54 protein-coding genes (1 of these 54 running past the window's edge) are annotated in these 55,192 nt (G+C 72.4%); 23 read left to right on the top strand and 31 right to left on the bottom strand.

What is annotated here, in order from left to right; all coding sequences use genetic code 11:
- Together OOK31_RS16030 and OOK31_RS16035 are read right to left on the bottom strand one after the other, a co-directional pair.
- On the bottom strand, window positions 1-1,832 hold the 5' portion of the coding sequence (locus OOK31_RS16030) for a hypothetical protein (protein ID WP_267087893.1). Its footprint begins 1,084 nt before the window's first position; 1,832 of the gene's 2,916 nt are visible here — the first part of the coding sequence; it begins with the start codon at window positions 1,830-1,832; its stop codon lies beyond the left edge, outside the window.
- 301 nt (window positions 1,833-2,133) lie between these two features.
- Entirely contained in the window at window positions 2,134-2,457 is a 324-nt protein-coding gene (locus OOK31_RS16035) for a plasmid stabilization protein (protein WP_267087894.1), read from the bottom strand.
- A 337-nt stretch (window positions 2,458-2,794) separates the two neighbouring features.
- Here OOK31_RS16035 and OOK31_RS16040 point away from each other — a divergent pair, with 337 nt between their 5' ends.
- Together OOK31_RS16040 and OOK31_RS16045 are read left to right on the top strand one after the other, a co-directional pair.
- Window positions 2,795-3,079 (top strand): isoamylase early set domain-containing protein, encoded by a 285-nt coding sequence (locus tag OOK31_RS16040; protein ID WP_267087895.1) that lies wholly within the window; start codon window positions 2,795-2,797, stop codon window positions 3,077-3,079.
- Window positions 3,080-3,229: 150 nt separating this feature from the next.
- Window positions 3,230-3,955 (top strand): VOC family protein, encoded by a 726-nt coding sequence (locus OOK31_RS16045; RefSeq protein ID WP_267087896.1) that lies wholly within the window; start codon window positions 3,230-3,232, stop codon window positions 3,953-3,955.
- A gap of 12 nt (window positions 3,956-3,967) precedes the next feature.
- On the opposite strand, the gene OOK31_RS16050 is transcribed toward OOK31_RS16045, so the two are convergent.
- The 4 genes from OOK31_RS16050 to OOK31_RS16065 form a co-directional block, all read right to left on the bottom strand.
- Window positions 3,968-4,720 (bottom strand): SDR family NAD(P)-dependent oxidoreductase, encoded by a 753-nt coding sequence (locus OOK31_RS16050; protein ID WP_267087897.1) that lies wholly within the window; start codon window positions 4,718-4,720, stop codon window positions 3,968-3,970.
- 161 nt (window positions 4,721-4,881) lie between these two features.
- Window positions 4,882-5,748 carry a xanthine dehydrogenase accessory protein XdhC gene (gene xdhC / locus OOK31_RS16055; RefSeq protein WP_267088297.1) on the bottom strand — a complete coding sequence of 289 codons (867 nt, stop codon included), beginning with the start codon at window positions 5,746-5,748 and terminating at the stop codon, window positions 4,882-4,884.
- A 1-nt stretch (window position 5,749) separates the two neighbouring features.
- Complete coding sequence (xdhB, locus tag OOK31_RS16060; protein WP_267087898.1) at window positions 5,750-8,119, bottom strand: xanthine dehydrogenase molybdopterin binding subunit; 2,370 nt, start codon at window positions 8,117-8,119, stop codon at window positions 5,750-5,752.
- Complete coding sequence (locus OOK31_RS16065; protein WP_267087899.1) at window positions 8,116-9,591, bottom strand: xanthine dehydrogenase small subunit; 1,476 nt, start codon at window positions 9,589-9,591, stop codon at window positions 8,116-8,118. The genes xdhB and OOK31_RS16065 overlap by 4 nt, the downstream gene beginning before the upstream one ends.
- Window positions 9,592-10,132: 541 nt before the next feature.
- Between OOK31_RS16065 and OOK31_RS16070 the strand changes: the two genes are divergently transcribed.
- Window positions 10,133-10,408, top strand: a complete 276-nt coding sequence (locus tag OOK31_RS16070; RefSeq protein WP_267087900.1) for a hypothetical protein — start codon at window positions 10,133-10,135, stop codon at window positions 10,406-10,408.
- 6 nt (window positions 10,409-10,414) lie between these two features.
- Here the strand turns inward: OOK31_RS16070 and OOK31_RS16075 are convergent, their stop codons facing one another.
- From OOK31_RS16075 to OOK31_RS16110, 8 genes are all read right to left on the bottom strand, one after another.
- Complete coding sequence (locus tag OOK31_RS16075) at window positions 10,415-11,893, bottom strand: branched-chain amino acid ABC transporter substrate-binding protein (RefSeq protein ID WP_267087901.1); 1,479 nt, start codon at window positions 11,891-11,893, stop codon at window positions 10,415-10,417.
- 4 nt (window positions 11,894-11,897) lie between these two features.
- Window positions 11,898-13,898 carry a hypothetical protein gene (locus OOK31_RS16080; protein WP_267087902.1) on the bottom strand — a complete coding sequence of 667 codons (2,001 nt, stop codon included), beginning with the start codon at window positions 13,896-13,898 and terminating at the stop codon, window positions 11,898-11,900.
- A gap of 135 nt (window positions 13,899-14,033) precedes the next feature.
- Window positions 14,034-15,089, bottom strand: coding sequence for an LLM class flavin-dependent oxidoreductase (locus OOK31_RS16085; protein WP_267087903.1), 1,056 nt, complete (start codon window positions 15,087-15,089; stop codon window positions 14,034-14,036).
- A complete protein-coding gene (locus OOK31_RS16090) occupies window positions 15,086-15,856 on the bottom strand; it encodes a GNAT family N-acetyltransferase (RefSeq protein WP_267087904.1) in 771 nt (256 codons plus the stop codon). Before OOK31_RS16090 ends, OOK31_RS16085 begins: the two co-directional genes overlap by 4 nt.
- 55 nt (window positions 15,857-15,911) lie before the next feature.
- A complete protein-coding gene (locus OOK31_RS16095) occupies window positions 15,912-16,949 on the bottom strand; it encodes a transporter substrate-binding domain-containing protein (protein ID WP_267087905.1) in 1,038 nt (345 codons plus the stop codon).
- A 39-nt stretch (window positions 16,950-16,988) separates the two neighbouring features.
- A complete protein-coding gene (locus tag OOK31_RS16100; protein ID WP_267087906.1) occupies window positions 16,989-17,777 on the bottom strand; it encodes an amino acid ABC transporter ATP-binding protein in 789 nt (262 codons plus the stop codon).
- Window positions 17,774-18,787 carry an amino acid ABC transporter permease gene (locus OOK31_RS16105; RefSeq protein WP_267087907.1) on the bottom strand — a complete coding sequence of 338 codons (1,014 nt, stop codon included), beginning with the start codon at window positions 18,785-18,787 and terminating at the stop codon, window positions 17,774-17,776. The genes OOK31_RS16100 and OOK31_RS16105 overlap by 4 nt, the downstream gene beginning before the upstream one ends.
- Before the next feature lie 168 nt (window positions 18,788-18,955).
- Complete coding sequence (locus OOK31_RS16110) at window positions 18,956-19,969, bottom strand: amino acid ABC transporter permease (protein ID WP_267087908.1); 1,014 nt, start codon at window positions 19,967-19,969, stop codon at window positions 18,956-18,958.
- A 628-nt stretch (window positions 19,970-20,597) separates the two neighbouring features.
- Between OOK31_RS16110 and OOK31_RS16115 the strand changes: the two genes are divergently transcribed.
- The 3 genes from OOK31_RS16115 to OOK31_RS16125 are packed head-to-tail and all read left to right on the top strand — an operon-like array spanning window position 20,598 to window position 23,556.
- Window positions 20,598-21,758, top strand: coding sequence for an LLM class flavin-dependent oxidoreductase (locus OOK31_RS16115; protein ID WP_267087909.1), 1,161 nt, complete (start codon window positions 20,598-20,600; stop codon window positions 21,756-21,758).
- Window positions 21,755-22,756: an ABC transporter substrate-binding protein gene (locus OOK31_RS16120; RefSeq protein WP_267087910.1), complete on the top strand. Its 1,002-nt coding sequence runs from the start codon at window positions 21,755-21,757 to the stop codon at window positions 22,754-22,756. Before OOK31_RS16115 ends, OOK31_RS16120 begins: the two co-directional genes overlap by 4 nt.
- Before the next feature lie 11 nt (window positions 22,757-22,767).
- Window positions 22,768-23,556 carry an amino acid ABC transporter ATP-binding protein gene (locus tag OOK31_RS16125; protein ID WP_323188218.1) on the top strand — a complete coding sequence of 263 codons (789 nt, stop codon included), beginning with the start codon at window positions 22,768-22,770 and terminating at the stop codon, window positions 23,554-23,556.
- Window positions 23,557-23,565: 9 nt separating this feature from the next.
- Here the strand turns inward: OOK31_RS16125 and OOK31_RS16130 are convergent, their stop codons facing one another.
- Window positions 23,566-24,477 carry a DUF5829 family protein gene (locus OOK31_RS16130; RefSeq protein WP_267088299.1) on the bottom strand — a complete coding sequence of 304 codons (912 nt, stop codon included), beginning with the start codon at window positions 24,475-24,477 and terminating at the stop codon, window positions 23,566-23,568.
- Between the two features lie 98 nt (window positions 24,478-24,575).
- On the opposite strand from OOK31_RS16130, the gene OOK31_RS16135 reads away from it, so the two are divergent.
- Window positions 24,576-25,145, top strand: a complete 570-nt coding sequence (locus OOK31_RS16135) for a DinB family protein (RefSeq protein ID WP_267087911.1) — start codon at window positions 24,576-24,578, stop codon at window positions 25,143-25,145.
- Window positions 25,146-25,157: 12 nt separating this feature from the next.
- Here the strand turns inward: OOK31_RS16135 and OOK31_RS16140 are convergent, their stop codons facing one another.
- Window positions 25,158-26,150, bottom strand: coding sequence for a GlxA family transcriptional regulator (locus tag OOK31_RS16140; RefSeq protein ID WP_267087912.1), 993 nt, complete (start codon window positions 26,148-26,150; stop codon window positions 25,158-25,160).
- A gap of 52 nt (window positions 26,151-26,202) precedes the next feature.
- On the opposite strand from OOK31_RS16140, the gene OOK31_RS16145 reads away from it, so the two are divergent.
- The 3 genes from OOK31_RS16145 to bla all read left to right on the top strand — a co-directional run bounded on the left by OOK31_RS16145 (window position 26,203) and on the right by bla (window position 28,454).
- The gene (locus OOK31_RS16145) at window positions 26,203-26,604 is read left to right on the top strand and encodes a cupin domain-containing protein (RefSeq protein ID WP_267087913.1); all 402 of its coding nucleotides are present in this window, start codon (window positions 26,203-26,205) and stop codon (window positions 26,602-26,604) included.
- A gap of 123 nt (window positions 26,605-26,727) precedes the next feature.
- The gene (locus OOK31_RS16150; RefSeq protein ID WP_267088300.1) at window positions 26,728-27,507 is read left to right on the top strand and encodes a crotonase/enoyl-CoA hydratase family protein; all 780 of its coding nucleotides are present in this window, start codon (window positions 26,728-26,730) and stop codon (window positions 27,505-27,507) included.
- 29 nt (window positions 27,508-27,536) lie between these two features.
- Window positions 27,537-28,454, top strand: coding sequence for a class A beta-lactamase (gene bla, locus OOK31_RS16155; protein ID WP_267087914.1), 918 nt, complete (start codon window positions 27,537-27,539; stop codon window positions 28,452-28,454).
- Window positions 28,455-28,599: 145 nt separating this feature from the next.
- On the opposite strand, the gene OOK31_RS16160 is transcribed toward bla, so the two are convergent.
- From OOK31_RS16160 to OOK31_RS16175, 4 genes are all read right to left on the bottom strand, one after another.
- Window positions 28,600-28,998, bottom strand: a complete 399-nt coding sequence (locus OOK31_RS16160; protein WP_267087915.1) for a hypothetical protein — start codon at window positions 28,996-28,998, stop codon at window positions 28,600-28,602.
- 78 nt (window positions 28,999-29,076) lie between these two features.
- Window positions 29,077-29,580 (bottom strand): hemerythrin domain-containing protein, encoded by a 504-nt coding sequence (locus OOK31_RS16165; RefSeq protein ID WP_267087916.1) that lies wholly within the window; start codon window positions 29,578-29,580, stop codon window positions 29,077-29,079.
- Window positions 29,581-29,669: 89 nt separating this feature from the next.
- Window positions 29,670-30,074, bottom strand: coding sequence for an STAS domain-containing protein (locus OOK31_RS16170; RefSeq protein ID WP_267087917.1), 405 nt, complete (start codon window positions 30,072-30,074; stop codon window positions 29,670-29,672).
- Window positions 30,075-30,098: 24 nt separating this feature from the next.
- Entirely contained in the window at window positions 30,099-30,425 is a 327-nt protein-coding gene (locus tag OOK31_RS16175) for a MarR family transcriptional regulator (protein WP_267087918.1), read from the bottom strand.
- Between the two features lie 164 nt (window positions 30,426-30,589).
- Here OOK31_RS16175 and OOK31_RS16180 point away from each other — a divergent pair, with 164 nt between their 5' ends.
- The 4 genes from OOK31_RS16180 (at window position 30,590) to OOK31_RS16195 (ending at window position 32,284) form a co-directional block, all read left to right on the top strand.
- Entirely contained in the window at window positions 30,590-31,132 is a 543-nt protein-coding gene (locus OOK31_RS16180) for a hypothetical protein (RefSeq protein WP_267087919.1), read from the top strand.
- Window position 31,133: 1 nt separating this feature from the next.
- Window positions 31,134-31,658 (top strand): hypothetical protein, encoded by a 525-nt coding sequence (locus tag OOK31_RS16185; RefSeq protein ID WP_267087920.1) that lies wholly within the window; start codon window positions 31,134-31,136, stop codon window positions 31,656-31,658.
- Window positions 31,659-31,759: 101 nt separating this feature from the next.
- Window positions 31,760-32,047 (top strand): DUF6343 family protein, encoded by a 288-nt coding sequence (locus tag OOK31_RS16190; protein WP_267087921.1) that lies wholly within the window; start codon window positions 31,760-31,762, stop codon window positions 32,045-32,047.
- 48 nt (window positions 32,048-32,095) lie between these two features.
- The gene (locus OOK31_RS16195) at window positions 32,096-32,284 is read left to right on the top strand and encodes a DUF6381 family protein (protein ID WP_267087922.1); all 189 of its coding nucleotides are present in this window, start codon (window positions 32,096-32,098) and stop codon (window positions 32,282-32,284) included.
- A 203-nt stretch (window positions 32,285-32,487) separates the two neighbouring features.
- Here the strand turns inward: OOK31_RS16195 and OOK31_RS16200 are convergent, their stop codons facing one another.
- On the bottom strand, window positions 32,488-34,962 hold the full coding sequence (locus OOK31_RS16200; RefSeq protein WP_267087923.1) for a SpoIIE family protein phosphatase: 2,475 nt from the start codon (window positions 34,960-34,962) through the stop codon (window positions 32,488-32,490).
- A gap of 126 nt (window positions 34,963-35,088) precedes the next feature.
- On the opposite strand from OOK31_RS16200, the gene OOK31_RS16205 reads away from it, so the two are divergent.
- The 3 genes from OOK31_RS16205 to OOK31_RS16215 all read left to right on the top strand — a co-directional run bounded on the left by OOK31_RS16205 (window position 35,089) and on the right by OOK31_RS16215 (window position 37,944).
- On the top strand, window positions 35,089-35,928 hold the full coding sequence (locus OOK31_RS16205; protein WP_267087924.1) for a class II glutamine amidotransferase: 840 nt from the start codon (window positions 35,089-35,091) through the stop codon (window positions 35,926-35,928).
- Window positions 35,929-36,059: 131 nt separating this feature from the next.
- Window positions 36,060-37,247: a glutamate--cysteine ligase gene (locus OOK31_RS16210; RefSeq protein WP_267087925.1), complete on the top strand. Its 1,188-nt coding sequence runs from the start codon at window positions 36,060-36,062 to the stop codon at window positions 37,245-37,247.
- A gap of 325 nt (window positions 37,248-37,572) precedes the next feature.
- Window positions 37,573-37,944 carry a hypothetical protein gene (locus tag OOK31_RS16215; RefSeq protein WP_267087926.1) on the top strand — a complete coding sequence of 124 codons (372 nt, stop codon included), beginning with the start codon at window positions 37,573-37,575 and terminating at the stop codon, window positions 37,942-37,944.
- 74 nt (window positions 37,945-38,018) lie between these two features.
- Here OOK31_RS16215 and OOK31_RS16220 read toward each other — a convergent pair whose 3' ends face one another.
- From OOK31_RS16220 to OOK31_RS16250, 7 genes are read right to left on the bottom strand one after another with little or no spacing between them, the layout of a single operon-like run.
- Window positions 38,019-39,746 carry a complex I subunit 5 family protein gene (locus OOK31_RS16220; RefSeq protein WP_267088301.1) on the bottom strand — a complete coding sequence of 576 codons (1,728 nt, stop codon included), beginning with the start codon at window positions 39,744-39,746 and terminating at the stop codon, window positions 38,019-38,021.
- Window positions 39,747-39,800: 54 nt separating this feature from the next.
- On the bottom strand, window positions 39,801-40,148 hold the full coding sequence (locus OOK31_RS16225; RefSeq protein WP_267087927.1) for a sodium:proton antiporter: 348 nt from the start codon (window positions 40,146-40,148) through the stop codon (window positions 39,801-39,803).
- The gene (locus OOK31_RS16230; protein WP_267087928.1) at window positions 40,148-40,924 is read right to left on the bottom strand and encodes an MnhB domain-containing protein; all 777 of its coding nucleotides are present in this window, start codon (window positions 40,922-40,924) and stop codon (window positions 40,148-40,150) included. The genes OOK31_RS16225 and OOK31_RS16230 overlap by 1 nt, the downstream gene beginning before the upstream one ends.
- Window positions 40,921-41,196: a DUF4040 domain-containing protein gene (locus OOK31_RS16235; protein WP_267087929.1), complete on the bottom strand. Its 276-nt coding sequence runs from the start codon at window positions 41,194-41,196 to the stop codon at window positions 40,921-40,923. Before OOK31_RS16235 ends, OOK31_RS16230 begins: the two co-directional genes overlap by 4 nt.
- 4 nt (window positions 41,197-41,200) lie before the next feature.
- Complete coding sequence (locus OOK31_RS16240) at window positions 41,201-41,500, bottom strand: monovalent cation/H(+) antiporter subunit G (protein ID WP_267087930.1); 300 nt, start codon at window positions 41,498-41,500, stop codon at window positions 41,201-41,203.
- Window positions 41,500-41,784: a monovalent cation/H+ antiporter complex subunit F gene (locus OOK31_RS16245; RefSeq protein WP_267087931.1), complete on the bottom strand. Its 285-nt coding sequence runs from the start codon at window positions 41,782-41,784 to the stop codon at window positions 41,500-41,502. Before OOK31_RS16245 ends, OOK31_RS16240 begins: the two co-directional genes overlap by 1 nt.
- Window positions 41,781-42,257, bottom strand: coding sequence for a hypothetical protein (locus OOK31_RS16250; protein ID WP_267087932.1), 477 nt, complete (start codon window positions 42,255-42,257; stop codon window positions 41,781-41,783). The genes OOK31_RS16245 and OOK31_RS16250 overlap by 4 nt, the downstream gene beginning before the upstream one ends.
- A 414-nt stretch (window positions 42,258-42,671) precedes the next feature.
- Here OOK31_RS16250 and OOK31_RS16255 point away from each other — a divergent pair, with 414 nt between their 5' ends.
- The 5 genes from OOK31_RS16255 (at window position 42,672) to OOK31_RS16275 (ending at window position 48,510) form a co-directional block, all read left to right on the top strand.
- The gene (locus OOK31_RS16255) at window positions 42,672-43,013 is read left to right on the top strand and encodes a DUF3040 domain-containing protein (RefSeq protein ID WP_267087933.1); all 342 of its coding nucleotides are present in this window, start codon (window positions 42,672-42,674) and stop codon (window positions 43,011-43,013) included.
- A gap of 274 nt (window positions 43,014-43,287) precedes the next feature.
- On the top strand, window positions 43,288-44,700 hold the full coding sequence (locus OOK31_RS16260; protein ID WP_267087934.1) for a family 2B encapsulin nanocompartment shell protein: 1,413 nt from the start codon (window positions 43,288-43,290) through the stop codon (window positions 44,698-44,700).
- A 110-nt stretch (window positions 44,701-44,810) separates the two neighbouring features.
- Window positions 44,811-46,070, top strand: a complete 1,260-nt coding sequence (locus OOK31_RS16265) for a family 2 encapsulin nanocompartment cargo protein terpene cyclase (RefSeq protein ID WP_267087935.1) — start codon at window positions 44,811-44,813, stop codon at window positions 46,068-46,070.
- 17 nt (window positions 46,071-46,087) lie between these two features.
- A complete protein-coding gene (locus tag OOK31_RS16270; RefSeq protein ID WP_267087936.1) occupies window positions 46,088-46,981 on the top strand; it encodes a geranyl diphosphate 2-C-methyltransferase in 894 nt (297 codons plus the stop codon).
- A 215-nt stretch (window positions 46,982-47,196) separates the two neighbouring features.
- The gene (locus tag OOK31_RS16275) at window positions 47,197-48,510 is read left to right on the top strand and encodes a hypothetical protein (protein WP_267087937.1); all 1,314 of its coding nucleotides are present in this window, start codon (window positions 47,197-47,199) and stop codon (window positions 48,508-48,510) included.
- Between the two features lie 36 nt (window positions 48,511-48,546).
- On the opposite strand, the gene OOK31_RS16280 is transcribed toward OOK31_RS16275, so the two are convergent.
- Window positions 48,547-50,391: a transglycosylase domain-containing protein gene (locus tag OOK31_RS16280; protein WP_267088302.1), complete on the bottom strand. Its 1,845-nt coding sequence runs from the start codon at window positions 50,389-50,391 to the stop codon at window positions 48,547-48,549.
- A gap of 561 nt (window positions 50,392-50,952) precedes the next feature.
- Here OOK31_RS16280 and OOK31_RS16285 point away from each other — a divergent pair.
- Window positions 50,953-52,092: an amidase domain-containing protein gene (locus OOK31_RS16285; protein ID WP_267087938.1), complete on the top strand. Its 1,140-nt coding sequence runs from the start codon at window positions 50,953-50,955 to the stop codon at window positions 52,090-52,092.
- Window positions 52,093-52,168: 76 nt separating this feature from the next.
- Here OOK31_RS16285 and OOK31_RS16290 read toward each other — a convergent pair whose 3' ends face one another.
- Entirely contained in the window at window positions 52,169-54,067 is a 1,899-nt protein-coding gene (locus tag OOK31_RS16290; protein ID WP_267087939.1) for a M6 family metalloprotease domain-containing protein, read from the bottom strand.
- Between the two features lie 120 nt (window positions 54,068-54,187).
- Window positions 54,188-54,862 carry a response regulator transcription factor gene (locus OOK31_RS16295; RefSeq protein WP_267087940.1) on the bottom strand — a complete coding sequence of 225 codons (675 nt, stop codon included), beginning with the start codon at window positions 54,860-54,862 and terminating at the stop codon, window positions 54,188-54,190.
- Window positions 54,863-55,192 lie beyond the last annotated feature (330 nt).

Below are 55,192 nucleotides of genomic sequence, written 5' to 3' on the forward strand. Positions count from 1 at the left end.
GAGCCGTACTCGTCCATCGTGGAGCTGAGGAAGTCGTAGGCCTTTTCCACCTGCGGCGAGGACACCAGCAGTTCGGTTCGGCCGTCATTGGGCGGCGGCGTGAAATTCGGAGTGATCCGGTACCGGACCTCCGGTGCGGACGTGTACCTCAGCATCGTGATGGGAATGTGGTTGGAAACCTCCAGGGCGGGCACCAGGAACCCACCGGTGCGGTTCCTGATGCCTCCGTTGAACTCCTCCCATTGCTGCGACGGGGAGGGCGAGCAGGAGGCCATGCGCACGACCTCGCCGCCCGGATCGGGCGCTGGCTTCTCCAGACAGACGTTCCCCGCGAGGTTCACGATCCGGACCCCGCCGGGCGTGCCGGACGCCTCGAACCGCCAGTGGTGCTGGTCCGTGTCCTTCGCTTCGTACTCGCCCAGGCGGTCGGGATCCAGGAGCTGGACTTCCCAGCTCAGCTCCTTGGACGTGGTGACGTTGGTGATGGTGAAGTTCGGGCCGAGCTGGAATCCGCCGGTCTCCCAGAACCGCAGGTCGACCGGGTCCAGCTGCCAGGCGCTCGCGACGTGGACCGCGGGAACCACGCCGCCGAGGAAGCCGGGGGCGGCCGGGTCCGGTGCGACGGCGAGGCCGTCACCGTTGCTCAGGACGTGACTGGCGGGATCCTGGCGCCAGAGCTGGTTCTTGCCCGGGTTCGCGTGGCAGTCGGTCTGCCGCAAGTGGTGCGAGGACGGGTCGTACGAGGCGGCGACCACGTCGAGGCATTTGTTGGAGTTCATGTTGACCAGCTGGTGGTAGGCCGTCCCGTCGATCTCCCTCCCCCGAATGGTCTTCCACACCTGGGAGAGCCGGTGGCCCCAGTCGGTGGCGTTCACCGGCACCTCGTTCGCCGTGGACTCCGAGGCGGTCTGCATCACGCCGAGGGATTCGCTGCGGATCCGGTAGGTGAAGCCTGTCTCGGTCTCACCGGCCGCGTGCAGCCTGTTCAGCGACACCGCGTAGTGGTCCGACCCGGCCCACACGGTGTGGGGCTCCCACCCGTTCGCCGCGGGAGCACTGCTGACGGCGTAGTCGAGCTCGGTGTCGTTCCCGCCGGGCTGCCGTGCCTCGTGGGTGATCTGGCCGGGGTTGCGCAGGTGCCCGGACGGAGGGACCCAGACGCCCCGTTGCAGGTCGAAGTTGAAGTCCCCCGCGACCACCCACGCACCGCCCTGGAGCGCATGGCGTGCCGCCACCGCCCTGATGGCGTTGTTGCGGTCGTTGCCGCCTCCCGACAGGGCGTGGATGCTGTAGTAGGAGTCCGTGCCGACCCGCACCCCGATCAGGGGGCGGGGGAGCGTACCGCCCAGGGCGTCGGGCTGCACCACGACGGGCTCCGGCACCGCGCCGCCCAGCCGGCTGGTGTTCACCAGGATTCCCACATTGACCCTGGCGGGGAGACCGGGCTCCCCGTTCGAGTCGGTTATCGCCCAGTACAGGGAGTAGTTCTCACCGTTGCGGGTCCACGTGTTGTGGTAGACGCGGACGTCGCCGTTGACCGGGCCGGCGGGCCCCGCGTACGTGACGGGAACGTCGCTGTGGGTCTGGGTCGGCACGCTGCTCGCGGGAGGGCTGGCCATCTCCTGCAGCGCGACGATGGAATGCGTCTGCGTGCCGATGCTCTGGGAGTTGAACAAGGTCGGAATGTAGGTGGTCCACTTGTTGGTGTTCGCCCCCTCGTTCGCCCCCTGCATGTTCCATGTGGCGAAGGGCCGGTCGTCGGTCACGGCCGCGGCGGGGGTGGCGCCCGCCAGGGCCTGAAGAAGCGTCAGGACCAGTGCCGCGGTGCACATCAGGGATACGGCCCTGTTCGGCCGGTATGCCCGGGATTTCATATGAGGCTGCCTCGGTCCTTGCGTGGGGAAGTCCTGAAAGGCCTTCGAAGGTCAGCAGCCTATGGAGGGCAGGCCGGGCCGGAAGCGGCAGGGCAGGCGCTACAGGTCGATCGAGCGGCTCTCGTCCAGGACGGCGAAGCCGGTGCCGTCCTGGCCTCCTCGGGGGTCAGCGCTCCGGCCCGGACGCTGTCCGCGATGCACGCGGCCTCCTCGCCGGCGTACCAGCGCGGGTACTCCTCCTCGGTGAGCCGGCGGACCGTCAGTAGCCGAGCTCGCGCTTCAGTTCGGCCTTGTCCATCGAGGAGCGGCCGTGCAGGTTGCGGCGCTGGGCCTCCGCGTACAGCTGGTCGTACGTCGGCCCCTGCGCACCGCTGTGGGAACGCTGTCCGCCCCGCCTGGCGGAGGACATGTCCTGGATCGAGCTCTTGCTCGCGGTCTTCGACTCGCCCGACCGGGCGCGCTCCTTGTTCACCGTCCGCGCCGCGATCTCCTTGGCCCGCTCGGTGCTCTCGCCGCGCTTCTCGGCGCTCTCCTTGATGTGCTCGTACTGGCGTTCGCGCTTGGGGCTGGAACCGCGGGGCATGGTGACTCCTTGCTACCGGGGTGGAGGTGACGGCTGGGGTTCGGGCCTCGGAACCGGGTCGGGGACGGGCCTCGGGACCGGCCTGGGCGTGTGTGGATCGCCGCTGTGCGTGATTGCGTTCGTCATGGTGGATCACACTCGTCGGAGAGGGTTTCCCCGGCTGCGCGCCTGCCCGTTCTCGTCCGGCCCAATCCTCGTCGCCCTCCGTACGCCCGGTTCCCCGTTCAGGCTCCGCCGCCCGGGTGCCCGTCCGTCATCTCGCCGTGTCGTCGTGGGGCCAGACCGGCCCCGGGGCGAGGATGTGGCCGACCTTTCCCGACTGGGCAGGAGCCTTCCCGTGCTCGAACGCAAGCGCCGCAAAGACGCCAAGGACCACATGGAGATCACCTTCGTCCTGCCGGCGGACGCCCCGCCCGGACCGGTGAGCGTCGTGGGTGACTTCAACGACTGGCGGCCGGGCACCCACGAGCTGCGGCCCCGCAAGGACGGCATGCGGGCGGTCACCGTCGCCCTGCCCAAGAAGAGCACGCACGCCTTCCGGTACCTGGGCGAGGGCGACCACTGGTTCAACGACGAGGGCGCCGACGCACTCGACGGCTCCAACAGTCTCCTGCGCACCTGACGGACCGCACCTGCGCGCCTACGCACCGTCTCCGGCGCGCCCGCGAGTACCGTGGAGGGGGATTCCAGGGGGATGCGCCAGCGGATGGGGTCGAGCGTCGTGTCAGCATCGAGTCACGAGACATTCGGCGCACCGTGCTGGGTCAGCCTCATGGCACGCGACCTCGGCGCGGCCCAGGACTTCTACGGTGCGGTCCTCGGATGGGAATTCGGGACCGCCCGGGTCGGAGAGGCGTTCTCCGTCGGCTTCGGGGACGGCGTGCCGGTGGCCGGCCTCGGCTCCCTGCCCCCGACGCTCACCGTCCCCGTCGCCTGGACCCCGTACTTCGCCGTGGACGACGCGGACGTCACGGCCGCACGCATCCTCGAACGCAGTGCGACCGTCGCCGTCGGACCCATGTCCTTCGGCACCGGACGGGCGGCGCTCGCCTCCGACCGTGACGGGGCGGTCTTCGGGATCTGGCAGGGCGACGCCATTCCCGACTGGGGTATGGGCGGCGAAGCCGCCCCCGCGTGGCTCGAGCTGCGTACGAGGAACGCCTTCGACGCCGCCATCTTCTACGGCGAGGTACTGGAGTGGGCCTGCGAGCACGAGGGCTGCTGCGAGGTCGCCTACGTGGAGGAGAACAACCGGATCCTGCTCCGCCACGCGGGCCGGACGGTGGCCCGCCTGCACGGCGGGACCCTCGCGGAGGCCCCGGACCCCCACCTGCGGCCACGCTGGCACGTCCACTTCCGGGTGCGCGACCTCGACACCGCGGTGAAGGCGGCCACCGCCCTGGGCGCCGACACCGTCTCCGCCCCGGACTCCGGTCCCTTCCCCGGCGAGATCACCCTGCGGGACCCCGAAGGCGCCCTGTTCAGCATCGCCGGCTGAGCCGTTTCCGGTTCAGGTGCGCAGGTACGAGGCGCCGTTGACGTCGAGGACCGTGCCCGAGCTCCAGACCGCCCCGGGCGAGGCCAGGTAGAGCACCGCCGAGGCGACCTCCTCCGGTGTGGCGACCCGCCCGAAGGGGCTCTGCGCGCGGATCCGTTCGCCCTCCGCGCCGTCGAGCCGGTCCGCGACCCGTTCCGTGGCGACGAAGCCGGGCGCCACCGAGGCGACCGCGATGCCGTGGGGTGCCAGCGAGACGGCCAGGGACTGGCCGAGGGCGTGCAGCGCGGCCTTGGTGGCCCCGTACGCCGGATGGTCGGGCTCGCCCCGGAAGGCGCCGCGCGAGCCGACGTTCACGATGCGGCCCGCGCGGCCCGCGTCGATCATGCGGCGGGCCGCGCAGTAGCTGAGGTTCGCGGCGCCGAACAGGTTCACCGCCGCCGTACGCTGCCACGCCTCCTGCCAGTCCGCGTACGAGCTGGTGGGCAGCGGATGCGCGATCATCACTGCGGCATTGTTCACCAGGACGTCCACACCCCCCAGCGCCTCGTCGGCCTCGCCGACCAGGGCCTCGACCCGCGCCGGATCGCTGAGGTCACCGCTCACGAGTACGTGCCCGTCGCCCGCCAGCGAGGCGAGGGTCCGCTCGGCGTCCGCATTGCGGGCCGAGCAGTGCACCGCCACCCGGTCGCCCTGCTCGGCGAAGGCGGCGGCGACAGCGCGCCCGATGCCCCGGGAGGCCCCGGTCACCAATATTCCCCGGCTCATCCACGACTCCTTCGGTCCCCGCCCTCCCGGCAAGATCACCGGCTGCTGCCCAATATACGGGGAGCGATCTTGACGTGTCCGGCGCAGGCGGCGCGGGCCGAACGGTCAACGGCCTCTCCGACACCGCACGCCCCGGGCAGCCCGGCCCGGGGCGTGTCGGCTCAGGCGTTGCCGGCCGCCGGTGCGTACGGGGCCGCGGGGAGGACGTCCGGGACGGACCACTGGCGGTCCTGCTCGAAGGTGCGCAGGAGGTCCGCCGCGACGCTCACCGCGATCGTGGCGGGCTCCTTGCCCGTGATCTCGGTCAGCCCGATCGGGGTCTTGATCCGGTCGATGGCGGCGGCGTCGTGGCCGCCCTCGGTGGCCAGGCGCTGCCGGAACCGCGCCCACTTCGCGGACGAGCCGATCAGCCCGATCGAGCCGAGCCCCGGGGTGCGCAGGGCGGCGTCGCACAGTGCGGCGTCCTCGGCATGATCGTGGGTCATGATCAGGACGTGGGTGCCGGGCGGCAGTTCCCCCAGCACCTCCTCCGGCAGCAGCAGCGCGTGGTGCACGTGGATCTGCGCCACAGCGTCCGCGAGCACACCGAGACGTTCGTCGGTGAGCATGCCGGGACGGGTGTCGATCAGGTGCAGATCGAGGTCCTGCCGGGCCAGGATGCGGGCAAGTTCCAGTCCGACGTGCCCGACGCCGAAGACCGCCACCGCCTGGACCACCGGCAGCGGTTCGAGCAGTACGGTGACGGCTCCGCCGCAGCACTGCACGCCGTGCGGGCCGGTGACCTTGTCGTTCAGGGCGAACTCCATCAGCTCCGGCTCCGGATCGGCCGCGCCGTTCAGCTCGCGCGCCCGGTCGATGGCGACGGCCTCGATGTTGCCGCCGCCGATGGAACCCCACGTCTCGGTCCGTCCCACGACGAGTTTGGCACCGGCCCGGCGCGGCGCGTGGCCGCGCACGGTCGCGACGGTCACGAGCACACCGGGTTCCCGGCGTGCCCGCAACCGCGCGACCGCGGCCACCCAGCTCATGTCAGGCATGACTCAGAGCGCTTGCGTCGGCGGGGACCCCGCTGCCGCCCCCGCGGGCCGCTTCGACCGCCCAGTACACCGCCTCCGGTGTCGCGGGGGAGGCGAGTTCCACACCGACCCCGCCGGGCCCGAACGCCGCGGCGGCCTGCCGCAACGCCTCGCGCACCGAGAACGCCAGCATCAGCGGAGGCTCACCCACCGCCTTCGACCCGTAGACCGCACCCTCCTCGGTGGCGTTCTCCAGCAGCCTGACGTTGAACTCCTCGGGCATCTCGGAGAAGCTCGGCAGCTTGTAGGTGCTCGCGGCCTGGGTCAGCAGCCGGCCGCGGTTCGGCCCGTCACCGGAGTCCCACCGCAGGTCCTCCAGGGTCAGCCAGCCCGCGCCCTGCACGAAACCGCCCTCGACCTGACCGATGTCGATCATCGGGGAGAGGCTGTCGCCGACATCGTGCACGATGTCCACCCGCCGGATCCGGTACGCGCCGGTGAAACCGTCCACCTCCACCTCGGTCGCGGCGGCTCCGTAGGAGAAGTACTTGAACGGGGAGCCCTGGAAGGCCTTCGCGTCCCAGTGCAGACCCTCGGTCCGGTAGAAACCCGCCGCCGACAGCTGCACCCGCTGGAAGTACGCGGTGCGCACCAGATCGTCCCAGGCCAGCTGCTTGTCGTTGCCCAGGGCCCGCGCCACGCCCTCGACGATGCGCACGTCCGAGGCGTTCGTACCCAGCTGGCCGCCGGCGACCTGGAGCAGCCGCTCGCGCAGCTGCTCGCAGGCGTTCTTCACCGCCGCGCCGTTGAGGTCCGCCCCGGCACTGGCGGCGGTGGCGGAGGTGTTGGGCACCTTGTCCGTACGCGTCGGGGCCAGCCGCACCTTGTGCAGCGGGATGCCCAGCGTGGTCGCGGCCACCTGCAGCATCTTGGTGTGCAGGCCCTGACCCATCTCGGTGCCGCCGTGGTTGATCAGGACGGAGCCGTCCTTGTAGATCAGCACCAGCGCGCCGCCCTGGTTGAAGGCGGTGAGGTTGAAGGAGATGCCGAACTTGATCCCGGTGAGCGCGAGCGCCCGCTTGGTGTGCGGGTGCGCGGCGTTGAAGGCCGCGATCTCGCGCTCGCGTCCGGCGATGCCGGCGTCGTCCTTGACCTGCTGCCAGACGGTGGAGATCCGTTCGGGGTGGGTGACCGGCTGCCCGTACGGCGTCGCCTGGCCCTGCCGGTAGAAGTTGCGCTCGCGCAGCTCCATCGGATCCAGGCCGAGCAGCGGCGCGCACCGGCCCATGATGTCCTCGATCACCAGCATGCCCTGCGGTCCGCCGAAGCCGCGGAAGGCGGTGTTGGAGACCTTGTTGGTCCTGGCGATGCGACCGGCGACGCGTGCGTTGGGGATCCAGTAGGTGTTGTCGATGTGGCACAGCGCGCGGGCCACCACCGGCTCGGACAGGTCCAGGCTCCAGCCGCCGTCCGCGGTCAAGGTGGCGTCCAGGGCCTGGATGCGGCCCTCGGCGTCGAAGCCGATCTTCCACTGGGCGTGGAAGCCGTGGCGCTTGCCGGACATGGTCAGGTCCTGGGTGCGGTTGAGCCGCAGCCGTACGGGCCGGCCGGTCAGCTTGGCGCCGAGCGCGGCGACGGCCGCGAACCCGTGCGGCTGCATCTCCTTGCCGCCGAAGCCGCCGCCCATCCGCAGGCACTGCACGGTCACCTCGTGGCTGTGCAGGCCGAGGACGTGCGCGACGATCTCCTGGGTCTCCGAGGGGTGCTGGGTGCTGCTCTGGACGAACATCTGCCCGTTCTCGTCGACGAGGGCCAGCGCCGCGTGCGTCTCGAGATAGAAGTGTTCCTGGTCGGAGAACTGGAACTCGCCGCTGAACACGTGCGCCGAGTCCTCGAAGCCGGCGTCGACGTCGCCGGCCAGCATCAGGGGCCGGGCGCCGTGGAAGCTGCCGGCCGCGATGGCGTCCTCCAGCGTGACCAGGGAGGGCTGTTCGTCGAGTTCCACCTCGACGGCCGCCGCACCGAGCCGCGCCGCCTCCAGGGTCTCGCCGAGCACCCAGGCGACCGCGTGGCCGTGGAACATGACCGTGTCGGGGAACAGCGGTTCGTCGTGCTTCATACCGGCGTCGTTGACGCCGGGTACGTCGGCACCCGTCAGCACCCGGACCACACCGGGCACCGCGAGCGCGGGCTCGGTGCGCAGCGCGGTGATCCGGCCGTGGGCCTTCATGACCTGGACCGGGTGGGCGTGCAGGACGTCCTTGGTGCGGTGGACCAGGTCGTCGGTGTACAGCGCGGCCCCGGTGACGTGCAGGTTGGCGCTCTCGTGCGGCATGGAGACCCCGACGACGGGCTTCTCGGGGCGTTCGGACAGTTGGCTCATGACGACACCGCCTCGGTGGTCTGCGCGTACAGCTTCAAAAGGCTCTGGCCGAGCATCGCGGAGCGGTAGCCGGCGCTCGCACGGTGGTCGTCCATCGGAGTGCCCTGGGCCCGCAGGACCTGGGCCGCGGCCCGGACGGTCCCGGCCGCCCACGGCTTGCCCTCCAGGGCCTCCTCGGTGGCGAGGGCGCGGATCGGGGTGGCGGCCACGCCGCCCAGGCCGATGCGCGCCTTGCGGACGATGCCGTCCTCGATGTCGAGGGCGAAGGCGACGGCCACGCTGGAGATGTCGTCGAAGCGCCGCTTGGCGATCTTGTGGAAGGCCGTGACCGGCGACAGCGGCAGCGGGACGCGCACCGCGCGGATCAGCTCGCCGGGACGGCGCACGCTCTGCCGGTAACCGGTGAAGTAGTCGGACAGGGGGACCTCCCGCTCACCGTCGGCGTCGGCGAGCACCACCGACGCCTCCAGGGCGAGCAGCACCGGCGGGCTGTCACCGATGGGGGAGCCGGTACCCAGGTTGCCGCCGAGGGTCGCACTGTTGCGGATGAGCCGCGACGCGAACTGCGGGAACAGTTCCGCCAGCAGCGGGACGCTGCCGTCGAGTCGGCGTTCGATCTCGGTGAGCGTCAGCGCCGCCCCGATCTCGACGTGGTCGGACCCGACGCGCAGCGCCCGCATTTCGGGCAGCCGGTCCACGGCGACCACACAAGGGGCCCGGCGGGAGCGGATGTTCACCTCGACGCCCCAGTCGGTGCTGCCGGCGACCACCACCGCGTCGGGCCGCTCGCGCAGCAGCCGCAGCGTCTCGGCCAGGGTGCCCGGCCGCAGGAACGCGCTGTCGTCCTGCGTGTACGCGGTGGCGGCGGGCTCGGGCGGGGACTGCTCGCGGCGCCGGGCGAGGACGTCGTCCTCGGTGGGCGAGCCGACGGCGAACGCGGCGTCGCGGATCGGGCGGTAGCCGGTGCAGCGGCACAGGTTCCCGCTCAGCGCGTGCAGATCGAAACCGTTCGGACCGTGCTCGGGGTCGGGGTCGGTGCCACCGTCCGCGCTCGTGTCCGCGTGTGCGCAGCGGTCGGGCCGGTAGTACTCGGAGGCCATGCTGCAGATGAAGCCCGGTGTGCAGTAACCGCATTGGGAGCCGCCGCGGACGGCCATCTCCTCCTGCACGGGGTGCAGCGCCGTCGGCGTGCCGGAGGCGTCGACGGTGGCGAGACCCTCGGAGGTGACGACCTCCTGGCCGTCGAGCGCCGCGACCGGCACCAGGCAGGCGTTGACCGCCACCCAGTCGGTGGGCTTGTTCACCCCCGGGCGGGCCACCAGGACCGAACAGGCGCCGCACTCACCCTCGGCGCAGCCCTCCTTGGTGCCCGTCAGACCACGCTCGCGCAGGAAATCCAGCACGGTGGTGTGGGGCGCTGCCGGTGAAATCGGTGTTTCTTTCCCGTTGACCGTGATCCGCGCCGCTACCATGGCACGTCCTCATTTCGGAGCACGGTGGATATGACTGTCCTAGTCGCCATTTCAGGAGCTTTCTCTTTCGGTCGCGCGGCTCGAAAACCCCGGAGCGGAGCGCGACAAACCGGCACACAACGGTGCGCCGCAAGCGGTGGCAGAAATGCGGAAATGCCGGGGCCCCGTGATCGGGCACACCGGAAAAGGGGCTGCTCAGCAGCCGTGTGCTACACGACCCGGAGCCCAGGCGACCTGGTGGGCGGAGTGAGGCAGCTCGGAGATGGTTGACATCCGACTTCACCCCTTTCCAGTGGCCCACGATTCGCTGCGGACGAAGTTACGTTGCCCGCCTTCATCGGTCAAGCCGTTGTGGGGCGATTCCACCAAGGGCGGCCACTTCGTGGGGCGGGATTTCGTACGCGCGACCAGTGGTGCTCGCGGACGCGGCCGCGTCGCGCGGGGCGGGGAACTGATCTAGCGTCGTAGGGGAGGGGGGAAGCCAGCCCGGCGCGTCCCGCTCCCGGGCCGCCCGGCCGATCCCGGAGGGCAGGTGCGTCCCATGCGCACATCGACCCGCTTCGCCGGTGTCCTCACCGCGCTGACCCTCGTACTCGGCGGCGCCGGCCTCGCCGCCTCCGGCGCCCGCGCCGACATCCCCGCCTGCACGGCCATGGTCGAGCAGGCGGGGGTGAGCGTCACCGACGCCGTCAGTGCCGCGTGCTACCGCGGCGTGGTCGGCGACCTGGGCGGCTGTGTGACCGCGCTGACGGAAGCCGGCGTCCCCGGCGGCTCCGCGGGCGCCGCCTGCCGGGCTGCGCCCGGCGAACCCCGCTAGGGCCTGTCACTGTTCCTGGGGCGGTTTGCCCTCCGCCGCCGACACCTCGACGAACTCGACCTGGCCCTTGCCGTTGAGGCGCAGGATCGGGACGGCCTTGTTGCGCGGGTTGCCGTTGTTCTGGAAGGAGATGAACCCGCTGGCCCCGGCGACCTGTTGGGTGCCGTCCATCTGGTGGAACATCCGGGCCACCGCGTCGCCGACGACCTGACCCTGCCAGCGGGCGGCCATCTGGATGCCGTGGGCCGCGGCGAGCACGGCGTCGTGCCCCATCAGGGCCCCGCCGTCCTCGCGGGTGTCGTGCGGGAACCACCGGTCCAGCAGCCCGCCCGGCTGGAAGTTCTTCGCGGACGGCGCGGACACCGCCTGCGGGGCCGCGCGGTACATGTCGGGGTGGGAGAGGCCGGTGTACAGCACCTCGATGCCCGTCTCGGCGGCGTGGGCGAGCTGCTCGGGGCTCAGGTTCGTCGTGTCGTCCCCGGCGAACACGGTGAACTGCTGGTCGGTGCAGCTGCGGTTGGCGAGCGCGTCGAGGAAGTGCGTGAGGTGCCGGCCCCGGCCCGCGAAGTACACGAGCTGGGGGCGCTGCTGGCACAACTGGCCCGGCATGTACCGCAGTTCGTTCTGCCAGGCGCTGCTGACGGAGGAGTCATACGTCATGCGCTCGGCGACGAGCCGGTGCTTGTCGCCCTCCTGGAAGGCCTTGGTGAACGCCGTGCCGAGGGTGGAGGCGTAGAGGTTCCCCTGCGCCACGTCCTGGATGACGATCGCGGTGGCGACACCGCGCCGCTTCAGGTAGCCGGCGCCCGCGTAGGCCTCGTCCTCGTTGGTGGGGGCGATCCGGACGAAGCCGTTGATGCCCTGGATGTTCGTGGCGGTCATGGTGGCGCCGACCATCGCGATGCCGTGTTCGGAGAGGCGCTTTATGGCCGAGAGGTTCTCGTCGGTACTGGGGCCGAGGCCGGTGACCGCGACGAGCCGGTCCGGGGAGTCCTTGCGGGCGATCAGCTCGTCGACGGTGTGCTTCCACTGCGTGGACCTGCTGCCCGGGTTGGCGATCAGCAGCCGGATCTTGGGGGTGGCGGAGAGATCGCCCTGGTTGTGCCGGAACTGGGCGAGGTAGGCGCCCTGGAGTTCGTGCCGGACGCCCTCGGCGGAGTTGCTGTCCTCGGCGGTGGTGGTGAAGGAGGTGAAGTACGCGACGCTGACGTACGGTTCCTTGTCCGCGTTGGCCAGGACCCGGCGGTTCTCCTCCTCGATCTTCGCGCTGACGGCGTCGAGGTGCGGCGCGAAGACGTAGGAGCCGTCACTCACCCCGACGCACTCGTCGGCCGGGCCCCGTTCCACGACCCCGTCGGCGCACCGGGCCTGGCGCTCCTGTAACCAGCCGACACCCACCCACAGCGCCGCGGCCAGGGCGACGGCGGCAGCGGTGGCGAGGGCGACGCGGCGCACGACGTGCAGAGGCCATTCGAGTCTGGGCACGCGCTCAGCCCTCCCAGCCGGCGGTCTGCGGATCGCGCCAATGACGGTAGCGCTCCGCCTCGTTGAACAGGGCCACGATGTCGTTCCTCCGCAGTTGGGACAGCTGCGTACAGCCGTCGGCGATGATGTCGCCCAGCCGCATGGCGGGGTCGGCGAGCGGATCGCTCCACACCCAGCGGGTGGTCACCAGGGTGTGGATCACGGACTCGGTGTCCCGCACCTGCCCGGACCGGCGCGGCACGAGCCCGCCGAGGAGCTCCAGCGGCCCTCTGTCGGCGGGCAGGCGGTTCGGCGCGGCGGTGATCGCGTCGAACTCGGAGATCCACTGCGCGGCCGGTACGGCGGTGAAACGCCGCGTCAGATGGGCGGTGACCTCATCGGTCCGACCCCGGGCGAGCTGGTGGTACATCTCCTGCACCGGCTTGCCCTCGCCCCGGTAGTACTCGGCGAGCAGCTCGTGCACCGCGTCCCACGCACCGGGGCGCGCGGCCAGCCGCCACAGCAGCAGCCGGCGCAGCCACGGATGCAGTACGGGGACGACGGCGACCGGGCCGGTCAGCAGCCAGCGGGAGCGGATCTCGCCGAACAGGGAGTCGTCGGGGCTGAGCAGCCGGGTGGCGACGGAGAAGTCCCGGGCCGCCGCGCACTCGGCGAGGGTGGCGCGCTGCGTCTCGTCGAAGTCCCGCAGGAGATGGCCGAGGGCGGTGTCGGCGAGCGAGGCGGAGTCCTCCCCGGTGCGCAGCGGCCGGTCGGGCAGGGTGCGCAGCCAGCGGTCCTGCTGGGGGCCCGAGTCCGGCGGCGGCCCGGCCTGGCGCAGGACGTCGAGAACCTGGTGGACGGCGCGCGGCAGCCCGCCGGTCAGCCGGTGCACGAAGGGGGTGAGGCGGGTCAGCGGGGCCAGGTCGCTGTTCCCGCCCAGCTGGAGCTCTATCCGGATCCGTACCTCGTCCAGGTTGAGGTCGCGCAGGCGCAGCGGGTACCACCAGGTGTCCTCGCTGTCGCGGGTCGGCCGGTGGGCGTTCCAGTCGGACAGGGACGCCCGGTCGGGGCCGCGCAGCTGCCAGGGCCAGGAGTCCCCGGTGGCCGGACCCCAGCGGGGCAGCCAGCGGTTGGAGCTGGCGACGACGGTCAGCGGGTCGCTGGTGCGGCCGGCGACGACCGTCTCGTCGTGCCGGGAACGCAGCAGCAGGTCGAGGAAGCGGCGGCCGTACTCGGTGTGGGAGTTGTCGAGGAGCAGCAGGTAGGACCGGGGCATGAAGTTGCGGGCGGTGTTGCGTCGGAGGTCCTCCAGGAACGCCGAGAACAGGACGAGGTCGAGCCGCTCCTGCTGGTTCTCGTCGCCCTCGTGGCGCCAGAGGTTGAGCTCCACGAGCGCCTCCATGGGGTCCGCGCTGCGGATCATGGGATGGCGTCCGTACCAGTGGGCCCCGGCGGTGAGCCGGCTGCCCAGCCGGCCCCCGAACAGGCCGGGCACCGTGCGTCGGCCGCGCCGCAGGGCGTCCTGGAAGAGGGCGAGCGCGGCACTGGAGGCACCTTCGGGCATACCGACCGCGCCCATGCCCACCTCGAAGAAGGCGGCCAGGTAGTCGCCGTGCCGGGCCTCGTTCTCCTCCTGGAACCGGTCCAGCTGGCGCTGCACCGCCCGACGGCCCTCCGCGAGGCTGCGCATGCGCAGCTCCTGGTCGGAGGCGAGCAGGCCGAGGCTGAGCAGCGGGAAGTGGGAGCGCCCGTAACGGGGCAGTTTGCGTTCGAGCTGGCGGGCCAGGAGCCCGAGGGCGTAGCGCGGCAGCAGGGACTGGGCCCCGCCGAAGTTGACGAAGGCGAAGGGGTAGTCGGGCCCGAAGTGCTCCATCAGCGCGCTGTGCGCCTCGCTGGCCCCGCTGCCCGCCGGCCCGAGGAGCATCGTCAGGGGGCGCTCCGCCGCCGGGTTCTCCTTCAGGCACGCGTCGACCAGCGACAGGATGCCGCTGCGGCCCCGCAGGCCCATGCCCGTACCCGGCTCCATCACGTGTGATCCCCCCCAGGACGCTTCCGAGGAGTAGAGCCTGCCATCCGCAGGCCCAGTCAGACAGGGGTTTCCCGCTGCCCGTTGCCCCGATGTGACCCCGGCACGGCTGCCGGACCGACCGGCCGGGCTCCGTCAGGGGGCGGGGGAGGGCGCGAAGACGGGGTCCGGGACGGAGCGGCGCAGCACCGGGGCGATCCGCGACTGGAAGAGCTCCAGGGAGGCCCGGTGCTGCGCGTCGGTGAGCCCGCCCGGCTCGGCCTGGAGGTGCAGGACCGTGTGCCCGAACTCCTCGTGGTAGCGGTGCACCTTCTCGATCACCTGCTGGGGACTGCCGATCAGGGCGGAACTCCGCTCGACGAAGTCCTCCAGGGTCGCGAACACCGGCTCCAGGCCCTGCGCCTGGTGGAAGGCGAGGTAGCGTGCGAACGCCGGCCGGTACGCGGCCACCGCCTGCTGCGAGGTGGGCGCCGTGTGGAAACCGGCCGTGCCCGCGCCGACCACCGCGTGCGCCGGATCGTGTCCGTAGTGCTCCCAGCGCTCGCGGTAGTGGCGGATCAGCTCGGCGTACGGGCCGATCGGGTGGGTGACGTTCGCCGAGAACAGCGGATCGCCGTAGCGCGCCGCGAGATCTACGGAGTCCCGGCTCGTGGCGCTGCCGTGCCAGACCCGCAGGTCCCGCCGGAACGGCCGGGGCAGCACCTCGGCGCCGTTCAGCGCGGGCCGGAAACGCGGCCGGGCCGTCACCTTGTCCTCGTGCCAGATCTGCCGGAACAGCTCGTAGCCCTCGGAGTTGCGCTCCCACTGGTCCTCGGGGCTCACGTCGAACAGCTCGCGCTGCGCCGTACCGTTCCCCTTGCCGATCATCAGCTCCAGGCGGCCGTCGCTGAGGTGGTCGAGCGTCGCGTAGTCCTCGTAGGCCCGCACCGGGTCCAGCAGGCTCAGGGTGGTGACGGCCGTGTACAGCCGGATACGGCGGGTCAGCGCGGCGATGTGGGAGAGCACCACGGGCGGCGACGACGACAGGAACGGCCGCTCGTGGCGCTCGCCGACCCCGAACCCGTCGAAGCCCAGCTCCTCCGCGAGCAGCGCCGCGGAGACGACCTGCCGGAACCGCTCGCGGGTGGGGGTCGGGGCTCCCGTCACCGGGTCCGGAGTGTCCGTGATCAAGGTGATGGCCAGGAACTTCACGAGGCGGCAGCCTTCCGGTCGATGGGGGGAGTGTGGGGTGCGTCCGGTGCCCGGAGGGCCATGAAGGTGGGTCTGCGGCGCACGGCGAAGCCGATGGACTCGTACAGCCGGACCGCGGCGGTGTTGTGCGCGGCCGTGTGCAGGAACGGCACGTCCCCCCGGTCCCGGATGCCCGCGGCGACGGCGCGCACCAGGCGCGTGGCCAGGCCCCGGCCCCGGTGGTCCGGGCGGGTGCACACCGCGCTGATCTCCGTCCAGCCGGGCGGGCGCAGCCGCTCCCCGGCCATCGCCACCAGCCGGCCCTGGTGGCGGATGCCGAGGTAGGTGCCCAGCTCGACCGTGCGGGGCAGGAAGGGCCCCGGTTTCGTCAGCGCGATCAGCTCCAGGACCTCGGGTACGTCGCCCGGTCCGAGCCGTACCGCCTCGGGGGCGGGTTCGGCGCGCAGCGCCACGTCGACCAGTTGGACCCCCTCGATCGCGCCGACGGTCTCCCAGCCGGCCGGCGGGGTCAGTACGCCGGAGAGCGAGACGACCCCGCCCGCGCCCGCCAGGGAGCGCAGCGCCTCCCAGGAGCGCGGGTCGGCCGGATCGGCGAGCGCGGAGAACGGCGCGACGTCCGGGGCGTAGCGGGCGGCGAAGGCGGGGCCGGCGGGGGAGGCGTGGGCCCCGGCCCGCTCGGCGAAGGCCGCGTGCGGGCCGGACAGCGAGGCCCAGGCAGGGTTGTCGAGGACGTGCGGGGTCACCGGGGCGGGGGCGGCGGTGCTCATGGGGGCGGAGCCCTCCTTCCGTGGGTCGGCCCGGGGCCTGGTACGGCCCCCGGGCTCAGGAGTTGGTCGTCGGCAGCCCGGGAGGGTCGACCTGGGAGGTGGTCACGGCCTCGTCGGACAGGTTCCAGGCGCCGAGGAGCTTCGCGTACTGGCCGTTCTGGATCAGGTGGTTGACCGCTCCCGCCACCGGCGCGGCCAGCCCGCTGTCCTTCTTCGCCGTCGCCGCGATCAGCCCCTGGAGGGTCTCGCCGGCCCCGGAGAACGAACCGGCGCTACGGGTGGGGGCGTTGCCGCTCGCCGTCTGCGTGATGTGGTAGGCGATCGCGGGGTTGGGGCCGAAGTTGAGGTCGATCTTCCTGCCGCTCAATGCCAGGTGGACGCTGTTGGCGTCCGGGAAGTACTTGACCGTGAGGTCCTTGCCCTCGGACCGGAGCTTCTGCTGCCACTCCAGGAGGATCTTCTCCTGGTTGGTGCCCGAACTGACCGCCACCGTCTTGCCGGCGAGGTTGCGGTAGTCGCCGCCGAAGTTCCAGGTGTTGTCCTTCAGAGCCTCGAAGGCCAGGTTGTCCTGCCGGTAGGACGCGAACTCGTACTTCTTCTTGCGTTCCTCGGTGACGGTGACGTTGGTGAAGGCGACGTCGACCTTGCCGCTGTCGATGCCGACGAAGAGGTTCTCCCAGGTGGAGTTCTTCACCACGGGCTTGAGCCCCAGGGTCGCGGCGACCAGGCGGCCGAGGTCCGGCTCCGCGCCCGTGAAGGTCTTCTGGTCGGTGCCGATGTAGGCGAGGGGCGGGAAACCGGCGGGCAGGGCGCCGACCCCGATGACCAGCTCACCGCGTTCGCGCACGGCCTGCGGCAGCTGCGCGCGCAGGGACTCGACGACCGGCGCGGGCAGTTCGGCCTGCTGGGCGGCCCCGTTGGAGACGGCGCCGACGGTCACGGTGTCCCGGGCGGCGCCGGTGTCCGGCGCGGAACCGGTGGCCTTCGCGTCGCCTCCGCACGCGGTGAGCGCGGAGGCGAGGGTGACGGTGGCGGCCGCCGCGCCGAGGCCGCGGACGAGTCTGGTGCGCAGGAGGGTGGACCGGTGTCGCATGGCGTTCCTTGTCGGTTCTTCGGGGGGAGAGGGGGGAAGTCAGAGGACCTTGCTGAGGAACTCCCGCGTCCGCGGGTGCTCCGGATGGTCCAGAACCCGGTCGGGCGGGCCCTGTTCGACGATGCGGCCCTCGTGGAGGAAGACGATCTCGTCGGCGACCTCGCGGGCGAAGCCGATCTCATGGGTCACGATCACGAGGGTGGTGCCCCCGGTCGCCAGGTCCTTGATCACGGACAGCACCTCGCCGACCAGTTCGGGGTCGAGCGCGGAGGTCGGTTCGTCGAAGAGGATGACCCCCGGCCGCAGGGCCAGGGCGCGGGCGATGGCCACCCGCTGCTGCTGGCCGCCCGACAGCTGCCTCGGGTAGGCGCCGGTACGGTCACCGAGCCCGACGCGCCCCAGCAACTGGCGTGCCAGTGACTGCGCCTGAGGCCGGGACAGCCTGCCGGTCGCCACCGGGGCGGCGGCGACGTTGTCCAGCAGGGTCAGGTGCGGGAAGAGGTTGAAGTTCTGGAAGACGAAGCCGATCCGGCTGCGCTGGACGAGGATCGCCGTTTCCCGCAGCTCCTTGAGCCGGTTCCCGTGACGTTCGACGCCGATCAGTTCGCCGCCGACGCTGACGTGGCCCGCCTCCGGCTTCTCCAGGTGGTTGAGGACCCGCAGCAGGGTGGACTTGCCGGAACCGGAGCGGCCCAGGATCACGGTGACCGTGCCCGGTGCGACCGTCAGACTCACCCCGTCGAGGACCCGCCGGCCGCCGTACCACTTCTGTACGCCGTGCACCTCGATGGCGGCGGCCGGCGCGGCGGCCGGCACGGGCGCGGTCATCGGGCCGTCTCCGTCCGGAAGCGGATCCGCAGGTCGCGCAGGCCCGCCCGGGCCCGCTGGAGCGGGGTGGGCGCCGCGGTGCGCAGCGCCCCGCGGGCGTAGTACCGCTCGACATAGAACTGCACGACGGACACCAGGCTGGTCAGGATCACGTACCAGACGGTCGCGACCAGCAGCAGCGGCACCACGTCGCCGGGGTAGGTGCTGGCCAGGCTCTGCACCGAGCCGAACAGGTCGAGCAGGGACACGTAGAAGACCAGCGAGGTGGCCTTGAGCAGCCCGATCAGCTGGTTGACGTACGAGGGGACGATCGAGCGGAGCGCCTGCGGGAAGACGATCCGGGCGAACTGGTACCGCCGGGGCAGGCCCAGGGCCGCGGCCGCCTCGTGCTGGCCCTGGTCGACGGAGAGCACCCCGGCCCGGACGATCTCGGCCGCGTACGCCGCCTCGCTCAGGCTCAGTCCGGCCACCGCGACGACGAGGTCGGTGGCGAGCCGGGACTCGTCGAAGGTGAAGAAGGCCGGCCCGAACGGTATCCCGACGCTGAGCGAGGGATAGAGGGCGCCGAGGTTGTACAGGAACAGCAGGACCACGATCAGCGGCACCGAGCGGAAGAGCCAGATGTACGTCCAGCTGACCGAGCGCAGCACCGGGCTGCCGGAAAGGCGGCACAGGGCGAGCAGCACACCGCCGGCCAGGCCGAGGACCGCGCTGCACGCGGCCACCTGGAGGGTGATGAGCAGCCCCTCCAGGACGACCGGCCGGACGAACCAGTACGCGAAGCGGTCCCATTGGTAGAAGGGGTTGGTGACCAGCCCGTGGGCGGCCTGCGACACCAGCACCAGTACGACGGTGCCGGCGACCCACCGCCCGGGCCGGCGGAGCGGGAGGACCCGCTCGGCCGGCCCGGGCGGCCCCGAGGAGCGGGCGGGTGCGGAGAGGAGCAGTGAATCGGTCAAGGAGAACTCCAGCGGCTTCGACGCGGCGCGGAATCGAGGAGCAGCCGTCATGCCGGACAGGAGAGGCCGCCGATATCGTTTATCTGCGGCGTAAGCTAGGCAGCGCCGAGAAGGGGTGTCAACGGCCTCGATATCGGAATGCGTGAAAGCGCGTATCCATTTCATCCGCCGTACACACAACGCCTCTTGGTGAAATGAAACGGATACCGCAATGCCCGGTCACCGGCGGCCGGGGGCGGTCGCCGCGTGCAGCCGGACGCGCAGGCCCGCCAGTCGTACGCGCAGCCGCTGCACCGGAGTGGGCGGCAGGCCCCGGGAGGTGCCGCGGGCGTAGTACCGCTCGACGTAGTACTGGCCCGCGCTCAGCACGGTGGTGACGGCGATGTACCAGAGGGTGGCCACCAGCAGCAGCGGGATGACCCGGTAGTTCTGGTTGTAGACCAGCTGCACCGAGTACAGCAGGTCGTGCACGGCCAGCACGCTGACGATGCTGGTGCCCTTGAGCGTGCCGATCAGCATGTTCCCCGCGGTCGGCACGATCGAGCGCATCGCCTGGGGCACGACGATCCGGCGCAGCGTACGGCGCCGGCTCAGCCCGAGCGCCTGCGCGGCCTCGGTCTGGCCGGGGTCCACGGAGAGGATGCCGCCGCGCACCACCTCGGCGGCGTACGCCGCCTCGTGCAGGGTCAGGCCGATGACGGCGGTGAGGGTCGGGCCCAGCAGGTTCACCGTTTTGACGGTGAACAGCTGGGGGCCGTAGGGGATGCCGAGGCCGAGCGTGGGGTACAGGGCGCCGATGTTGAACCAGAAGAGCAGCTGCACCAGCAGCGGCGTGGACCGGAAGATCCAGACGTAGCCCCAGCTCAGCGTCCGCAGCACCGGGTTGGCGGAGAGCCGCATCACCGCGAGCAGCGTGCCGAGGAGGAAGCCGAGCACCATCACCGCACCGGTCAGCCACAGCGTCAGCAGCAGCCCGTCGAGCACGGCCGAGGTGGTGAAGTAGCTCCCCACCACCGCCCATTGGAAGGCGTCGTTGCGGACGACGGACGTCAGCACCATCGCGAGGACCAGCAGCGCGACGGCGGCGGACAGCAGCCGGCCGATGCGCCGGCGCGGCACCACCGGCGGCACCTCGGCGCCGGGGGTGCGTGCGTCCGGCTGTTTCGTCACGGGGACGGCCGGCGCCCCGGCGGGAGCGGCGGTGGGGTCGGAGACGTCGGAAGGGGTGGCCATGGGGAGGCTCCAGGGAAGGGGGCGCGGGGCGTGGACGACCGTCCGGCGGCACGGGCTCCGCGTCGCGGATGCCGGTGCTGCCGGGAACCTCGTGTCGTCACGCCCGCCGCGTCCCTCAACGCGGCCGGAGGGCTTTCCGTACACGACGGCGCCGCTCCGGCGCCGATCGTATGTTCCTGCGGCCCGGCCGTGTCAACCACGTCTGTTCCGGCGTGGCATGACCATCCGTCATTCGGGCCGTTGCTTGACGAAGAGCCGTATGTACTGTTCAAGTAGTCGCATGAATGCCGATCAGCGCCTCGTTTCGCGCGGCTACATCGACTTCGGTCGCGTGTGGTCCGCCGCGTGTTGCGCCTGACGCGGCAGCGGGCTCTCTGACCGGCCCTCCCCTCCCTCGGTGACCCCGTCGCGGGCCGAGATCTCCCTTCGCACCCCCACCGGCGCCGGCGGCGACCCGTACGAGGTCACCTGCCGCGAGCCCGGCCGTGCGCTGCCGCCACCCCGATACCCCCGACGCCCCGCGTCGTCACGCCCGCATTCCTGATGTGTCCTCATGTTCCTCGGCCGCAGCGGCTGTTCAGTCATGCCCGCGTTCGCGGTCCACCGCCCGTTCCCGAAAGGCCACCCCATGCCCGTGGAATTCCTCGGCATCGCCGCCACCAACGACGGATCAGAGACCACCGCACGCTCCGGCGCCGCCTTCGACAAGGAGTACACGCTCCGGCTCGCCCGGGCGCACGAGGACCACGGCTGGGACCGGGTGCTGTTCGCCTACGGCTCCGGATCCCCGGACCCCGCACCGGCGGCCGCGTACATCGCCAGCAGACTGGAGCGCCTGAAGATCCTGCTCGCCCACCGGCCCAACGTCTCGTACCCCACCTACGCCGCCAAGACCTTCGCCACCCTCGACCGGATCAGCGACGGCCGGCTGACCGTGCACTTCATCACCGGCGGCAACGACCACGAGCAGGGCCGCGAGGGCGACACCCTCACCAAGGACGAGCGGTACGCCCGGACCCGCGAGTACATCCGGATCGTCAAGAAGATCTGGACCACCCGCGAGCCCTTCGACCACGAGGGCGAGCACTACCGCTTCCACGACTTCGTCAGCGACGTCTTCCCCGTACAGCAGCCGCGCCCGGCCGTCTCGTTCGGCGGTTCCTCGCCCGCCGCGTACGCCGCCGGGGGCGCCGAAGCCGACATCTACTGCCTGTGGGGCGAGCCGCTGGAGCAGACCGCCCTGCAGATCGAGGCCGTCAAGGAAGCCGCCGAGGCCGCGGGCCGCACCGACGTCCCGCGCATCCAGGTCGCCTTCCGCCCGATCATCGCCCCCACCGAGGAACTGGCCTGGGAGAAGGCCCACCGCACGGTGGGCGCCATCCGGCAGCGACGGCAGGCAGGTGCGGCGCGGCACCACCGCAACGGGGTCCTGGAGGCCTCGGCCCCGCAGAACACCGGCTCGCAGCGGCTGATCGCCATAGCCGAGGCGGGGGAGCGCTACGACCGGGCCCTGTGGACCCCGACCGCCGCCGCCACCGGCGGCGCGGGCAACTCCAACGCCCTGGTCGGCACCCCCGAGACGGTCGCCCAGGCCCTCCTGGACTACTACGACCTCGGCGTCGACATCCTCTCGGCCCGCGGCTACGACCTGCTGGGCGACGCCGTCGACTTCGGCCGGTACGTGATCCCGCTCGTCCGCGAGGAGGTCGCCAAGCGCGACGCCGCCCGTGACACTGCCCGCGATGCCGCCCGTACCTCCCGCCAGCCCCTCACGGCGGTGCGCGGATGACCACCACGGCGCCCGCACCCCACAGCACGCGAGCCCTCCCCGCCGTCGGGATCCGCACCCGCCTGCGCTCCGCCGCCGCGCTCGCCCTCCTGCCCCTGCTGACGCTGACCGCCTGCGGCTCCGGTGGCTCCGAGGGCGGCGCCCCGGCGGTGGCGGGCGCCCAGGTCCCTCCCGTACCCTCCGACGACCCGGTCGCCGACGTACGCACCGTCGAGTCGATCGCCGCCCTGCTCCCCGCCGAGGTCCGCAAGGCGGGCACCCTGCGCGTCGGCAGCTCCGTCGGATCCCCGCCCTCGGCGTACTACCCGAACGGCCAGGACAAGCCGCCCGCCGGCCAGGACATCGAGATCGCCGATGCGGCGGCCAAGGTCCTCGGCGTGAAACTGGAGCGGCAGGACGCCTCCTTCGAGACGATCCTCCCCGCCCTCGGCAGCGGCAAGTACGACCTCGGCACCGGAAACTTCGGCGTCACCGCCGAACGCCTGAAGACCATCGACTTCGTCACCTACGTCAACGACGGCCAGGGCTTCGCGGTCAGGACGGGCAACACGAAGCTCACCGGACAGGTCACCGACCTCACCCAGCTGTGCGGCCTGACCATCGGTACGGGGGCGGGCACGACCTTCGAGAAGACCCTCACCGCGCAACAGGGCGTGTGCGTGGCCGCCGGCAAGAAGCCGTACGAGGTCAAGGTGTTCTCCGAGACGGGGGCCGTCACCACCGCCCTCCAGCAGGGCCGGATCGACGTCGTCATGTCGACCATCAACGGCCTGCGCCACCAGGCCGCCCAGCCCGCCGCGCAGACCACCTTCCTCGGCGAGTACCGCCGCCTCGACGTCGGCTTCGCCTTCAAGAAGGGCTCCCCGCTGACCCCGGCCCTGCAGGCCGCCGTCAACGAACTGATCAAGAACGGGACCTACGCGCGGATCCTGAAGAAGTGGGGCACCACCGCCTCCGCGGTCGACACCTCGCAGATCAACCCGCCCGAGCACACGTGAGGGGCGAACCCATGAGCGAGGTCACGGCGGAGGTCGCGGCGGACGTCATGGTCGACGTCCACGGCGTCCACAAGAACTTCGGTCCCCTGGAGGTGCTGCGCGGCGTCGACCTGTCGGTCCGCGCCGGCGAGGTCACCGTGATCCTCGGCCCCTCCGGCTCGGGCAAGTCCACGCTCCTGCGCACCATCAACCACCTGGAGAAGGTCGACCGCGGCTGGATCAGCATCGACGGCGAGCTCATCGGCTACCGCGCCTCCCGCGGCAAGCTGTACGAGCTGAAGGAGAAGGAGGTCCTGGCACAGCGCACCCGCATCGGGTTCGTCTTCCAGAACTTCAACCTCTTCCCGCACCTCACGGTGCTGGACAACCTCGTCGAGGCGCCCGTGTCCGCGCTGCGCCGCCCCCGATCGCAGGCGCGGGCGTCGGCCCGCCGGCTGCTGGACCGCGTAGGTCTGGCCGACAAGGCCGACGCCTACCCGCGACAGCTGTCCGGCGGGCAGCAGCAGCGGGTGGCCATCGCCCGCGCGCTGGCCCTCGAACCCAAGGTGCTGCTCTTCGACGAGCCCACCTCGGCGCTCGACCCGGAACTGGTCGGCGAGGTCCTCGACGTCATCAAGGACCTCGCCCGCGCCGGAACCACCATGATCGTCGTGACCCACGAGATCGGCTTCGCCCGCGAGGTCGCCGACACCGTCGTGTTCATGGACGGCGGGGTGGTCGTCGAGGCCGGGCCGCCCTCGGCCGTCCTGGACGACCCGCGGCAGGCCCGCACCCGCGCCTTCCTCGCCAAGGTCCTGTGACGGCCGGCGCTACGCGACGTCGTCGAACGTCCACACGGCACGCGTACCGGGACCGACGACGAGCGTCGAACGGCCGATGCGCTCCTCGTGGCGGTACGCCACCGGACGGTTGAGGGAGAACTCCACCTGCCGCAGCCCGGCCCGCTCGCGGGCGACGGAGTCCAGGCGGACGGTGGTGCCGCCGCCCTGCGCGACGACGCCCCCGCCCGCGACCTCCCGGACGGCGAACCCGCCCGCCCGCAGCAGCGGCACCGTACCGGCCAGGTCGCGTGCGGTGACGGCGAGGCGGATCGAGGTGACGTCCCGCATCAGGTGGTCGCGGTAGCCGTCGGACAGGTACCGCTCGCGGCCGACGTCACCGGGGCGCGCGGCCGGCTCGGTGTTGCTGCGCGGGTCGGCGAAGTACTCCGGCAGGTACTCCATGCCCCAGGCGCCGAAGGCGTCGTACTGGGCGCTGGTGAACACGGCGTCGAACCACGGGACCGCGACCCCGTCCCCGAAGTCGCGCGTCTGGCGGAAGGAGACGGGCTCCGGGACGCCCTGCTCGCGCAGGCGCCGGGTCACCGTGGCCAGGTCACCGGCGCGTTCGGCCGAGATGCCGAGCCCGCCGGCGCCGAGCTTCCCGTCCTGGCCGGGGACGTCGCCGACCCCGAACAGTTCGAGGTACGTCTCGCGCCCCATCAGGTAGCGGCCGGTCCAGGTCTCCCCGCCCGCACCGGTCGTGGTGCGGACCTGGAAGTTGGCGAAGTCCCGCAGGTAGGCGGAGTGCTCGATGGCGTCGGCGGTCTCGCGGTCGAGGACCCCGTAGGCGTGGTTGTAGTAGAGGAGTTGCCGATTGCTCGACGACCCGGTCCCGTCGGCGGCGGCGCCCGTGGCACCACCGGCCAGTCCGGTCAGGGCCACGGCGATGACCAAGAACATGTGCACGATACGGCGAAGCGGCATGCCGGTGATCGTAGGCCGCGGAGCGCGGCCGCGCCGCCGATTTCCGGTGGCGCGCCCGGGCATCGGGGTCGATCATGGTGCGCATGACCGATCAACCCGCGCGATGGACCCAGGCGACCGTGTACCCCGACATGTGGACCGACCCGGACGACGACCCCCGGGGCAAGGACAAGACGAGCCCGGACGGCGAACTCGCCACGCTGGACGACTTCCTGTCGGGCTACCGCATGACTCTGCGGATGAAGTGCGAGGGCCTGGACCCGGAACAGCTGGCCCGCCGCTCGGTCCCGCCGTCCACGATGTCGCTGCTCGGCCTGGTCCGCCACCTCGCCGAGGTGGAACGCGACTGGCGCAACTGGATCACCGACGGCGAGCCGCTGCCGAAGCTGTACGGCAAGCGTGACGCCGACTTCCACGGAGCCGTCGCCGAACAGGCCGTGGTCGACGCCTCGTACGCCGACCTGGAGCGCGAACAGGCCGAGACCGACGCCGCGCTGGCCGCGCACCCGGACCTGGGCGCACGCGTGGGCAAGGAAGGCATCGCCGTACGGGAACTCATGGTGCACCGGATCGAGGAGTACGCCCGCCACTGCGGACACGCCGACCTGCTGCGCGAGTGCGTCGACGGCAGGGTCGGCCAGTGACGGGGGCCGGCGTCAGCCGGCCTCCGGCCCGAAACGGCGTTTGTACGCCGACGGGGTGATGCCGGTCTCGCGGCGCATCAGCGCGCGCAGGTTCGCGGCGCTGCCGAGTCCGGTGCGGCGTGCGACCGTCTCGAAGCGGGACTCGCCGCGCTCGATCAACCGGCGGGCCAGGGTGAGCCGTTCACCCGTGAGCCACGCCAGCGGCGTCGTTCCCAGCTGGGCCCGGAAGCGCCGGTGCAGGGTCGCCGCGCTGACCGAGGCGCGCGCCGCGAGGTCGGACACGGTGAGCGGCGAGTCCAGCCGTTCCTGCGCCCAGGCCAGCACCGGCGCCAGGGACTCGTCCGGCACGTCGGGCATGGGGCGCTCCACGAACTGCCGCTGCCCGCCGTCCCGGTGGGCCGCGAACACGAGCCGCCGGCTGACGGAGTTGGCGACCTCCGCGCCGTGGTCGCGGCGGACCACGTGCAGTCCGAGGTCGAGCGCGGCCGCGCTGCCCGCGGCGGTGAGGATGTCGCCGTCGTCCACGAACAGCACGTCCGGTTCGAGGCGGACGGAGGGGAACCGGGCCCGGAAGGAGTCCGCCCACTGCCAGTGCGCGGTGGCCCGGCGCCCGTCGAGCACTCCGGCCTCGGCCAGGGTGAAGGCGCCGCTGCAGAAGCCGATCAGGCGGGCCCCGCGCGCGTGGGCCCGTCGCACGGCGTCGAGCACGGCGGGGCGGCGGGGCACGTCGGTGTCGGGGCGGTTGGGGACGATCAAGGTGTCCGCGGTGTCGGCGGCCTCCAGCCCGGCGACTCCCGTGAGGGTGAAGAATCCGTCCCGCATCAGGGTGCGGGGCTCGGGGGAGCACAGCCGGAAGTCGTAGAGGTCACGGCCGAGCTCCGGTCGGGGCAGACCGAAGACCTCGATCGCGCAACTGAGCTCGAAGGGGTTCGAGTTCGCGTCCACGATCACGACGACCCGGTGGAGGTCCGTCGTGCGCACCGCGTGCGAGGATTCTTTCGACATGTGCAATTCCTAGCACTCACGCAGGCCGGGCGAAACGGCCCAGGATGAGCGCATGAGCAGCGAACCGATCCCCCTCTCCCAGGCCCTGGCCTCCTTCGACGTCCTGTGGAGCCCCCGCGTCGTCACGCGCGTCAACGACTACGACGTCCGCATCGCCAAGATCGACGGCGAGCACGTCTGGCACGCCCACGACCACACCGACGAGTTCTTCCTCGTGCTCGAAGGGGAACTGCACATCTCCTTGCGCGAACCCGCCGGCGAGCGCACGGTCGTGCTCCCGAAGGGCGCGGTCTTCACCGTCCCCCGGGGCACGGAGCACAAGCCGTCCGCCCCGTCCGGCGCCGCGATCCTCATGTTCGAGCCCACCGGGACCCTGACCGTGGGCGACCGCCACGAGGAGGTCCCGGAGTACGTGGACGCGACGACCGGGCATCCGCTCGACATCCGCGGATGACGGCCGGGTCCTGCCGTACGCGCCGACCGGGCTCCCGGCCCGGTCGGCGCGTACGGCGGGGGCCCGAGCGAGCCGGTGTGTACCGTGGAACGCGGTACGGGCGAGGGGAAGGGGTGCGTGCGGGTGGAGGAGAAGGCTGCCGTGCGGATCGAGCGGAACGGGCCGGTGTTCACGGTCGTTCTCGCCCGGCCGGAGGTCCGCAATGCCGTCGACGGGCCGACGGCCGCCCGACTGGCCGACGCGTTCCGCGAGTTCGAGTCCGATGACAGTGCCGCCGTCGCCGTGCTGTGGGGCGAGGGCGGGACGTTCTGCGCGGGCGCCGACCTCAAGGCCGTCGGGACCGCACGCGGCAACCAGGTGCTCGCGGAGGGCGACGGCCCGATGGGCCCCACCCGGATGCGGCTGAGCAAGCCGGTCATCGCGGCCGTCGCGGGGCACGCGGTCGCCGGAGGCCTGGAACTGGCCCTCTGGTGCGACCTGCGGGTCGCGGAACAGGACGCGGTCTTCGGGGTGTTCTGCCGGCGGTGGGGCGTACCGCTCGTCGACGGCGGCACGGTGCGGCTGCCGAGGCTCATCGGGGAGAGCCGGGCCATGGACCTGATCCTCACCGGCCGGGCGGTCCCCGCGGCCGAGGCGTACGAGATGGGCCTCGCCAACCGGCTGGTGCCGCCGGGCCGGGCCCGCCACGAGGCGGAGGAACTGGCCCGGCAGATCGCGGGGTTCCCGCAGCTGTGCCTTCGCCACGACCGCCTCTCGGTCCTCGAACAGCACGGCCTGGGCGAACCGGAGGCACTGGCCGCCGAGTTCCGGCACGGCACGGTCCCGCTCGGGGCCGGAGAGACCCAGTCGGGGGCCGACCGGTTCGCGGCGGGAGCGGGCCGGCACGGCTCGTTCGAGGACTGAGCGCCGGCTCGATGGGAGAAGGGACCGGTATGAGGATCCGGGAGGCGGCACCGTCCCGCCGCGCACTGCTGACCGTGAGCGCGGGGACGGCGCTGGCCGCCGCGCTGCCGGCGGGCACGGCCCGCGCCGCGACCTCGCGCGCCGGGACGGCCGTCGTGGACCGGCTGCGCGCGCTGGAGCGCGCGTACGGGGCCCGGCTGGGCGTGTACGCGTGGGACGCCGCCACCGGCCGGACCGTACGCCACCGCGCCGACGAGCCGTTCCCCCAGTGCTCGGTGTTCAAGACCCTCGCGGTGGCGGCCGTCCTGCGGGACCTCGACCACGACGGCTCCCACCTCGCCCGGCGCATCCACTACACCGGGCAGGACGTCACGGACGCGGGCGGCGGCGAGGTCACCAAGCTGCCCGAGAACATCGCGGGCGGCCTGACCGTCGCCGAACTCTGCTCCGCGGCCATCACCCGCAGCGACAACGCCGCCGCCAACCTCCTGCTGCGCGAGCTGGGCGGCCCCACCGCGGTCACCCGCTTCTGCCGCTCCCTCGGCGACCGCACGACACGGCTGGACCGCTGGGAGCCCGAACTGAACTCCGCCGAGCCCTGGCGGACGGACGACACCACCAGCCCCCGCGCGATCGGACGGACCTACGCCCGCCTTGTCCTCGGCGACGCCCTGGCCCCCGCCGACCGGGAACGGCTCGGCGGCTGGCTGCTCGCCAACACCACCAGCGGTACCCGGCTCCGGGCCGGCCTGCCCCGGGACTGGGCCGTCGCGGACAAGACCGGCGCCGGTTCGTACGGGACCAACAACGACGTGGGCATCGCCTGGCCCCCCGGACGGCCGCCCCTGGTGCTGGCCATCCTCACCACCAGGCCGGACGCGGCCGCACCGCGCGACGACGCACTGATCGCCAGGACCGCGGAGCTGCTGGCGGACACCCTCGCCTGACACCCTCACCCCGGTACGAGCCCCGCCCGCGCGGACACCACCTGGCCGCCCTCCTGGCCGACCTCATCCCGCCCGTCGGCGTGACCGACGACACGGCGCTGGTCATCATCCGCCTCTGACCCGGCGCCGGCTCCGGCGGATGTGCTCAAGCCCGGGTGAAGACGTCCTCGTGCACGTCACCGAGGAAGAAACCGTTGTCGAGACGGACGCTGACCGTCACGCGGGGCCGCAGCTCCTGGTGGGCGAGCCACCCGGGCTCCAGGGAGGCGACCTGCTCCTCCAGCTGCTTCCTGCTCGCCGGGGGCATCTGGTGGCCGAAGTCGTCGAGGAGCGACCTGAGCCGCGCGTACTCGCGCACCTCCGGGCCCTGACGCGGCTCCTCGGCCGCGTTCACCCGCTCGACGGTGCCCCCGGTGCCCGCCGCCAGGGCCAGGAAACCGGCCACCTCACCGGCCTCCGGCGCGGGGTCTCCGGCCAGGGCGAGCGACCCCGCCAGCCGGAGGTCCACGGCCAGCTCCACCCGCTGGCCCTCGTTGAGCGTCATCGGTCCTTCGTCCTCCGGTCGGGTCGGGCCGCGCGCGGGGTGGCCCGGGTGCTGCCATTATCCGGCCACGCGCCGCCGTCACGAACCGCCGACGATCCTGCGCACGTTCTCGACGCTTCCGCAGTCGGACGCCAACTGCCGCTCGCGTTCCCGAAGGAAGGCGGCGCCCAGTTCGGCCCGGCGCTCGTCGGGGACGTTCTCCCTGGCGCCGTTGAGGATCGTCCGCTCCTCCTCGTCCACGTGGTGGGAGACGGCCTTGACCAGGTCCTCCAGCCGCGCGTCCCAGGTGTCGGAGCCGATGTCGTCGACCTCCAGCAGCGCCAGCAGAGCCTTGTTGCCCTCGGCGTGCTCCTCCGCGCCGTGCTCCACCTCCTCGTTGTCGACGTCCTTGAAGCGTTTCAGCGCCCCGTAGACCTCGGCCTCCTCGGCTTCGCCGTGCGCGACGAGCAGGTCCGACAACCTCCGCAGTGCCTGTGCACGGTCGGACTCGACGCTCCGCATGCGGCGGAACAGCTCCTCCATGGTGCGGTGGTCCTTGAGGATCACCTCGACGACGTCCTGGACCTTCTGCTCGCCCGCCATGTCATTCGCCTTCCGGTCACCGCACGACGGTGTGCCGCGCGTACGGGGCGGCTGCCCCCGCTCGGGCCGCCCATGCGCGGCGGCGCCGTTCAGGCGGCGGAGACGGGGCCGTCCCGGACGGCGAAGACCTCCAGGGTGCCGGTGAGGTCGAGCAGGCGGGCGACGGGACGGCTGAGGGCCGTCAGTACGAGGCTCTTGCCGGTCTCGGCGGCCAGCCGGTTCACGTACAGCAGGACGTCGAGGCCCGAGCTGTCGCAGAACGTGACCTGCGAGAGGTCGACGTCGAGGCCGGTGCGGGCGGCCCGCAGGGCCGGGACGAGATCTCCGCGCAGGGCGCTCGCGTCCTCCATGTCGATCTCTCCGTGCACTTGGACCAGCACCCTTCCGGGACCCCGTTCGAAGACCACCGCGACGGTGGACGGGTGCAGGTGCACGGTGACGCCGCCGTCGGCGTCCGGGGGAGCGGCGGGGGAGCGGCGGTAGGAGGCGGCCATGGCCCTTCTCCCTTCAGGGTCGTGTCATGAACGCGTACGTCCGCCCGGATCGGGCCGGTCGAGATCGGTCAGCAGCTTCAGCAGGTCCGCGATCTCGTGCTGTCCTTCCGCCGGGTGGCGGAAGAGGGTGCCGGGTGTGACCTCGTAGTGGTTGCGGCGGCCGTGCCGGACCCGCGTGAGGTAACCGGCGCTCTCCAGGTCCGTGACGATGGCCTGGGCCGCGCGCTCGGTCACCTCGCAGGCGGCGGCCATGTCGCGCAGCCGCGTCTGCGGATCACGCTGGACCATCGCGAGGATCCGGGCGTGGTGGGTGACGAACGTCCAGCTGGTGCGCGGCTCGACCGAGTGCATGTCGGAAATTATACGATTTGCGATTCCGGTTTGACCAGACCGGAATCAGGGGCCCGCCGTGCCGCGCGTACGCGCGCTGTTCGTGCGGGTTTGTCCCACAGGAAGCAGGGCAGCCGCGTCAAGGAGTCCGAGGAGTCCGAGGAGACCGGGGACGGAGGACGGAGATGTCTGCCAACACACTGATAGCCGTCATCGTCGCGGCGGTGGTCGTGGTGGTCGCGCTCACGGCACTGCTGTGGATGCTGGCCCGCCGACGCCACCTGCGCGAACGGTTCGGCCCCGAGTACGAACGCACCGTCGAGGAACGCGGCGGCAAGCGGTCCGCCGAGCGGGACCTGCGGGACCGCGAGGAGCGGTACGACCGGCTCGACATCAAGGAGTTGTCGCCCGAGCGCCGCAACCAGTACGCGGACGACTGGGCCGGCGTCCAGCAGCAGTTCGTCGACCGGCCCGACGCCTCCGTCGCCGAGGCCGACGCGTTGGTGACCCGCTTGATGAGTGAGCGCGGCTACCCCACCGAGGGGTACCGGGGGCAGCTGCGCGACCTGTCCGTGGAACACGGCAGCACGCTGGAGGAGTACCGGGCCGCCCACGCGGTCAAGGTGCGCAGCCGTGCGGGGGAGGCGACCACAGAGGAGCTGCGCGGGGCGATGGTCCACTACCGGGCCCTGTTCGACGAGCTGCTCTCCGACCGGAGGAGCCGGTGACATGCAGGAACACGAGGAGAAGACCGGACAGGCCTCCGAGCCCGTCCTGACCACGGAAGACATCGCACGTCCGGCGCCGGACGCGCACCGGGAGGCGGCCGTCTACCCGGGCGAGGCGACGGGCGGTACGGGCAGCACGGACCAGCAGCCGGACCAGCAGCCGGACCGGCTTCCGGACCAGGAACGGGACCCGGAAGGTGCCCAGGCTCCCGACTCCGCCCCCGAGACCCCTCCCGGCCGGGAACCGGCCCGCGAGGAGGAACCGCTGCTGGGCTCCGCCGAGGCGGACCGCTACCGCCGAACCTGGAGTGAGATCCAGGGCCGCTTCGTGGACGACCCGCAGGAGGCGGTCAGGTCCGCGGACACCCTCGTGGCGGAGGTCATGCAGGCGTTCGCGGGCACCCTCTCCGAGCATCGGAGCAGGCTGGAGAAGCAGTGGGACAGCGGCGAAGAGGTGGCCACCGAGGACCTGCGGCAGGCACTGCGCGCCTACCGCTCCCTGATCGACCGGCTGCTCGACACCTGAGTGGGTAGGGGCCCGGTACCGGGGTGCGGTCCGGCCTCCTGGCTGCGACGGGGCCGCATCCCGGGCCGTGCGCCGCGTACGGGAAGGAGAAGGTGGTCTCCATGCCGCGTGACCCCCGCCGGCACGCCCCCGGGGACGGATCCGAACCCCTGCGGGCCAGGAGCGACCTGCGGCTGCGCCGCCGGCTGTCGCTCGTCTTCGCTCCCGCCTTCGCGGTCGGCGCGGTCCTTCTCGCCCTGCGCGCCCTGCGCGCCACGCCCGGCAGCGAGCCCTCACCGACCGTCTACGGGGTGCTCGCCGCCCTGTGCATGGTGCTGATGACCGTGGCGATCGCCGACCTCTACGTGATCGAACGCCGCACCCGCGCAGGGCGTCGCGGGCGCGGGTAGGAGCGTACGTACCCCCGAACCGGCACCGACGCGAAGGGAGTGGTCACCATGGGCAGGCCGGAGGAACGGGCCGCCAGCGCCCAGCGGATGCGTGACAAGGCGCAGGAACTCGAACAGGAGGCCGCGCACACCACGCAGCCGCAGGAGCACGAACGGCTGATGGAGAAGGCGCGGCGGATCCGCGCGAAGAGCGAACGGATCAACGGACCGGGCAGCGGCACCATGGACCCGATGTGAGCGGCCCCGTCCAGTGCTGTGACCGGAAAGGTTCACCGGGTCGCGGCGCCCGGGACGGCACCTCGCGGCGTTGTCGGACCACGCGAGTACGTCCAGTACGAGACGTGGCCCTCCGCCTTGCGATGCTTCCCCTAGGCCCTGCGGGCCTGGGGAGGCCCCATGCACCGGACACCGCGCCCCGGCAAACCTTTCCGGCCACAGCACTAGGCCTGGCCGACGGGCCGCGGGGCGTCGTCCGGGACGTGGATGTCCAGGACGCAGATGTCGTCGCGGTTGCCGGGGCGCAGCGCGGCGAGGGTCCGTGCGAGGGTCTCGCCGCGGCCCTCGCGCAGGAGGTGCAGGGTGGCCGCGGTGAGCCGGGCGAGGCCCACGTCGATGTCCTCGCCCGGTTCCTCCACGAGTCCGTCGGTGTAGAGCAGCAGGTGGTCGCCGGGCAGCAGGTCGATGACGGCCTGTGCGTAGGAGGCGTCGAAGGTGGCGCCGAGCAGGGGGCCGTGGGGCTGGTCGAGGAAGACCGCCTCCTCGCCGCGGACCAGCAACGGCGGCAGGTGCCCCGCCCGTACCCAGACCAGGCGCTGGTCCCACGGCTGGTAGCGGCCCATGACCATGGTCGCGGTGCCGCCGGACGACTGGTCCGAAGCGGTGTGGAGCAGGAGGGTGTTGAGCCGGCGCAGCACGTCGGGGAGCGCCGACCCGGTGACCGTCATGCCCTTCGTGGTGAACCGCAGCTGCGCCATGGTGCCCACGGCGGCCAGGCCGTGACCGGCCACGTCCCCGACGACGAACAGGGCGCTCCCGTCGGGCAGTTCGATCGCGCTGTACCAGTCCCCGCCGACGTTGACCCCGCTGTCGGCGGGGACGTAGGCGACGTCGATGCACAGGTCGGCCAGTTCCAGGGACTGCTCGGGGATCGGCAGCAGGGTGTCCTGGAGGCGTGCGGCCAGCGCACGTTCGGCCTGGAGGGCGCCGCGCTGGAGGAGCATGGCGCGCTCGCTCTCGCGCAGGGCGAGTTCGGCGCCGCGCTGCGCGGTGACGTCCTGGAAGAAGCCGTGCACCTCGACCGGGGTGCCGTCGGCGTCCGTACGGGCCTCGGCGACGATCCGCAGGTGCCGCACACCGAGCGCGGTGCTGATCCGGAACGGCTGGTCGACGGCCTCGCCCTCGCCCAGGAGCCGCTGGACGGCCGCCCCCAGCCTGGGCAGGTCGTCGGGGAGGAGGTGCCGCGGCAGTTCCTCCAGGGGCATCGGCCCGTCGGCGGGATCGCGGTCGAAGATGGCGTAGACCTGGTCGGACCAGGTGATGGTGTCCGTCGCCAGGTTCCAGGCCGCCCACCCGAGGTTGCCCAGCCGCTGCATGTCGGCGAGCCGCCGCGCCTCGCGCTCGTCGGTGTCGTGGCGGATCCAGGACACGACCAGCCGGTCGCCCAGCCGGGACGCCCGGACCGAGTAGACGGACTGACGTGGGACGCCCGCGACGACCTCCTCGTAGGTGAAGGGCTCACCCTCGTACCCGGTCCCCGTCGTCAGCGTCTCCAGGTAGCCGTCCCACAGCGCGGTGCCCGCCACGGTCGGGTACGTCTCCAGGATCCGCCGGCCCACGAGCTCCTTCCCGCGCCGCCCGGCCACGTCCACCGACTCGGGCGCCGCCGCGTCGATGCGGTAGTCCTCCACCTCGTGCGCCGGGGAGCGCAGGGGGGTCAGCAGGATCGCCGACCCGGACAGCGCGTCCAGGATCCGCTGCACCGACGTCACGTCGGCCTCACCCGCAGCCCCGGCGTCGACGCCGCGGGCCCGCTCCGGGGTGCCCAGCGGGCCCGCGCACAGCCGGGCCGCCCGGCGCAGCAGGGCCCGCGTGTCGGCCGGGAAGGGGCCCGGCCCGGTCCGCAGGAAGCCGATGGCCGTCGTCGGGTACGCGCCGTCGGGTACGGGGAGCCAGGCGCGCGAGAGCCAGCGCTCCGGCGGATCCCCGATCAGCAGGTACCGGCGGGCGTCCTTCTCCGGGTCCTCCAGCCACAGGGCGCGGCGGCCGGCGATCGCCTCGTGGGCGGCGACACCGCTGAGCGGGGGGACGTGGCGCCACTGCCCGGCCAGGGACGCGTCGATCCCGGCGCTGCCGGTCAGCTCCAGGCTTCCGGCGGCGGTCAGCGAGTAGATCATCACGGCGTCCACGCCGACGTCCCCGCCGAACACCTTCAGCAGCAGCTCCGCGATCCCGTCGCCGCCGTCCACCGACGCCAGTCCCTCGGCGAGCCGGGCCAGGAGCGGACGCCAGGCGGCCCCGCCGTCGGTGCGGGGGAGCAGGTACCGCTGGGCGCTGAAGGCCGAGGAGACCGAGGAGACCGGCTTCCCCGCCGGACCGCCCGCGCGGTCGGTGCCGGTCACGGGCGGGGAGGCGGTCACGGGCGGCGGGCCCGTGCGGACCCGGCCCAGGGTGATCCAGCACTCCTCCAGGAGGCTGCGGCCCCGCTGGTGGGCGCGGTCGAGGAGCGTCTCGTAGGCCGTGTCGGCGGAGAGTCCCGCCTGAGCCATCAGGACGCCCTTGGCCCGTTCGACCACGGCCGTGGTCGCGGCGACACCCTCCAGGTCCACGATCTCCGACCGCAGCCTGGCCACCACCTTGGCGAGCGCCAGCACATCGGGTGCGGCGCCCTCACCCGCAGGAGCGGCATCGCCCTTCACCCCTCGAGCATGGCACGTCCGACCCCCGCGCGCGCCGCCCGGCCCGGGCGGCTCTCCCGGTGCGCGGGAGCGGTCCCGCCGGCGGGGTTAGGCTCGGAGGAGGCCGCAGCTGAGGGGATGGTGCGCATGTGCCGCTGGCTCGCCTACTCGGGTTCGCCCATGCTGCTCGACGTCGTGCTCTACCGTCCGGAGCACTCCCTCATCAACCAGAGCCTCCACGCCCGGATGGGAGTGGAGACCACCAACGGCGACGGCTTCGGCATCGGCTGGTACAGCGGCAACGGTGACGGCACACCGGCGGTCTTCCGCGACATCGCACCGGCCTGGAACAACCGCAACCTGCGCGAACTCGCCGCGCACGTCCGCTCAACGCTGTTCTTCGCGCACGTCCGCGCCTCGACGGGCTCGGCCGTCCAGCAGACCAACTGCCACCCCTTCCGCCACGGCCGCTGGCTGTGGATGCACAACGGGTCCATCGCGGACTTCCAGCGGTTGCAGCGGGACCTCTGCCTCGCCGTCGACCCGGCGCTCTTCCCGTCCATCGAGGGGTCCACCGACTCCGAGGTGATGTTCTACCTCGCGGTCACCCTCGGGCTCGACCAGGACGTCCCGGGCGCGGTCGCCCGCATGGCGGGCCTCGTGGAGCGGGTCGGCAAGGAGCACGGCGTCCCCGAGCCGCTCCAGATGACCGTCGCGGTCAGTGACGGCGAGCAGGTCTGGGCCTTCCGCTACTCCAGCCAGGGCGCGTCCCGCTCGCTCTTCTACAGCAGCCGCGCCGAGACCGTCCGCCACCTCCACCCGGAGGTCGACTACCTCCGCGAGATCTCCGAGGAGTCCCGCATCGTGGTCTCCGAGCCGCTGGGGGACCTGCCCGGCGTGTGGAACGAACTCCCCGAGGCCACCTACGCGGTGGTGCCCGCCGCTCCCGGCGCGGACTACCTCCCCTTCGTCCCCGAAATCCCCTGACACCAGGAGCACGGCGTGAGCGGCGGTCCGGCGGGTAGGCGCCCCTCAGCCGGCCGCGCACGCCGTCGACCGCCCCGCCGGCGGGCGGTCCGTCCAGGCGGCCGGCCCCCGAACGACGGAGGGGCTCCGTGATGTCACTGACCGTATCCCGGGCGGCCGCCGACCGTGAGGCCGCGGCCCGCCCGTCCGCCGCGCCGGACGGGCCCGGCCCCGGCCGCGCGGCGGCGCTGACGATGGGGGTCGAGGAGGAGTTCCTGCTCGTCGACCGCCGCAGCCGGGCCCCGGTGGGCCGTGGACCGCGCGTCATCGCCGCCGCCTCGCGCACGCTGGGCCCGCTGGTCCAGCCGGAGTTCTTCACCGCCCAGGTGGAGGTGTGCACCAGCCCGACCCGCAGCCCGGCCCTGCTCAGAGCGCAGCTGGCCCGGCTGCGCGCCGAGGTGGTGTCCGCCGCGGCCGAGGAGGACTGCCTGCTGCTGGCCGCCGGAACTCCCGTCGTACCGCCGCAGGTTCCGCTGTCCGTCACCCCCGACGAACGCTACCGGCGTATGGCCCGGCAGTTCGCGTACGTCCTCGGCGACTACGACCGGGCGGTGTGCGGATGCCACGTCCACATCGGGGTGAGCGGCCGCGCGGAGGCCCTGGCGCTCGCCAACGGGATGCGCCCGTGGCTGCCCACCCTGCAGGCACTCGCGGCCAACTCCCCCTTCGACCGGGGCCGGGACACCGGGTACGCGAGCTGGCGCGCGGTCGAGCACGCCCGCTGGCCCACCGTGGGCCCCGCCCCCGTCCTCGACGAGGAGGCGTACGAGCGGATGGCCGACACCCTCGTCCGCAGCGGAACCATCCTCGACCGGCGGATGATCTACTGGTACGCGCGCCCCTCCGAGCACGTGCCGACCCTGGAGATCCGCGTCGCCGACGTGAACGCCCGGATCGACACCGTCGTGCTCCTGGCCCTCCTCGTACGGGGACTCGCCGCCACCCTGCGCGCCGAGGCGGACGACGGCACCCCCGGCCCCGCCCTGGCCTCCGCGCGGCTGCGCGAAGCCCACCGGCGCGCGGCGGCGTACGGCCTGGACGGCGACGGGCTGGACCCGGTGAGCGGGGTGCCCGTACGGGGCTGGGACCTGCTCCGCCGGCTGCGGACCCGCGCCGCCCCGGGGCTCGCCGCCTCGGGAGACCTCTCCCGCACCGACGCCCTGCTCGACCGGGTACGGACCGAAGGCCACGGTGCGGCCCGGCAACGCTCCGCCCACCGCCGGCGCGGCCGGCTCAGCGACGTGGTGGACAGCCTCGCGGAGACCGTCGCCGAAGCCTGACGCGCTTGAGGCGCCCGCGACGGGGCAGGCGCCGAGGGTACGCGGGGGGGCCCGCACGGTCCCCGACACCCCGCACGGCACGGAAAGGAACCCCAGGTGACAGCCATCGACCGGACCACCGAGCCGCAACCCGACGGCCCCGGCCGCACACCGGGAAGGCCGGACCCGGTCCCCCGGGATCCGCAGCCCTCCGCCCCGCAGCCCTCCGGCCCCGGCCCCGGCCCCGGCCCCAAACCCCGCGACCCCCGAACGGTTCCCGCCGAGCCCTCACCGACCGAGCGGCCCGTGGTGCCGGAACCCCCGGACTGAGGACGGTGCATCCGGCATGAGCCTCGAGCACCCCGCGGAGAAGCACGGGGACGGGCGGATCGGCCGCTTCGAGAAGCTGGCCGAGCTCGCGTCGAACTTCACGAGCTCGGCCGGTTTCTCCGCCCTCTGCGTGGCCCTCGTGGCGGGCTTCGTGGCCGTCCACCTGGCCGGGCTCTCCACGAGCTGGCAGCACCTCGCCGGCGATGCCATGGCAGCGGTCTCCCTCCTCCTGCTGGCCCTCCTGAAGAACGCGGAACGGCGCGCGGAACACGCGATCCAGCGCAAGCTCGACGCCATCGCCGCCGCCATGCTGGAACAACAGCGCGGCGAGCCGGGCACCGCCCGCCGCGACCTGGAGAAGGCCATCGGCATGGAGGACCAGCTCTAGGCCGTCTCTTCCGGATCTTGCCTGGCCCGCGCCGCCCGGCACCGCACCTCGCCGCGTTGGCCGTCGCTTCCGGCCTAGACGCGCAGGGCCACCGCCACGCACAGGGCGGCCATGCCCACCGTGAGCCAGGCCAGGTTGTCGCCGAGCAGCCCCGAATGCAGGCGCCGCAGCGGGCGCAGCGCGGCCGCTGCGGAGCGGCGTAGGGGCTCCCCGCCGCGGAGGAACAGGGCGGAGCCCGCCAGCAGGCAGGCCAGCGCCGCAGACAGCATGCCCAGAGCCACCCCCTCGGGAGTCCACCCCGGCCCGGATCCGCCACCCGGGCCCCGTCCCGGGTGGCCGGTGAACAGCTCGGCGCCGCGTTCCAGGCTCCCGGCCACCCCCGGTACGACCCCGGCCAGCAGGCACAGGACGAGCAGCGCCGCCGGTACGGCGACCATCGGCCAGGGGGGCCGGCCCTCGGGCGAGCGGACCTCGGGCTCCTCGCCCTCGCCGCTGATGCCGGCGTCCTGCGGCCGCTCGGCCGGCCGCGGGCCCGCACCCCAGAAGATCCGCGCGCCCGCCCGCAGCACCGCCCCGCCCGTGACGGCGGAGGTCACCACGTACAGCGCCGCCGCCAGGGCCCCGGAGTCCTCCTCGCCGAGCGCCTTGCCCAGCCCGCTCCCGAAGGGCGGCAGCCCGGCGAGCACCAGCGCCCCGAGGACGAACAGCGCCCCGACGGTCCGGTGCCCGCGCGCCCGCCCGTAGAGGCCGTGTTCGTCCACCGAGCCGTACTGCGCCAGCAGGACCCCGCTCAGCCCGAACAGGGCCGCCTTCACACAGCCGTGCCCGGCGACGTAGACGGCGGTGCCCGTGAGGCCTTCCGGCGTGAGGAGGGCGATCCCCACCAGGAACAGCCCGGCGTGTCCGATCGTGGAGAAGGCGAGCATCCGCTTCAGGTGTCGCTGCTGCCAGCACATGAGCGCGCCGAGCAGCGCCGTGATCAGGCCCAGGCCCGCGAAGGTGGCGCGGAAGGCGTCGTGGGGGATGCCGCCCGGCCCCGCGAAGACCGTCCAGTAGACGCGCGCCGTCCCGTACAGACCGAGCTCCACCATCACCCCCGACATGAGCATGCACACGGGGGTCGGCGCGACGGCGTGGGCGTCCGGCAGCCAGAAGTGGAAGGGAACCACCGCCGCCTTCACCAGCAGTGCGGTCACGACGAGGACGAAGGCGACGACGACCAGCAGGTCCGGCGGCCGCCCGGCCAGCCGCTCCCCGATGCGGGACAGGCCCAGCTCGCCGGTGCGGGCGTAGAGCAGGGTGATGCCCAGCAGGGAGCAGTAGGCGGCGAAGGAGGTGACGACCGCGAAGGTCAGCGCGCCCTGCAGCGGCCGGGGGTCCTCGATGCGGAAACCGGTGAGCGCGTACGCGGCCACGCTCATGAGCTCGAAGAAGACGAACGCGTCGAACAGGTCGCCGGTCAGCGCGAAGCCGGTCATGCCCGCCTCGAAGAGGAGGAGCAGCGCGGGGAAGACGCCCGCCCGCTCCCCGGACGGCTCGTCGAAGTACCGCCAGGAGTAGACGAGTACGGCCAGGACCAGGACGGAGGCGAGCAGCGCCAGCCCGGTGCCGATCGGGTCGGCGACCAGGACGATGCCGAGGTCCGCGGGAAGACCGCCGACCCGCACCGTGGCCCCGTCGCGGGCGTGCGGCCAGAGCAGTACGAGGCAGCCGAGGTCGGCGGTGGCGGTGAGCGTGGCGAGGACGTCGCAGCCGAGCCGCGGCAGCCGGCGGCCCGCCGCGGCCAGCAGCGCCGCGCCCATCAGGGGGATGACGATGGCCAGCGGCAGCAGCGCCCGGGCGGTGTCCGGCACGGCTCAGCCCCGCAGCGCGGTCAGCGCCTGGGGGTCGACGGTGCCGTGCCGTTTGCGCAGCTGGATGGTGAGGGCGAGCAGCAGCGCGGTGACCGTGGCACCGACGACGACGTCGGTCAGGGCCAGCGCCTGGACGACCGGGTCGACCACGGGGCGGCTGCCCGGGGCGAGGTCGCCGAACACGGGGGCGGTGCCGCCGCGCCGGTAGCCGACGCCGAGGAGCATCAGGTAGGTGGAGGACTGGGCGACGGTCAGGCAGCCGATGGCGTGGATGAGGTTCCTGCTGGTCACGAGCCCGTACAGGCCGGCCAGCAGCAGCCATCCGGCGGCGAGGAACGGCAGGGTGGCCATCACGTCCCGTCCGTCCCTTCGATGGAGCGCGGGCCGCCCGCCGGGTCCCCGGGGGCGGTGACCTCCACGGCCTGGTCGAGGAAATGGGCGAGGAGCACGATCAGCCCCGACCCCACCTCCACGCCCACGGCCACGTTGAGGAGCGGGACGAACCCGCCGGAGGTGATCTCGCCGAAGGTGCCCAGCGGCAGCACGTTCCGCAGGAAGGCCCCGCCCACCACCAGCCCCGCCAGCCCCATCAGCGTGAACGACAGGGTGGCCAGCGCGTCCGCGACGTCGAGGACGGCGAGCGGGCGGACCTGTTCCAGGGCCCAGTAGTCGGCCGCGAGGTACGCCAGGTGCAGGGAGGTGGCCAGCACCACGCCGCCCTGGAACCCGCCGCCGGGGGACAGCTGCCCGTGCGCGACGAGGTACCCGCCGACGACCAGGGCCACGGGCAGCAGCAGGAGCCCGAACAGCACGGTGCCGGGCAGGGCGCGTTCCGACCGGGGCCGGCCGCGCTCCTCGTCGCGGGCCAGCCGGAGCAGGAGGGTGGACCCGAGGACCGCCGCGAAGAGCACCGACTGCTCGACGAGCGTGTCGAGGGCCCGCAGGTCGAAGTTGACGGAGGCGACCGCGTTGGCCGTACGGCGGGCCAGCGCGGCGGCCACCGCCCGGTCGCCGTAGGGGTGGCTCCGGGTGCCGAACGGCGGCAGCCGCACGGCCGCGGCGACGAGGAACCCCGCGAGCACGGTCGCCGCGGGGACGAACAGGAGCAGCCGCGTACGGTCCCTCACACGCCGCCCTCCCGCTCCGGCTCCGGCTCCCGCTCCGGTTCCGGCGCGGGGCCGCGGCGGACCTTGCGGGCGGTGAGCAGGATCAGCAGCGGTGTGAGCGCCGTACCGACCGCGAGCTGGGACAGGGCCACGTCGGGCGCCTGGAGCACCGTGAACAGGACCGCCAGCAGCAGGCCCAGCAGGGCGAGCACGGCGGCCTGCCGGACCGGCTCGCGGCACAGGACCGCCACGGTCGCGGCGGCCACCACCAGCAGCAGGCACAGGACGGTCATCGCGTCAGCGACGGGAACCCACCCCGCTCTCCTCCAGGGCGGCCTTCCCGACCGCGACCGTGCCCACGGTCCCGCCGAGCGCCAGCAGCACCCCGATGAACAGCGTCTTCACGGCCGCCCGGCCCGCGCCCTGTTCCACCGCCACGGAGACGGCGATCGCCAGGACGCCCACTCCGTTGCCCGGGGCCAGCGCGTGCAGCCGCGTGAGACGGCCGCGCAGCCGCACCAGTCCCACGGCGGACAGCAGGACCCCGCCGACCCCGGCCCACAGCAGGACGAGCGCCACGAGGTGACCGGCCGCCATCAGCGCACCTCCTCGCCCGCCGGGGGGCCGCCCTCGGGGCCGCCCACGAAACGGGTGAAGACGAGCACGCCGGCCGGTGAGAGGACGGCCAGGACCAGCGCCAGGTCCTGGTAGGAGGATCTGGCGAAGGCCATCGGCAGGACGAGGAGGACCGCGCCGGTCACCGTCCCGGCCAGGCAGAGCCCGGCGAGGCGGTGCACCGGGCTGCCCAGGGCGGCGCCCCACAGGGCCGCCGGGAAGCCCACGGCGAGGAGCACCAGCGCGGCCGCCGACCAGGCGTTCACCGCTCGCCCTCCGCTTCCGGACGGCGGACCAGCACCCGTTCCAGGGGCCCGCGCCCGCCACGGCCGCAGCGCAGGGTGTGCAGGACGACGTCCGGGTCCGGGCCGTCGGGGACGTCGACCACGCAGGTGTCGGCCGACCACCCCAGCAGGAGCGCGGCCCAGCCCGGGTCGGCGCCCTCCCGGAGCCGGACCCGGCGCAGCTCTCCCCGGCCCGCCCCGCCCGCGAGGGCCCGGGTCAGGGCCGCGCAGCCGCCGAGCGCGGCGGGCAGGAGCAGTACGAGGGCCCGTAGGAGCCCCTCGGTCCCGCGCGGCCGCACCGCGGCCACGTGCCGCATCCGGTGGGCGAGCCCGGCCGCACCCGCCGCCACCGCGCCGGCCACGGCCACCTCGACGGGCCCCGGCACGCTGACGAGCACCAGGGTCAGGCCGGTGAGCCCCGTCCACCACGCCAGGAACCACAGGGTCGCCGCCACTCGCCTCCCCTTTCCCGCGCCACGGACCCCCGATTCTCCGCACCCGGCGGACGCCCGACGCCCGTCCGCACCCCCTGACGCGGGGGATCCCACCCGCCTGGAGCAAGACCCCCGCGGCGTCCGGCGGGGCGGCAGGAGGTCACGACGGCGACCGCCCGCCGCGCCGGAGCGGCGCTCAAGGTGCCGACCGCGGCGAGGGCCACCCACACGGTCCTGCGCGTCTCGCCGTCCGCCCCGCGGTGCCGGCCGGGTACCGGCTCGTCCCCGGCCATGGCGCATCCCTCCTGTCCTCGGGTCGCACGGGGCGCCTGCTCGGCGCCGGGCCGTTCAAACCCGGGACCGGGCGGCATCAGGGACCCGTGAGCGGGTAGGCCTCGGGCGAGCCGCCGTCCACCGCCGCGGAAGGGGGTGGTCATGCAGGGGCGAGAGCTCTCCCGCCGGGAGAGGAAGACCCTCGCGGACATCGAGCGCGTCCTGCGCCGGGACCCCGCGTTCGAGCGCCGGATCGTGGCCGAGTCGTGCCTCTTCTGCTCCTGCCCGGCGCCGGACGGTGCCGGACGGAGCCGCCTGCCGGCCCTCGCGCGGTCCATGGTGCTGCTGAGCCTGGGCCTCCTCGTGTCCGCCGCCGCCACGTCGGCACCCGCGTTGATCTGGGCCTTCGTCGTCGTCTACGCCGCCACGCTCGCCGTGCTCGCCCTCCTGGTCCGCAGGTGGCTCGGCCAGGAGCCGCCCGGTTCCCGCGGAGGCGGGCCCTGACCGAAGGAGCCACAGGCGTGGGGGCGGGGCTCCTCTTTGCGCCAAAGGGCTCCCGGCCAGGCCGGATCCATTCGATCGCCTCCGTAAACCCCGTACAGCTCAAGATCACTGCATCGAATTAACGGTGGCGGCTTGTCTTGGTGGGGCGCGCTCCGTGGCCGTTAGTGTTCCCGAGGATCTGGACGGATTCCCGTTGTTCGCCCAGCTATTTCCTCTATACCCCTGACGTGCGCATATGTCGCCGCCATCGCTGTGCCGAAGGAGCGTTCGCCCGATGACCGTTGAGACCAGCCAGGAATCCCAGCTGGAGCCGAGGCAGCAGTCCAGTCTGAGTACGGCGGCCGCCCGCAACCTCTCCACCACGACCAAGTCCGCCCCGCAGATGCAGGAGATCACCTCCCGCTGGCTGCTGCGGATGCTTCCCTGGGTGGAGACCAAGGGCGGTGCCTACCGGGTGAACCGCCGGCTCACGTACACCGTCGGCGACGGGCGCGTCGAGTTCATCCAGGACGGCGCCACGGTCCGGGTCATCCCCCGCGAACTCGGCGAACTGGCCCTGCTGCGCGGCTTCGAGGACGACGAGGTGCTCACCGCGCTCGCAGGCCGCTGCGTCCAGCGCGATTTCCGCGTCGGCGAGGTGCTGGTCGAACGCGGCAACCCGGCCGAGCAGATCCACCTGATCGCCCACGGCCGGATCGGCCAGACCTCCGTGGGCAAGTACGGCGACGAGGTGGCGGTCGCCACGCTCGCCGACGGTGACCGCTTCGGCGAGAACGCCCTCCTCGACGCCGACGCCACCTGGGACTACACCGCCACCGCCGAGACCTCCGGAACCCTGCTCACCCTCTCCCGCGCCGACTTCGCCGCCCTGGTGGCCACCGCGCCGACCCTCCAGGAGCACATCCGGCACTTCAGCACGCTCCCCGCCCAGCGGCAGAACCGTCACGGCGAGGCCGAGATCGCGATGTCCGCCGGCCACGTGGGCGAGGCCGAACTGCCCGGCGCCTTCGTCGACTACGAACTCAAGCCGCGCGAGTACGAACTCTCCGTAGCGCAGACCGTCCTGCGGGTCCACACCAGGGTCGCGGACCTCTACAACGGGCCGATGAACCAGACCGAGGAGCAGCTCAGGCTCACCATCGAGGCGCTGCGCGAGCGCCAGGAGCACGAGCTGGTCAACAACCGGGAGTTCGGCCTGCTCCACAACGCCGACTTCAAGCAGCGGATCCAGACCCACTCCGGCCCGCCCACCCCGGACGACCTCGACGAGCTGCTCTGCCGCCGCCGCGGTACCAAGCTCTTCCTCGCGCACCCGAAGACCATCGCGGCGGTCGGGCGCGAGTTCAACGCCCGCGGGCTCTACCCGGACCACGTCGACGTCGGCGGGCAGTCGGTGCCGTCCTGGCGCGGGGTTCCGATCCTGCCCTGCAACAAGATCCCCATCAGCAAGGAGAACACCTCCTCGATCATCGCGATGCGTACCGGCGAGGAGAACCAGGGCGTCATCGGGCTGCGCCAGACCGGTCTCCCCGACGAGTACGAGCCGGGCCTGTCGGTGCGGTTCATGGGCATCAGCGAGCAGGCGCTCATCTCCTACCTGGTCACCACCTACTACTCCGCCGCCGTCCTGGTGCCCGACGCGCTCGGCGTGCTGGAGAACGTGCAGATCGCCCGCAGGCGCGACTGACGCGTCCGGAGGACCTCACCGGGCCGACGGCCCTGACCGCCCGGACGTTCCCGGGCCGGCCGGGCACGCCCGGGTCCGGGTCCGCCCACCCACCCATCTAGGAGTCACGGATGCCCGATCCAGGGCTTTCCCCCCTGCAGTCGAGCCTGCCGACCGCCCCCTCCGGCTTCGGCGCCCACGTCCTGGCCGACGCCCTGGCCCACGGCGTGGAAGCCGTGGCCTCCGCCCCCTCCGTACCCGTACAGGCGGCCGTACCGGCCCCGGCCGGACCGCTCTCCGCCATCGAGCGGATCCTGCGCGGCCCCAGCGGTCTGGGTACGGCGAGCTTGCGCCTGGCCCGCCGGGAGGCGCCCCAGGAGCCACCGGTCCCGGCCCTGCCGGCTCCGGCGGAGGGCACCGCGATCCCGGGCCTCTACTACCACCCGGTCCCGGACCCCGACCCCGTACGGGTCGAGGAGGTCAGCCGCCGGATCAAGGCATGGGCGCGGGACGAGGTCCAGGCCTTCCCCCCCGAGTGGGAGGACGAGTTCGACGGTTTCTCCGTGGCGCGCTACATGGTCGCCTGCCACCCCGATGCCCCCACGGTCGACCACCTCATGGCCGCCACCCGGCTGATGGTCGCCGAGAACGTCGTCGACGACGTGTACTGCGAGGACCACGGAGGCTCACCCGTCGGTCTGGGTGGACGGCTGCTGCTCGCCCACTCCGCCCTCGACCCCCTCCACACCACCGAGGAGTACGCCCCGGCCTGGGAGGAATCGCTTCTCTCCGACGCCCCGCGGCGCTCCTACCGCTCCGCGATGGAGCACTTCGTCCGGCTCGCCACCCCGGCCCAGGCGGACCGCTACCGGCACGACATGGCCCGCCTGCACATGGGCTACCTCGCGGAGGCCGCGTGGGCCGAGACGGAGTACGTGCCGCAGGTCTCGGAGTACCTGGCCATGCGGCAGTTCAACAACTTCCGCCCCTGCCCCACCATCACCGACACCATCGGCGGTTACGAACTCCCGGCCGACCTGCACGCCCTGCCCGCCATGCAGCGGGTCATCGCCCTCGCAGGCAACGCCACCACCGTCATGAACGACCTCTACTCGTACACCAAGGAACTCGGTGCCCGCGGCAAGCACCTGAACCTGCCCGTGGTGATCGCCGAGAAGGGCGGCCTGTCCGACAAGGAGGCCTACCTGAAGGCCGTCGAGGTCCACAACGACCTCATGCACGCCTTCGAGGCGGAAGCCGCGGCCCTGGCCGCCTCCTGCCCCGTCCCGGCCGTGCTGCGCTTCCTGCGGGGCGTGGCCGTGTGGGTCGACGGCAACCACTACTGGCACATGACCAACACCTATCGCTACACCCTGCCCGACTTCTGGTGAAAAGGATGGAATTATCCGTGACCAGCACTGAACTGCACACCACCGCCGCCAACGGGGCTGCCTCGTTCCTGATCCCCTCCCCGACGACCCCCTACCAGGGCGACATCGCCCGCTACTGGAACAACGAGGCCCGGCCGGTCAACCTGCGCCTGGGCGACGTCGACGGCCTTTACCACCACCACTACGGCATCGGTGACGTCGACCACGCCGCCCTCGGGGACGCCGGTGACGCCGAGTACGAGAAGCGGATGATCTCCGAGCTCCACCGCCTGGAGTCGGCCCAGACGGACGTCCTCCTGGACCACCTCGGCCCCGTCGGCCGCGACGACACCCTCGTGGACGCCGGCTGCGGCCGCGGCGGCTCGATGGTCATGGCCCACCAGCGCTTCGGGTGCAAGGTCGAGGGAGTGACCCTCTCCACCAAGCAGGCCGATTTCGCCAACCAGCGCGCCCGGGACCTCGGCATCGGGGACCACGTCCGCGCCCGCGTCTGCAACATGCTCAGCACGCCGTTCGAGACCGGGCAGGCCGCGGCCTCCTGGAACAACGAGTCGAGCATGTACGTCGACCTCGACGACCTCTTCGCCGAGCACTCCCGCGTCCTCGCGGTCGGCGGCCGCTACGTGACCATCACCGGCTGCTGGAACCCCCGGTACGGCCAGCCGTCGAAGTGGGTCTCCCAGATCAACGCGCACTTCGAGTGCAACATCCACTCCCGCCGGGAGTACCTGCGCTCCATGGCCGACCACCGCCTCGTCCCGCAGGCCGTCGTCGACCTGACCGCGGCGACCCTGCCGTACTGGGAGCTGAGGGCCACGTCCTCGCTGGTCACCGGCATCGAGGAGGCGTTCATCAACTCCTACAAGGACGGTTCCTTCCAGTACCTGCTGATCGCCGCCGACCGGGTCTGACCCGAGTCCGGGCATCCGTAGCCCCGCGCCCGCCTCCCGGCGGCGCGGGGCTACGCGCATGTGCGGGCGGGTCCGGCGGCCGGAGTCGCTGTGGATCGGCTGTGAACGCACGTACGGGAGGGGTGCGGGGTACGGGAGGAGTTCCGACAAGTTCTATATTCGTACGAAGCATCCACGCGCGGCCCGGCTGCGGGTGATCAGGGGGGACTACAGCGATGGCCGACACCGACACCGCACCGGGCACCAGGGCGGAGTCCCGCAGCTCCCGCAAGGTCCGCAGGAAGGCGCGCAGCCGCAAGCGCCTAGCGATCGCCGTGGCCGTGCTCGCCCTGGGCGGGGCCGCCGCCACCGGGTACGCCGTGACCACGGGCGGGTCCTCCGGGGCCGGCCAGGGAGACGCGAAGCTCGCGGCCGCCGGCGACACGAACGGCGCCGGGAAGGGCACGGAGGCGCCCTGGGACGGCAAGGTCAAGGTGCTGGGCGACGGCTCCACCTCCTACACCGGCCCGAAGCAGGGCCAGCTCAAGGCCGAGCGGCTGAAGCCCGGGGAGAAGCCGCCGCAGTTCGTCGTCTTCTCCTGGGACGGCGCGCTGGAGGGCGACGACCACCTCTTCTCCCACTTCCGCCAGGTGGCCCGGGAGAGCAAGGCCCACATGACCTTCTTCCTCACGGGCATCTACCTGCTGCCGGACAGCAAGAAGTCGCTGTACCGCCCGCCGCAGCACAACCAGGGCGCGGCCGCGATCTCGTACCCGACCGTCCCGCACGTGAAGTCCACCCTCGGCCAGCTGCGCGGCGCCTGGACCGACGGCAACGAGATCGGCTCGCACTTCAACGGCCACTTCTGCGGTCCCAAGGGCGGCGGGGAGTGGAGCCCCGAGGAGTGGAAGAGCGAGATCGACCAGACGTACTCGTTCATCAAGAACTGGAAGACCAACACCGGCTTCACCGACGTGGCACCCCTGCCCTTCGACCCGGACCGGGAAGTGGTCGGCGGCCGTGCGCCCTGCCTGGAGGGCCAGAAGAACCTCATGACAGCGATCAAGCCCTACGGCTGGCGCTACGACGCGAGCTCCTCGGGCGACTTCCAGCTGTGGCCGTCCAAGCCGGACGGCATATGGAACTTCCCGCTCCAGCTGGTGCCCCTGCAGGGCAAGGAGGCGCAGGTCCTCTCCATGGACTTCAACTTCCTCTACAACCAGTCCGGCGACAGCACCCAGGGCGACCCGGCGAAGTTCGCGGGCTGGCAGGCGCAGGTCCGGGGCTCGTACATGAACGGCTTCAACCGCGTCTACAACGGAAGCCGGGCGCCCATGTTCATCGGCAACCACTTCGAGGACTGGAACGGCGGCATCTACATGAAGGCCGTCGAGGACGTGATGCGGGACGTCTGCCCCCGCCAGGACGTCCGCTGCGTGTCCTTCCGGGAGCTGGCCGACTGGCTCGACGCCCAGGACCCGAAGGTCCTGGCCCGGCTGCGCCTGCTCGACCCCGCGCAGGCGCCCGAGTGGACCGAGCTGATCAAGTAGTCGGGCCCGCCGGGGCGGCGGGCCGACGCGGAGCGGCTACTTCACGGCCTTGATGTAGTCCGCCCACAGGCGCACGGCCCGCTCGCTCGCGGGCGTGCCCGGGGCGTCGCCGCCCAGGCCCGTCAGCGGCTGGGGGATCAGGTCGGTGAGGGACATCCGGTAGACCACCACCGCCGTGGACTCCTTCTCGGTGTTGGCCACGAACCAGCCCGCCGTGTTCGCCGCCGTCGTCCCGGTCTTGCCCGCGGCGCCCGGGTGCGCGGTGCGCGCCGTCTTCGCCGATCCGTCGGTGACGGCGTCCCGCAGGGCCTCCGTCACCGAGCGCGCCGCCCGGGCCGACATCGCCCGGGCCGGCTTCGGTCCGTCGAGCGGCACCGCGTTGCCGTTGAGGGTGACCGAGCGCACCGAGTACGGGTCGGTGTGCATGCCGTCGGCGGCGAAGGTCTCGTAGGCGCCGGCCATGCGGATCGCGCTGGGGGTCGAGTTCTCCCCGAGCGCGAAGGTGGGGATGCGCTGCCCGAGGCTCGATCCGAGCAGGCCCGCGCGCTCCGCGAAGGTCTCCACCCGGTCGAGCCCGACGTCGACGCCGAGCTGCACCATCGGGGTGTTGACGGAGTTGGCGACGGCCTGCCGCAAGGTCACCTGCCCCCAGCTGCGGGCACCGTCGTTGCGGCCCTTCACCACCTTCCCGGAGCGGTCCCAGTACGGGCCCTCCGGAGTCTGCACGCTCACCTGGTCGTTGCCGTCGTAGGTGGTGGCGGCGGTGACGGGCGTACGGGCCCGGCCGCGCGTGCGGAGCACGCCCTCGTCGAGCGCGGCGGCGTAGACGATCGGGGTGAAGGCCGTACCGACCGGGATGGTCGTCGCGTTCGACTCGTTGAACCCCTGCTTCAGGTAGTCGGGGCCGCCGTACACGGCGAGCAGCCGGCCGTCCGGGGCGACGCTCGCCGCGCCGATCTTGGCGTGCGTGTCGGTGGCGGGCCGGCGCTCGGCGTCGAAGCCCTTCTGCGTCTGCTGCACGGCGGAGGTCAGGGCCGCCATCCGGGACTTGTCGAAGGTCGTGTAGATCTGGTAGCCGCCGAGGTCGAAGTCGGAGTCCTTGAGGTGCCCGGCCTTGATCGTGTACGCCTTGGCCATCTCCACCAGGTACCCGTCCTGCGCGTTGGCGGTGCCGGGGAGCGAAGCGGCCGTGGGCTCGGGGAACTTCGTGTACGTGGCGCGCTCGGCGGGCGAGAGCTGACCCGTCACGACCATCCGGTCCAGGATCCAGGACCAGCGCTCGACGGCCCGCTCGCGGTTCTCCTTGCTGAGGGTGGGGTCGTACAGCCCGGCGCCCTTCAGGAGGGAGGCCAGGAAGGCGCCCTCGCTGGCGTTCAGCTGGGAGACGTCCTTGCGGTAGTACGCCTGTGAGGCGCGTTGGATGCCGTAGGTGCCCCGCCCGAACCAGCTGGTGTTGAGGTAGTCCTCCAGGATCTGCTTCTTGTCCTTCTGGTTGTCCAGCTTGACCGCGAGCAGCAGTTCGGTGAACTTGCGGGACAGGGTGCGGTCCTGGTTCAGGTAGGCGTTCTTCACGTACTGCTGGGTGATGGTGGAGCCGCCCTGGGTCTCGCCGCCCGTCACGGCGGCGCGCAGGGCGCGCAGCACGCCGGAGGGGGAGACGCCGGGGTCCGAGTAGAAGCTCGCGTTCTCGGCCGCGAGCACGGCGCCCTGGACCTTCGCGGGGACCCGGTCCAGCTGCATCTCCTGCCGGCTCACCCAGCCCGCCCGGGCCATCGTGGAGCCGTCCGCCCAGTAGTAGACGTTGTCCTGTTGTGTGGCGAAGGAGTTGAGGTCGTCCGGAATGTCCGTGACCACGTACGCGATCCCGACGAATCCCGTCATTCCGACGAACAGGTAGAGGAGGGCGCCAAGCCACTGGCGCCGCGAGGGGATCCAGCGGCGCCAGCCGGTGCGGCCCGGCCGCGGGAAGTCGGGCTTCAGGCGCCGCAGGCGGGTGCGGGCGGCCGTGACGGCAGGGGCGAGGGCGGGTGCGAGGGCGGCTTTGAGAGCGCCGAGACGCCCGGCCCGCGCCGGGGCCTTGCGTCGCCCGCCGGACGTGCCCCGACGGCTCGACGCGGCTCTGACGCCGCGCTTGGAGGCCCGTATGCCCCGGTATCTCCCTTTTGCGTCCTTGTCCTGCCTACCCACTCCGAATGCCCCCTGTGCCGTGCTTTCTTCACACACCCTAGATGCACTGGCTGTGAGGCGGGCCGGGTGGTCGCCGGTTCCCGGCGTGCGGGACCGGGCGGTCCGCGGTGGTGAAAGCGGAGGCGGAGCTCCCGGTGCGGGCGGCGCGCGCAGCCGGGTGAAGGCCGGTGAAACGGAACGGAACGAACAGGTCGCCCAGTTGTGCGAAGATTCCGTCCCTCGGTCCGAGCGGACCGGGTGACAAGGGGAAACACAGTGATACCGAAGAGGTTCAGGCCCGCTGCGATCGCGGCCCTGACCGTAGCCCTGGCGTCAGGAAGCCTGTTCGCCTACTCGGCGAGTGCCGGTACCGGGCCCAGAGCGGCCGACCGCGCCACCGCCGACACCTTCGGCCGACTGGCCGACGACGTGCTCTCGCAGCGCACCCAGGCCCTGGTCGACGGCCAGGTGGGGCGCCACTCCTCCGGCAAGGCCTCCACGAAGGCGCGCCTGTCGGTCCAGCTGAAGAAGGACGAGGACGCCGCGATCGCGTCCCTGCGGTCCCGCAAGACGCGGCTGGCGGAGCTCGGCGAGGCCTACTCCGCCGCCGACACCCGCGTCGCCGTGGACAAGGCCACGGTCGCCGGCGGCAAGGCGACCGTCCAGGTCACCGAGGAGACCACGCTCACCTACAAGAAGGTGCGCGGGGACGAGCCGGCCACGACCGACTTCCGCACCCGCTACGAGCTGACGCTCACCAGCAAGCGGGGCGGTGACTGGGAGCTGACCTCGATCAAGTCCCAGGAGGCCGGTCCGGTCGCGGTCAACGAGCCGGTGGCGGCCAAGGCGAACGTCGTCAAGGACGACGGCAACCAGTACCCGGACGGCACGCCCGCCTCCACCAAGTACCCGGCGACGCCGAAGCCCAAGGCGAAGACCGGCGGCGCCTACGACTACGCCGCCATGACGAAGTACGCGGAGAAGTACTGGCGCAACTACAACCCCGAGTACCGCAAGTTCAGCGGCGCCGGGGGCGACTGCACCAACTTCATCAGCCAGGCGCTGAAGGCGGGTGGCTGGAAGCCGGTTCCGGGTTCCACGTCGGACTACCGGAACTGGAACTACGAGGCCACCCGTCAGACCGACTCCTGGGTCGGCGCCAACGAGTGGGCGTGGTTCACGCTGTCCAACGAGCGGGCCGCCAACCTGGCCAACGTCTACCAGATGGACGTCGGCGACATCCTCCAGGTGGACTTCAACAAGGACGGGTCCAAGGACCACTCCATGATGGTGACGTACCGCAGCGGCAACGGCATGCCGTACCTCACCTACCACTCCACCAACACCTACCGGAAGTCGCTCGCGAGCATCATCGCGTCGTACCCGAACGCGGTCTACTTCGCGTACCGCACCTGACGGACGCCCCACCGGCGCCTCCCGCCGCGGATCCACCGCGGCGGGAGGCGCCGGCCCCCGTGTCGGGTGCCCGTGCTCAGGTGCCCGTCCGGATGTTCAGCGACCACCTGACCAGCACCCCGGCGGCCGGGCCCACCGCATCGGTGATCTTGAGCTTCCAGCTGCCCGGCACGGCGTCGCCGATCAGCGGCGCGAGCAGGGAGGGCGGCTGCGAGTCCAGCCTCACCCGCAGGTTCTTGGTGTCGCCGCCCGTGCGGTTGTGGATCACGGCCCGGCGGCCGCTCGGCGCCATCAGGACCACGCGCAGGTCGCCGATCCTGGGGTGCTCGATGTCGATCTTCACCTTGAGGTCCCGGACCGTGCCCTCGCCCTCCAGGGCGATCACGTCGGTCAGACCGCCGGCGTCCTCCTCGGGGATCACCGCGCCCGGCGCCGACTCGCCGGTGACCAGCGTGCCCGCGACGCCCTGCGCGCCCGTGCGGAAGGTGAGGACCTCGCCCGGGGCGGAGATGTCGGAGATGGTCAGCCCGGACTCCGAGCCGTCCCACCACAGGGACGCGGGACGGCTGCTGTGCGAGACGGCCGTGCCCAGCGTGGGGCCGTACAGGTCCGCGCCGTCGCCCTGGTTCTGGAAGGTCTCCAGGTCCCGGTGGCCGTCCGCCTGGAGGAGCGCGCACTGGTAGTGGTTCGTCGGCGTGCCGTTCTGGAACTCGTTCGACCCCTTGATGTCGCAGTGGTAGACGGCGAGTCCGCTGGAGGTCAGCTCGGAGTCGAAGCCCATGCGGCTGCGGTTCTCGACGAGGTAGTACTCGATGTTCTTGCGCTGCGGGTGCTGGTAGATCAGCGAGGTGTCGTACGCGCCCTGCCGGGCCTCGTGGACGCCGGGCGCGGAGATGTCGACGTCGTGGGTCCAGCCCACCAGGCGGCGCAGGTAGACGCAGACCGCGGACGGGAGGAACCCGTCACCCAGGTTGTTGCCGGCGGCCATCGCGCAGTACGTGCCCAGGCCGGCGCTGGTGAAGTCGTCGCCCTCGCGCTCGATCTTTCCGTAGTCGTACAGGTCCGGCCACCGGCACAGCAGGTGCCCGCTCTCGTGGCAGAAGGTGCCGATGCTCAGGTCGGCCGCGGTCTCCCCGATGCTCGTGACGGTGTACAGGTCCGTCCGCACGCTGCCGATCTGCGCGGGGAAGCGGAAGTTGTGCGGCCAGAGGTCGCCCCTGAACTCCGTCCGGCCCGCGTACATGATGCAGACGGAGTCGACGACGCCGCGCCCGAGCGAGTCGAACCGGCTGAAGTCGACGCCGGCGTCGGCGGCCGCCTGCAGCGCTTCCGGTACGAGCTTCCCCTCGTTCACGGGGAGGCTGTACGACAGCCGGGGACGGCTCAGGCGCAGCGGGCCGACCACGGTGTTGGAGAACCGGAGCTTGCCCGTCGACATCGTGCGGAAGAACTCCTTGACGGAGCACCTGTTGCCGTTCGCCGTGAAGCCGGGGCTGTTCAGCAGGGCGGAGACCTCGTCGACGGTCACGTCCGTGGGAGTGCCCGGGAAGTCGACGAGGATCGTGAGGCCCTGGACGTCGCCCTCGTTGAGGACGAAGCCGGGCAGGAGGCCCTTCTCGGGGCCGAAGGTCAGCAGGGTGTCCGGGTCGGTGGTGGCCCGATCCTCCTCCGGGAGCATCTGGATCAGCCGGTCCTTCACCACGTCCCGCCGGTAGGTCTGTCCCTCCCGCAGGTGACGTGGCAGCCCCTCGGGCGCGGGCTGGGTGATGGGCGTACTGCTGGAGACGAACCGGCGCTCGGCTCCGCGGCTGTCCGTCTCGGCGTAGCAGTAGCAGCCGCGGGTCTCGTCGTAGACGACCGAGTAGCCGTCGAGCGTCTCGTACCGGGCGTACTTGTCGTCGCCGAAGGCGACGAGTCTGACGTCAGCGCCTTCTTCCTGGGTGAAGGTGAGGGTGTCGCCGAAGATGCCACTCATCGCAAAGCGCCTCCCGGAACGCAGTCGGGCACACGAGGGCTGTCCCTCCCAGCGTCGCGGCGATCCCGCGATCCGCACAGGGCAGAAGGGCCCACGCCGGACGGGGCAGTTCCGCCCCGGTCAGGACGCCGTGGTGATCAGGTCGTGGGTGATGGCGAAGCGCGTCAGGTCGGCCCGCCGCCGGGAGCCGATCTTGTCGCGGAGCCGGTCCAGGTGGGAGTGCACGGTGTGTTCGCTGATGCCCAGCCGGACGGCGATGGCGTGGTCGGTCTCCCCGTGGGCGATCAGCTCCAGGATCTGCCGCTCGCGGTCGGTGACGCGGCAGGCGGGCGCCGCGTCCGGGCCGGGGCCCACGGCGAGATCGGCGGAGACGTACGAACAGCCCCCCGCGACGAGCCGGATCGCGGCCAGCAGCTCCCGTTCGTCGGCCCGGCGGCTCAGGCAGCCGCGCGCTCCGGCGTGCAGGGCGGTCAGGTCGGCCCTGAGGGCCGGACCGTCGGGGGAGGCGCCGGAGGAGGGGGAGGCCGGGGCGGGCTTGCGGGCGGCGGAGGAGACCACGAGGACGCCGAGCCCGTGGGCGACCAGCCGTGCCACGACCTCCGCCAGGCAGGCGGGCGACAGCTGGAGGTCGACGAGCACGACGTCACCGGGCCCCAGGACGGCCAGCGCCTCGTCCACCGAACCGGTGCCGAGGACGAACGTCAGGCCGTCGGCCGCCTCCACCACCTTCGCGACGCCGTGGCGCAGCAGCGGGCAGTCACCGAGGACGGCGACCCGTCTCGCGTCCGCACTCATGCGCGCCTCGCTCCCGCGTGGCCCTGCGCCCGGCTGGGAGCGCGGCCCCACCCCTCCAGTCTTGGCCCTGCGTGCCCGTCCGGCATGCCGGACGGGCACGCAGGGCGCGGGAGAGGGCCCCGGACCGCTCCGATCCGGTCGAGCTGAGTGGCGGTCCGGTGAACCGCGTACGGCGGGCGGCGGGTCCGGGCGCAGGTCGCGGGCTCCGGTCCCCGCGGGCCGGAGGCCGCTCGCGGGCCCCGTACACCCCGTGCGAGCTGCCCGAACGACCATTCGGTCTCCCGTATGCGAACGGTGTGTCCGTAAAGCGACCATCGATATGCATCTCCC

The sequence above is a fragment of the Streptomyces sp. NBC_00249 genome (assembly GCF_026342355.1).
Lineage (GTDB): Bacteria > Actinomycetota > Actinomycetes > Streptomycetales > Streptomycetaceae > Streptomyces.

Bases quoted from the DNA above. Each gene is read 5' to 3' on its own strand.
- OOK31_RS16035 (WP_267087894.1), bottom strand. From the start codon at position 2,457: ATGCCCCGCGGTTCCAGCCCCAAGCGCGAACGCCAGTACGAGCACATC.
- OOK31_RS16225 (WP_267087927.1), bottom strand. From the start codon at position 40,148: ATGGCCACCCTGCCGTTCCTCGCCGCCGGATGGCTGCTGCTGGCCGGC.
- OOK31_RS16175 (WP_267087918.1), bottom strand. From the start codon at position 30,425: ATGCACTCGGTCGAGCCGCGCACCAGCTGGACGTTCGTCACCCACCAC.
- OOK31_RS16210 (WP_267087925.1), top strand. From the start codon at position 36,060: ATGTCACTGACCGTATCCCGGGCGGCCGCCGACCGTGAGGCCGCGGCC.
- OOK31_RS16100 (WP_267087906.1), bottom strand. From the start codon at position 17,777: ATGACCGCGCCCGTGCCGGCCGCCGCGCCGGCCGCCGCCATCGAGGTG.
- OOK31_RS16215 (WP_267087926.1), top strand. From the start codon at position 37,573: ATGAGCCTCGAGCACCCCGCGGAGAAGCACGGGGACGGGCGGATCGGC.
- OOK31_RS16115 (WP_267087909.1), top strand. From the start codon at position 20,598: ATGCCCGTGGAATTCCTCGGCATCGCCGCCACCAACGACGGATCAGAG.
- OOK31_RS16125 (WP_323188218.1), top strand. From the start codon at position 22,768: ATGAGCGAGGTCACGGCGGAGGTCGCGGCGGACGTCATGGTCGACGTC.
- OOK31_RS16295 (WP_267087940.1), bottom strand. From the start codon at position 54,862: ATGAGTGCGGACGCGAGACGGGTCGCCGTCCTCGGTGACTGCCCGCTG.
- OOK31_RS16105 (WP_267087907.1), bottom strand. From the start codon at position 18,787: ATGACGGCTGCTCCTCGATTCCGCGCCGCGTCGAAGCCGCTGGAGTTC.
- xdhC (WP_267088297.1), bottom strand. From the start codon at position 5,748: ATGAGCTGGGTGGCCGCGGTCGCGCGGTTGCGGGCACGCCGGGAACCC.
- OOK31_RS16135 (WP_267087911.1), top strand. From the start codon at position 24,576: ATGGTGCGCATGACCGATCAACCCGCGCGATGGACCCAGGCGACCGTG.
- OOK31_RS16065 (WP_267087899.1), bottom strand. From the start codon at position 9,591: ATGGTAGCGGCGCGGATCACGGTCAACGGGAAAGAAACACCGATTTCA.
- OOK31_RS16160 (WP_267087915.1), bottom strand. From the start codon at position 28,998: ATGACGCTCAACGAGGGCCAGCGGGTGGAGCTGGCCGTGGACCTCCGG.
- OOK31_RS16190 (WP_267087921.1), top strand. From the start codon at position 31,760: ATGCCGCGTGACCCCCGCCGGCACGCCCCCGGGGACGGATCCGAACCC.
- OOK31_RS16090 (WP_267087904.1), bottom strand. From the start codon at position 15,856: ATGAGCACCGCCGCCCCCGCCCCGGTGACCCCGCACGTCCTCGACAAC.
- OOK31_RS16130 (WP_267088299.1), bottom strand. From the start codon at position 24,477: ATGTTCTTGGTCATCGCCGTGGCCCTGACCGGACTGGCCGGTGGTGCC.
- OOK31_RS16185 (WP_267087920.1), top strand. From the start codon at position 31,134: ATGCAGGAACACGAGGAGAAGACCGGACAGGCCTCCGAGCCCGTCCTG.
- OOK31_RS16280 (WP_267088302.1), bottom strand. From the start codon at position 50,391: ATGACGGGATTCGTCGGGATCGCGTACGTGGTCACGGACATTCCGGAC.
- OOK31_RS16255 (WP_267087933.1), top strand. From the start codon at position 42,672: ATGCAGGGGCGAGAGCTCTCCCGCCGGGAGAGGAAGACCCTCGCGGAC.
- OOK31_RS16140 (WP_267087912.1), bottom strand. From the start codon at position 26,150: ATGTCGAAAGAATCCTCGCACGCGGTGCGCACGACGGACCTCCACCGG.
- OOK31_RS16265 (WP_267087935.1), top strand. From the start codon at position 44,811: ATGCCCGATCCAGGGCTTTCCCCCCTGCAGTCGAGCCTGCCGACCGCC.
- OOK31_RS16275 (WP_267087937.1), top strand. From the start codon at position 47,197: ATGGCCGACACCGACACCGCACCGGGCACCAGGGCGGAGTCCCGCAGC.
- OOK31_RS16070 (WP_267087900.1), top strand. From the start codon at position 10,133: ATGCGCACATCGACCCGCTTCGCCGGTGTCCTCACCGCGCTGACCCTC.
- OOK31_RS16080 (WP_267087902.1), bottom strand. From the start codon at position 13,898: ATGGAGCCGGGTACGGGCATGGGCCTGCGGGGCCGCAGCGGCATCCTG.
- bla (WP_267087914.1), top strand. From the start codon at position 27,537: ATGAGGATCCGGGAGGCGGCACCGTCCCGCCGCGCACTGCTGACCGTG.
- OOK31_RS16195 (WP_267087922.1), top strand. From the start codon at position 32,096: ATGGGCAGGCCGGAGGAACGGGCCGCCAGCGCCCAGCGGATGCGTGAC.
- OOK31_RS16095 (WP_267087905.1), bottom strand. From the start codon at position 16,949: ATGCGACACCGGTCCACCCTCCTGCGCACCAGACTCGTCCGCGGCCTC.
- OOK31_RS16220 (WP_267088301.1), bottom strand. From the start codon at position 39,746: ATGGGCGCGGCGCTGCTGGCCGCGGCGGGCCGCCGGCTGCCGCGGCTC.
- OOK31_RS16110 (WP_267087908.1), bottom strand. From the start codon at position 19,969: ATGGCCACCCCTTCCGACGTCTCCGACCCCACCGCCGCTCCCGCCGGG.
- OOK31_RS16260 (WP_267087934.1), top strand. From the start codon at position 43,288: ATGACCGTTGAGACCAGCCAGGAATCCCAGCTGGAGCCGAGGCAGCAG.
- OOK31_RS16180 (WP_267087919.1), top strand. From the start codon at position 30,590: ATGTCTGCCAACACACTGATAGCCGTCATCGTCGCGGCGGTGGTCGTG.
- xdhB (WP_267087898.1), bottom strand. From the start codon at position 8,119: ATGAGCCAACTGTCCGAACGCCCCGAGAAGCCCGTCGTCGGGGTCTCC.
- OOK31_RS16240 (WP_267087930.1), bottom strand. From the start codon at position 41,500: ATGGCGGCCGGTCACCTCGTGGCGCTCGTCCTGCTGTGGGCCGGGGTC.
- OOK31_RS16170 (WP_267087917.1), bottom strand. From the start codon at position 30,074: ATGGCCGCCTCCTACCGCCGCTCCCCCGCCGCTCCCCCGGACGCCGAC.
- OOK31_RS16145 (WP_267087913.1), top strand. From the start codon at position 26,203: ATGAGCAGCGAACCGATCCCCCTCTCCCAGGCCCTGGCCTCCTTCGAC.
- OOK31_RS16205 (WP_267087924.1), top strand. From the start codon at position 35,089: ATGTGCCGCTGGCTCGCCTACTCGGGTTCGCCCATGCTGCTCGACGTC.
- OOK31_RS16045 (WP_267087896.1), top strand. From the start codon at position 3,230: ATGGCACGCGACCTCGGCGCGGCCCAGGACTTCTACGGTGCGGTCCTC.
- OOK31_RS16290 (WP_267087939.1), bottom strand. From the start codon at position 54,067: ATGAGTGGCATCTTCGGCGACACCCTCACCTTCACCCAGGAAGAAGGC.
- OOK31_RS16165 (WP_267087916.1), bottom strand. From the start codon at position 29,580: ATGGCGGGCGAGCAGAAGGTCCAGGACGTCGTCGAGGTGATCCTCAAG.
- OOK31_RS16050 (WP_267087897.1), bottom strand. From the start codon at position 4,720: ATGAGCCGGGGAATATTGGTGACCGGGGCCTCCCGGGGCATCGGGCGC.
- OOK31_RS16235 (WP_267087929.1), bottom strand. From the start codon at position 41,196: ATGACCGTCCTGTGCCTGCTGCTGGTGGTGGCCGCCGCGACCGTGGCG.
- OOK31_RS16120 (WP_267087910.1), top strand. From the start codon at position 21,755: ATGACCACCACGGCGCCCGCACCCCACAGCACGCGAGCCCTCCCCGCC.